General features: G+C 73.4%; 51 protein-coding genes, 3 tRNA genes and 1 pseudogene (2 of these 55 only partly in view). 23 read left to right on the top strand and 32 right to left on the bottom strand.

Going from position 1 to position 55,319, the window contains the following annotated elements:
• The 4 genes from ACFY7E_RS06345 to ACFY7E_RS06330 all read right to left on the bottom strand — a co-directional run.
• Nucleotides 1-15 carry the 5' portion of an ABC transporter ATP-binding protein gene (locus ACFY7E_RS06345; RefSeq protein ID WP_389481395.1) on the bottom strand. Its footprint begins 1,914 nt before the window's first position, so the window shows 15 of its 1,929 coding nt (coding positions 1-15); the start codon lies at nt 13-15; its stop codon lies off the left edge, out of view.
• Nucleotides 15-1,748, bottom strand: coding sequence for an ABC transporter ATP-binding protein (locus tag ACFY7E_RS06340; protein ID WP_389481392.1), 1,734 nt, complete (start codon nt 1,746-1,748; stop codon nt 15-17). Before ACFY7E_RS06340 ends, ACFY7E_RS06345 begins: the two co-directional genes overlap by 1 nt.
• 120 nt (nt 1,749-1,868) lie before the next feature.
• Complete coding sequence (locus tag ACFY7E_RS06335) at nt 1,869-3,308, bottom strand: FGGY family carbohydrate kinase (protein WP_383438614.1); 1,440 nt, start codon at nt 3,306-3,308, stop codon at nt 1,869-1,871.
• 26 nt (nt 3,309-3,334) lie between these two features.
• Nucleotides 3,335-3,646 (bottom strand): YtxH domain-containing protein, encoded by a 312-nt coding sequence (locus tag ACFY7E_RS06330; RefSeq protein WP_383438611.1) that lies wholly within the window; start codon nt 3,644-3,646, stop codon nt 3,335-3,337.
• Between the two features lie 169 nt (nt 3,647-3,815).
• Between ACFY7E_RS06330 and ACFY7E_RS06325 the strand changes: the two genes are divergently transcribed.
• The 3 genes from ACFY7E_RS06325 to ACFY7E_RS06315 all read left to right on the top strand — a co-directional run bounded on the left by ACFY7E_RS06325 (nt 3,816) and on the right by ACFY7E_RS06315 (nt 4,209).
• Nucleotides 3,816-3,888: transfer RNA gene (locus tag ACFY7E_RS06325), tRNA-Asn, on the top strand.
• 5 nt (nt 3,889-3,893) lie between these two features.
• Nucleotides 3,894-3,966: transfer RNA gene (locus ACFY7E_RS06320), tRNA-Asn, on the top strand.
• 166 nt (nt 3,967-4,132) lie between these two features.
• Nucleotides 4,133-4,209 (top strand) — tRNA-Ile (locus tag ACFY7E_RS06315).
• A 164-nt stretch (nt 4,210-4,373) separates the two neighbouring features.
• Here ACFY7E_RS06315 and ACFY7E_RS06310 read toward each other — a convergent pair.
• A complete protein-coding gene (locus ACFY7E_RS06310) occupies nt 4,374-5,351 on the bottom strand; it encodes an NAD-dependent epimerase/dehydratase family protein (RefSeq protein ID WP_389481389.1) in 978 nt (325 codons plus the stop codon).
• Nucleotides 5,348-5,962, bottom strand: a complete 615-nt coding sequence (locus ACFY7E_RS06305; RefSeq protein ID WP_389481385.1) for a ScbR family autoregulator-binding transcription factor — start codon at nt 5,960-5,962, stop codon at nt 5,348-5,350. The genes ACFY7E_RS06310 and ACFY7E_RS06305 overlap by 4 nt, the downstream gene beginning before the upstream one ends.
• Nucleotides 5,963-6,125: 163 nt before the next feature.
• On the opposite strand from ACFY7E_RS06305, the gene ACFY7E_RS06300 reads away from it, so the two are divergent.
• Complete coding sequence (locus ACFY7E_RS06300) at nt 6,126-7,019, top strand: ScbA/BarX family gamma-butyrolactone biosynthesis protein (protein WP_389481383.1); 894 nt, start codon at nt 6,126-6,128, stop codon at nt 7,017-7,019.
• Between the two features lie 12 nt (nt 7,020-7,031).
• A complete protein-coding gene (locus ACFY7E_RS06295; RefSeq protein ID WP_389481381.1) occupies nt 7,032-8,219 on the top strand; it encodes an FAD-dependent oxidoreductase in 1,188 nt (395 codons plus the stop codon).
• An 82-nt stretch (nt 8,220-8,301) separates the two neighbouring features.
• Here the strand turns inward: ACFY7E_RS06295 and ACFY7E_RS06290 are convergent, their stop codons facing one another.
• The 7 genes from ACFY7E_RS06290 to ACFY7E_RS06260 form a co-directional block, all read right to left on the bottom strand.
• Entirely contained in the window at nt 8,302-9,372 is a 1,071-nt protein-coding gene (locus ACFY7E_RS06290; RefSeq protein WP_389481379.1) for an alcohol dehydrogenase catalytic domain-containing protein, read from the bottom strand.
• Nucleotide 9,373: 1 nt separating this feature from the next.
• Complete coding sequence (locus ACFY7E_RS06285; protein WP_389481377.1) at nt 9,374-10,219, bottom strand: sugar phosphate isomerase/epimerase family protein; 846 nt, start codon at nt 10,217-10,219, stop codon at nt 9,374-9,376.
• The gene (locus ACFY7E_RS06280) at nt 10,216-11,007 is read right to left on the bottom strand and encodes an SDR family NAD(P)-dependent oxidoreductase (protein ID WP_389481374.1); all 792 of its coding nucleotides are present in this window, start codon (nt 11,005-11,007) and stop codon (nt 10,216-10,218) included. The genes ACFY7E_RS06285 and ACFY7E_RS06280 overlap by 4 nt, the downstream gene beginning before the upstream one ends.
• A complete protein-coding gene (locus ACFY7E_RS06275; protein ID WP_389481372.1) occupies nt 11,001-12,149 on the bottom strand; it encodes an alcohol dehydrogenase catalytic domain-containing protein in 1,149 nt (382 codons plus the stop codon). The genes ACFY7E_RS06280 and ACFY7E_RS06275 overlap by 7 nt, the downstream gene beginning before the upstream one ends.
• On the bottom strand, nt 12,146-13,300 hold the full coding sequence (locus ACFY7E_RS06270) for an ROK family protein (RefSeq protein WP_389481369.1): 1,155 nt from the start codon (nt 13,298-13,300) through the stop codon (nt 12,146-12,148). Before ACFY7E_RS06270 ends, ACFY7E_RS06275 begins: the two co-directional genes overlap by 4 nt.
• Complete coding sequence (locus ACFY7E_RS06265) at nt 13,297-14,520, bottom strand: sedoheptulose 7-phosphate cyclase (RefSeq protein WP_389481367.1); 1,224 nt, start codon at nt 14,518-14,520, stop codon at nt 13,297-13,299. Before ACFY7E_RS06265 ends, ACFY7E_RS06270 begins: the two co-directional genes overlap by 4 nt.
• Nucleotides 14,521-14,716: 196 nt before the next feature.
• A complete protein-coding gene (locus ACFY7E_RS06260) occupies nt 14,717-15,175 on the bottom strand; it encodes a MarR family winged helix-turn-helix transcriptional regulator (RefSeq protein ID WP_389481365.1) in 459 nt (152 codons plus the stop codon).
• Between the two features lie 160 nt (nt 15,176-15,335).
• Between ACFY7E_RS06260 and ACFY7E_RS06255 the strand changes: the two genes are divergently transcribed.
• Nucleotides 15,336-16,583, top strand: coding sequence for an MFS transporter (locus tag ACFY7E_RS06255; protein ID WP_389481363.1), 1,248 nt, complete (start codon nt 15,336-15,338; stop codon nt 16,581-16,583).
• 135 nt (nt 16,584-16,718) lie between these two features.
• Here ACFY7E_RS06255 and ACFY7E_RS06250 read toward each other — a convergent pair whose 3' ends face one another.
• Both ACFY7E_RS06250 and ACFY7E_RS06245 read right to left on the bottom strand, forming a co-directional pair.
• Entirely contained in the window at nt 16,719-18,773 is a 2,055-nt protein-coding gene (locus ACFY7E_RS06250) for a phosphocholine-specific phospholipase C (RefSeq protein ID WP_389481361.1), read from the bottom strand.
• A 250-nt stretch (nt 18,774-19,023) separates the two neighbouring features.
• The gene (locus ACFY7E_RS06245) at nt 19,024-19,440 is read right to left on the bottom strand and encodes an organic hydroperoxide resistance protein (RefSeq protein WP_125668527.1); all 417 of its coding nucleotides are present in this window, start codon (nt 19,438-19,440) and stop codon (nt 19,024-19,026) included.
• A 117-nt stretch (nt 19,441-19,557) separates the two neighbouring features.
• Here ACFY7E_RS06245 and ACFY7E_RS06240 point away from each other — a divergent pair, with 117 nt between their 5' ends.
• From ACFY7E_RS06240 to ACFY7E_RS06230, 3 genes are all read left to right on the top strand, one after another.
• Nucleotides 19,558-20,085 carry a MarR family winged helix-turn-helix transcriptional regulator gene (locus tag ACFY7E_RS06240; protein ID WP_389481358.1) on the top strand — a complete coding sequence of 176 codons (528 nt, stop codon included), beginning with the start codon at nt 19,558-19,560 and terminating at the stop codon, nt 20,083-20,085.
• 101 nt (nt 20,086-20,186) lie between these two features.
• Nucleotides 20,187-20,675, top strand: coding sequence for a GNAT family N-acetyltransferase (locus ACFY7E_RS06235; RefSeq protein WP_389481355.1), 489 nt, complete (start codon nt 20,187-20,189; stop codon nt 20,673-20,675).
• Nucleotides 20,672-21,946 carry an MFS transporter gene (locus tag ACFY7E_RS06230; protein WP_389481353.1) on the top strand — a complete coding sequence of 425 codons (1,275 nt, stop codon included), beginning with the start codon at nt 20,672-20,674 and terminating at the stop codon, nt 21,944-21,946. Before ACFY7E_RS06235 ends, ACFY7E_RS06230 begins: the two co-directional genes overlap by 4 nt.
• Nucleotides 21,947-22,047: 101 nt before the next feature.
• On the opposite strand, the gene ACFY7E_RS06225 is transcribed toward ACFY7E_RS06230, so the two are convergent.
• The 4 genes from ACFY7E_RS06225 to ACFY7E_RS06210 form a co-directional block, all read right to left on the bottom strand.
• Complete coding sequence (locus tag ACFY7E_RS06225; RefSeq protein ID WP_389481351.1) at nt 22,048-23,508, bottom strand: acyl-CoA synthetase; 1,461 nt, start codon at nt 23,506-23,508, stop codon at nt 22,048-22,050.
• 125 nt (nt 23,509-23,633) lie between these two features.
• Nucleotides 23,634-24,818, bottom strand: a complete 1,185-nt coding sequence (locus tag ACFY7E_RS06220) for an MFS transporter (RefSeq protein ID WP_389482196.1) — start codon at nt 24,816-24,818, stop codon at nt 23,634-23,636.
• Nucleotides 24,819-24,954: 136 nt separating this feature from the next.
• On the bottom strand, nt 24,955-26,589 hold the full coding sequence (locus ACFY7E_RS06215) for a GAF domain-containing protein (RefSeq protein ID WP_389481349.1): 1,635 nt from the start codon (nt 26,587-26,589) through the stop codon (nt 24,955-24,957).
• 54 nt (nt 26,590-26,643) lie between these two features.
• A complete protein-coding gene (locus ACFY7E_RS06210) occupies nt 26,644-27,720 on the bottom strand; it encodes a rod shape-determining protein (RefSeq protein ID WP_383442182.1) in 1,077 nt (358 codons plus the stop codon).
• A 389-nt stretch (nt 27,721-28,109) separates the two neighbouring features.
• Here ACFY7E_RS06210 and ACFY7E_RS06205 point away from each other — a divergent pair, with 389 nt between their 5' ends.
• Nucleotides 28,110-29,114, top strand: coding sequence for a hypothetical protein (locus ACFY7E_RS06205; protein ID WP_389481347.1), 1,005 nt, complete (start codon nt 28,110-28,112; stop codon nt 29,112-29,114).
• Between the two features lie 141 nt (nt 29,115-29,255).
• Here the strand turns inward: ACFY7E_RS06205 and ACFY7E_RS06200 are convergent, their stop codons facing one another.
• Complete coding sequence (locus tag ACFY7E_RS06200) at nt 29,256-29,690, bottom strand: MarR family winged helix-turn-helix transcriptional regulator (RefSeq protein ID WP_389481345.1); 435 nt, start codon at nt 29,688-29,690, stop codon at nt 29,256-29,258.
• A 105-nt stretch (nt 29,691-29,795) separates the two neighbouring features.
• On the opposite strand from ACFY7E_RS06200, the gene ACFY7E_RS06195 reads away from it, so the two are divergent.
• From ACFY7E_RS06195 to ACFY7E_RS06185, 3 genes are all read left to right on the top strand, one after another.
• Nucleotides 29,796-30,809 (top strand): NADP-dependent oxidoreductase, encoded by a 1,014-nt coding sequence (locus ACFY7E_RS06195; protein ID WP_389481342.1) that lies wholly within the window; start codon nt 29,796-29,798, stop codon nt 30,807-30,809.
• Between the two features lie 72 nt (nt 30,810-30,881).
• Nucleotides 30,882-31,304, top strand: a complete 423-nt coding sequence (locus ACFY7E_RS06190) for an organic hydroperoxide resistance protein (RefSeq protein WP_383442170.1) — start codon at nt 30,882-30,884, stop codon at nt 31,302-31,304.
• 137 nt (nt 31,305-31,441) lie between these two features.
• Nucleotides 31,442-32,308, top strand: a complete 867-nt coding sequence (locus ACFY7E_RS06185; RefSeq protein ID WP_389481339.1) for an EI24 domain-containing protein — start codon at nt 31,442-31,444, stop codon at nt 32,306-32,308.
• Nucleotides 32,309-32,407: 99 nt separating this feature from the next.
• Here the strand turns inward: ACFY7E_RS06185 and ACFY7E_RS06180 are convergent, their stop codons facing one another.
• Nucleotides 32,408-33,391: a LysR family transcriptional regulator gene (locus ACFY7E_RS06180; RefSeq protein WP_389481337.1), complete on the bottom strand. Its 984-nt coding sequence runs from the start codon at nt 33,389-33,391 to the stop codon at nt 32,408-32,410.
• Between the two features lie 214 nt (nt 33,392-33,605).
• Between ACFY7E_RS06180 and ACFY7E_RS06175 the strand changes: the two genes are divergently transcribed.
• A complete protein-coding gene (locus ACFY7E_RS06175; RefSeq protein ID WP_389481334.1) occupies nt 33,606-35,807 on the top strand; it encodes a M4 family metallopeptidase in 2,202 nt (733 codons plus the stop codon).
• An 82-nt stretch (nt 35,808-35,889) separates the two neighbouring features.
• On the opposite strand, the gene ACFY7E_RS06170 is transcribed toward ACFY7E_RS06175, so the two are convergent.
• Nucleotides 35,890-36,615 carry a carbon-nitrogen hydrolase family protein gene (locus tag ACFY7E_RS06170; protein WP_389481332.1) on the bottom strand — a complete coding sequence of 242 codons (726 nt, stop codon included), beginning with the start codon at nt 36,613-36,615 and terminating at the stop codon, nt 35,890-35,892.
• A 33-nt stretch (nt 36,616-36,648) separates the two neighbouring features.
• Nucleotides 36,649-37,221 (bottom strand): TetR/AcrR family transcriptional regulator, encoded by a 573-nt coding sequence (locus ACFY7E_RS06165; protein ID WP_389481329.1) that lies wholly within the window; start codon nt 37,219-37,221, stop codon nt 36,649-36,651.
• A 153-nt stretch (nt 37,222-37,374) separates the two neighbouring features.
• Here ACFY7E_RS06165 and ACFY7E_RS06160 point away from each other — a divergent pair, with 153 nt between their 5' ends.
• A complete protein-coding gene (locus ACFY7E_RS06160; RefSeq protein WP_389481327.1) occupies nt 37,375-39,906 on the top strand; it encodes a beta-glucosidase in 2,532 nt (843 codons plus the stop codon).
• Nucleotides 39,907-39,967: 61 nt separating this feature from the next.
• Here ACFY7E_RS06160 and ACFY7E_RS06155 read toward each other — a convergent pair whose 3' ends face one another.
• Nucleotides 39,968-40,846, bottom strand: coding sequence for an SGNH/GDSL hydrolase family protein (locus tag ACFY7E_RS06155; RefSeq protein WP_389482194.1), 879 nt, complete (start codon nt 40,844-40,846; stop codon nt 39,968-39,970).
• Nucleotides 40,847-41,104: 258 nt separating this feature from the next.
• Here ACFY7E_RS06155 and ACFY7E_RS06150 point away from each other — a divergent pair, with 258 nt between their 5' ends.
• On the top strand, nt 41,105-41,599 hold the full coding sequence (locus ACFY7E_RS06150; protein WP_389481324.1) for a DUF3145 domain-containing protein: 495 nt from the start codon (nt 41,105-41,107) through the stop codon (nt 41,597-41,599).
• A gap of 67 nt (nt 41,600-41,666) precedes the next feature.
• Here the strand turns inward: ACFY7E_RS06150 and fabF are convergent, their stop codons facing one another.
• The 5 genes from fabF to fasR form a co-directional block, all read right to left on the bottom strand.
• Nucleotides 41,667-42,929 (bottom strand): beta-ketoacyl-ACP synthase II, encoded by a 1,263-nt coding sequence (fabF, locus tag ACFY7E_RS06145; protein WP_389481322.1) that lies wholly within the window; start codon nt 42,927-42,929, stop codon nt 41,667-41,669.
• A gap of 79 nt (nt 42,930-43,008) precedes the next feature.
• Nucleotides 43,009-43,257: an acyl carrier protein gene (locus tag ACFY7E_RS06140; RefSeq protein WP_383437368.1), complete on the bottom strand. Its 249-nt coding sequence runs from the start codon at nt 43,255-43,257 to the stop codon at nt 43,009-43,011.
• A gap of 55 nt (nt 43,258-43,312) precedes the next feature.
• Complete coding sequence (locus ACFY7E_RS06135) at nt 43,313-44,344, bottom strand: ketoacyl-ACP synthase III (protein WP_383437366.1); 1,032 nt, start codon at nt 44,342-44,344, stop codon at nt 43,313-43,315.
• Between the two features lie 18 nt (nt 44,345-44,362).
• The gene (locus tag ACFY7E_RS06130; protein WP_389481319.1) at nt 44,363-45,283 is read right to left on the bottom strand and encodes an ACP S-malonyltransferase; all 921 of its coding nucleotides are present in this window, start codon (nt 45,281-45,283) and stop codon (nt 44,363-44,365) included.
• Nucleotides 45,284-45,372: 89 nt separating this feature from the next.
• Complete coding sequence (gene fasR, locus ACFY7E_RS06125; protein ID WP_383437361.1) at nt 45,373-46,554, bottom strand: fatty acid biosynthesis transcriptional regulator FasR; 1,182 nt, start codon at nt 46,552-46,554, stop codon at nt 45,373-45,375.
• A gap of 93 nt (nt 46,555-46,647) precedes the next feature.
• On the opposite strand from fasR, the gene ACFY7E_RS06120 reads away from it, so the two are divergent.
• Entirely contained in the window at nt 46,648-47,301 is a 654-nt protein-coding gene (locus ACFY7E_RS06120) for a pirin family protein (RefSeq protein ID WP_389481316.1), read from the top strand.
• A 14-nt stretch (nt 47,302-47,315) separates the two neighbouring features.
• The gene (locus ACFY7E_RS06115; protein WP_389481313.1) at nt 47,316-47,879 is read left to right on the top strand and encodes a 2'-5' RNA ligase family protein; all 564 of its coding nucleotides are present in this window, start codon (nt 47,316-47,318) and stop codon (nt 47,877-47,879) included.
• Here the strand turns inward: ACFY7E_RS06115 and ACFY7E_RS06110 are convergent.
• Nucleotides 47,879-48,089: pseudogene (locus ACFY7E_RS06110) on the bottom strand (DUF397 domain-containing protein); the annotation flags it as partial. The gene ACFY7E_RS06115 and the pseudogene ACFY7E_RS06110 overlap by 1 nt on opposite strands.
• On the bottom strand, nt 48,086-49,246 hold the full coding sequence (locus tag ACFY7E_RS06105) for an Ig-like domain-containing protein (protein ID WP_389481311.1): 1,161 nt from the start codon (nt 49,244-49,246) through the stop codon (nt 48,086-48,088). The pseudogene ACFY7E_RS06110 and the gene ACFY7E_RS06105, both read right to left, overlap by 4 nt.
• Before the next feature lie 204 nt (nt 49,247-49,450).
• Here ACFY7E_RS06105 and ACFY7E_RS06100 point away from each other — a divergent pair, with 204 nt between their 5' ends.
• The 5 genes from ACFY7E_RS06100 to ACFY7E_RS06080 are packed head-to-tail and all read left to right on the top strand — an operon-like array spanning nt 49,451 to nt 55,234.
• On the top strand, nt 49,451-50,629 hold the full coding sequence (locus ACFY7E_RS06100) for a lipid II:glycine glycyltransferase FemX (RefSeq protein ID WP_389482192.1): 1,179 nt from the start codon (nt 49,451-49,453) through the stop codon (nt 50,627-50,629).
• Complete coding sequence (gene murJ / locus ACFY7E_RS06095) at nt 50,626-52,284, top strand: murein biosynthesis integral membrane protein MurJ (RefSeq protein ID WP_389481309.1); 1,659 nt, start codon at nt 50,626-50,628, stop codon at nt 52,282-52,284. The genes ACFY7E_RS06100 and murJ overlap by 4 nt, the downstream gene beginning before the upstream one ends.
• Before the next feature lie 33 nt (nt 52,285-52,317).
• Nucleotides 52,318-53,001: a response regulator gene (locus ACFY7E_RS06090; protein ID WP_389481307.1), complete on the top strand. Its 684-nt coding sequence runs from the start codon at nt 52,318-52,320 to the stop codon at nt 52,999-53,001.
• The gene (locus ACFY7E_RS06085; protein WP_389481305.1) at nt 52,998-54,596 is read left to right on the top strand and encodes a sensor histidine kinase; all 1,599 of its coding nucleotides are present in this window, start codon (nt 52,998-53,000) and stop codon (nt 54,594-54,596) included. Before ACFY7E_RS06090 ends, ACFY7E_RS06085 begins: the two co-directional genes overlap by 4 nt.
• Nucleotides 54,593-55,234 carry a hypothetical protein gene (locus ACFY7E_RS06080; protein WP_389481303.1) on the top strand — a complete coding sequence of 214 codons (642 nt, stop codon included), beginning with the start codon at nt 54,593-54,595 and terminating at the stop codon, nt 55,232-55,234. The genes ACFY7E_RS06085 and ACFY7E_RS06080 overlap by 4 nt, the downstream gene beginning before the upstream one ends.
• Here the strand turns inward: ACFY7E_RS06080 and ACFY7E_RS06075 are convergent.
• A protein-coding gene (locus tag ACFY7E_RS06075) for a hypothetical protein (RefSeq protein ID WP_389481301.1) crosses the window boundary here: on the bottom strand, nt 55,203-55,319 show its final stretch. The gene runs 156 nt beyond the window's last position; only the last 117 of its 273 coding nucleotides appear in the window; its start codon lies beyond the right edge, outside the window; its stop codon occupies nt 55,203-55,205. The genes ACFY7E_RS06080 and ACFY7E_RS06075 overlap by 32 nt on opposite strands.

The following is a 55,319-nucleotide window of genomic DNA, read 5'->3' as shown; positions in this document are numbered from 1 at the left end:
GCCAGGACCGGCCATCAGGCTGCCTCCGCCTCGGTCAGCTGGGAGAGCACGATCTCCCGGTACGTCTCGTTGTCCGCCATCAGCTCGTGGTGCCGTCCGGTGCCCACGACCCGGCCCTTGTCGAGGACCACGATCCGGTCGGCGTCCCGGATGGTCGACACCCGCTGGGCGACGATCACCACGGTCGAGTCGGCCGTCTCCTCGGCGAGCGCGGCCCGCAGCAGGGCGTCCGTCTCGTAGTCGAGCGCGGAGAACGAGTCGTCGAACAGGTAGATCTCCGGCCGCTGCACGAGCGTCCGCGCGATGGCGAGCCGCTGCCGCTGCCCGCCGGAGACGTTGGTGCCGCCCTGCGCGACCGGCGCGTCCAGACCGTGCTCCAGCCTCCGTACGAAGTCGGCGGCCTGGGCGACCTCCAGGGCGTGCCACAGCTCCTCGTCGGTCGCGTCGGGCTTCCCGTACCGCAGGTTCGTCGCCACCGTCCCCGAGAAGAGGTACGGCTTCTGGGGCACGAGCCCGACGGTCCTGGCCATGAGGGCGGGGTCGAGAACGCGCACGTCCACGCCGTCCACGAGGACCTCGCCGCCGGTCGTGTCGAAGAGCCGGGGCACGAGCCCGAGCAGGGTCGACTTGCCGCTGCCCGTCGAACCGATGATCGCGGTGGTCTCGCCGGGCCGGGCGACGAGCCCGACGTCCTTGAGGACCGGCTCCTCCGCGCCCGGGTAGCGGAACTCGGCGCCCCTGACCTCCAGGTGCCCGCGCCGGTCGAGCGCCGTCACCGGCTCGGCCGGCGGCACCACGCTGGAGTCGGTCGCGAGGACCTCCTCGATGCGCTCGGCGCACACCTCGGCGCGCGGCACCATCATGAACATGAAGGTGGCCATCATGACGGCCATCACGATCTGCATCAGATAGGCGAGGAAGGCGGTCAGCGCGCCGATCTCCATCCCGCCGCTGTCGATGCGGTGCGCGCCGAACCAGACCACGGCCACGCTGGACACGTTCACGACCGTCATCACGGTCGGGAACATCAGCGCCATCAGCCGCCCGGTCGCCATCGACACGTCGGTCAGCTCGGCGTTGGCCCCCCGGAAGCGCTCCTCCTCGTACCCGTCCTTCACGAAGGCCCGGATGACCCGGTTGCCGGTGATCTGCTCGCGCAGCACCCGGTTCACCGTGTCGAGGCGCGTCTGCATGGTCCGGAAGAGCGGCCGCATCCGCCGCACGATCAGCGACACGGAGACGCCGAGCACCGGCACCACCGCGAGCAGCACGCCCGAGAGCGGCACGTCCTGGCCGAGCGCCATCACGATGCCGCCGACGCACATGATGGGCGCGGAGACCATCAGCGTGAACGCCATCAGGACCAGCATCTGGACCTGCTGCACGTCGTTGGTCGTACGGGTGATCAGCGAGGGCGCGCCGAAGTGCCCCAGCTCCCGCGCGGAGAAGGACTGCACCCGGTCGAAGACGGCGGCGCGCACGTCCCGGCCGAGGGCGGACGCGGTCCGCGCGCCGTAGTACACGGCCCCGACGTTGCAGACGACCTGCACGACGGAGACGCCGACCATCAGGGCGCCGAACCGGAGGATGTAGCCGGTGTCCCCGTGCACGACACCGTTGTCGATGATGTCGGCGTTCAGGGTCGGCAGGTAGAGGCTCGCGCAGGTCTGCAGGAACTGGAGCAGCACGAGCAGCGCGATGGGTTTTCGATGGGGCCGTAGATGGGTCCGGAGAAGTCTTATGAGCACGGGACTTACTATCGCCCGCACCCCCGGCCCGTTACGAACGGTTTCCGGGGCGGCGGAAACCCTGGGAAAGTCTTTACGAAGAGCCCCCCACGGCCCCGCCCCGCCTTGCCCCCGCTCCCACTACCCGCCGAACGCGCCCGGGTGGATCTGCTCCCGCGTCGCCCGGTACTGCTGCCGCACGGCCTGACCCGCCGCCAGGTCGTCCCCGGGCTCCAGGACCTGCGCGGCGGCGCCCTGCCAGGCCGGGGGAGCGGAGGGCGAAAGGGTGCCGCGCGCCACCCCGAGGGCCCAGGCGGCCTGCCGGGCCGCGCCGAGCGCCGCGTAGTCGGCCGGCTGGGGGACGACGACCTGCGCGCCGAAGAGGGCCGGCGAGAGCGCCTGTACCGCGTGCAGCGCGCCGGCGGCGCCGAGCAGGAAGACCCGCCTCACCTCCACGCCCCGTCCGCGCAGCACGTCCAGGGCGTCGGTGAGCGAGCAGAGCATCCCCTCGAACGCCGCCCGCGCCAGGTGCTCGGGCCTCATCGACTCGCGCCGGAGCCCGCTGAGCGTGCCCGCCGCGTGCGGCAGGCTCGGGGTCCGCTCGCCCTCCAGATAGGGCAGCAGGACGAGCCCGGAGGCGCCCGGCGTCGACTTCAGGGCGAGCGCGGAGAGTTCTTCCAGGGAGTCGAGTCCCAGCATCTCGGCGGTGCCGCGCAGCGCCCGCACCGCGTTGGAGGTGGAGACGACCGGCAGGTGCATGCCGGTGGCGTCGGCGAAGGAGGTGATCATGCCGCCGGGGTCGGCGAGGGCCTCGTGGTGCACGGCCATCACGGAGCCGGAGGCGCCGAGCGAGACCACCGCGTCACCGGGACCGAGCCCGAGGCCGAGGGCGGCGGCCATCGTCTCGCCGGTGCCGGCGGAGATCAGCAGGCCCTCGGGGGTGGTGCCGGCGGCGTCGGAGGGGCCGAGGACCTCGGGCAGCGCGACCCGGTGCCCGAGCGCGAGTTCGACCAGGTCGGGACGGTACGTGCCGGTGCGGGCCGACCAGTAGCCGGTGGCGGAGGCGGCGCCGCGGTCGGTGGTGCGGCGCGCGGGACGGCCGAGGAGCTGCCAGACCAGCCAGTCGTGCGGCTGGAGGACGAGGGCGGTGCGCCGGGCGTGCTCGGGCTCGGTGCGGGCCAGCCAGCGCAGCTTGGCCACCGGCTGCCCGGAGGCGGGCACGCTGCCGACGGCCTCGGCCCAGGCGTGCCGGCCGCCGAACGAGTCGACGAGGTCGGCGGCGGCGACCTGCGCCCGCTTGTCGTTGCGCACGAGCGCGGGCCGCACGAGGCCGCCCTGCGCGTCGATCGGCACGACCCCGTGCTGCTGTGCGGAGACGCCGATGGCCTCCACGCCCTCGAGGAGACCGCCGGTGGCGGCCTCCCCGAGCGAGAGCAGCCAGGTCTGCGGATCGACGTCCACGGCCTTCGGCTCACCGGGGTGCGGGGCGTACCCCTGGCGCAGTACGGCACCCGTGTCGGTGTCACAGACGACGATGCGTGTGAACTCAGCAGAGCTGTCCAGTCCGGCGACTATCCCCATGGGACGATTCTGCCGCACGCGGGGCCTCAGGTGTTGCTGGTGCCCCACTCGTCGTTCTCGACCTTTCCGTTGCCCTGGCTGCGCTCGCGCAGCGCGTGGACCTTGTCGGCCACGGCGGGCGGCAGGCGGTCGCCCACCTTGTCGCCCACGACGTGCGCGGCCTTGCCGGCGACCTGCCGCCCGGTCTGGGCGGCGGACTCGGCGGCGTTCCGCACGGCCGGGTTCTCGGTGAACTCCTTGGCGGACCTCTTCAACTTCTCGTACCGCTCGCGCCCGGCCCGCGTGCCGATGACGTAACCGAGGGCGAGTCCCGTGACGAACGTCAGCTTGTATCGCATGGCCACCACCTTCCCTGGAGAGCTTCCTTGATGCATCGCCGACGCCCCCGGCGGTGCCGCGCGATACCGATTGGCGGAGCACCCCCCTGCTTGCGCTAATGTATGTGTCGCAGCGAGCGCGCGCCGCCCGGGAAGGCCCGAGGTGGATCCGTTCGGTGCAACGCAGCAATCCCCTGTAGCTCAATTGGCAGAGCAGCCGGCTGTTAACCGGCAGGTTACTGGTTCGAGTCCAGTCGGGGGAGCGCGATCCCCTGTAGCTCAATTGGCAGAGCATTCGGCTGTTAACCGGAGGGTTGCTGGTTCGAGTCCAGCCGGGGGAGCGAAACGGAAGAGGACCCTTCGGGGTCCTTTTTCGCGTCCGGGGGAACCGCGCGGGGCGCGGCGGAGTCCTCATGGTCGAGCAGAGCCGATCATCCGGAGCAGGAGATCGTATGAGCGGCTATGCTGCGGCAGACGGCGCGCACACATGTACGCGCCTCACCGAACGGGGCGGTAGCTCAGCCGGTTAGAGCAGCGGACTCATAATCCGTCGGCCGTGGGTTCGAGTCCCACCCGCCCCACCACAGAAAAACGTTCCGACCGGTGACCTTTCCGGTCGGGCGCGCGCCGAAGGGCCCGGGGGGCCCGTCCGGATCAGGAGAGCACACCCGTGCTGGACCGGGAGGGGACGCGGGTCGTGCGACACGTACGATTCCCTCGTCCGGCTCAGCGGGGACGGTGACCCGCTTCACCCGACGGGCGCCGCGCGCCGTTCGGCCAGGTGCCGGCGGTACCAGGGAGCGGCCGCCGTCAGGCGGGCCAGGGGGCCGGGACCCGGGGGGCAGTCGGCCAGCATCCAGATCTCGTCGCTGCGGAACCAGTGCTCGCCCGCCAGCAGCTCGAACTGACGCTCGCTCACGCCCGACGGGGCCCGCCGCAAGAGCTCCAGGCACCTCTCCCAGGACAGGTCGGCCCCGGCCGGGGCGAGCACCCCGAGGTCGCCGAGGGCCGCCATCAGGTCGCCGTTGCGGACCGGACGGGGGTGGGCGGCGTGGAAGATCCCGGCGGGGGGCCGGTCCGGCAGGACGGCCAGGGCCGTGATCAGCCGGGCCAGGTCGTCGGCGTCCACCAGCGACAGCAGTCCCCGGCCGCCGTTCCAGCGGCCGGGAAGCCGCTCGAGGAGGGTGGCGAGGGCCGGCACGACCCACCGGTCGCCGGCGCCGGTGACGAATCCGGGCCGCAGGACGGTGGCCCCCGCGTCGAGCGCGGCGCGTTCCCCGAGCAGCCGGGTGCGGCTGGCCGGGGAGCCGGGGGCGGGGTCCTTCTCGTTCACGCGGATCCCGCGGTGCGGCCCCGGACCGTACACGGCGGCGGTGGACAGGTGGACGATCCGGCGCACTCCGCACCGCCGGGCCTCCTCCAGGAGCGCGGCGGCGCCGCGGACGTTCACCGCCGCGCACTCCTCCTCGGTCCCCGAGATCCGCGAGGCGAGGTGGAGCAGCACGTCCGCGCCCTCGCAGACCCCGCGCAACGACCGCGGCCGGGTCAGGTCCGCGCCCACCCACGACGGGCCGGGCGCTCCGGAGGGGCGGGACGGGCCGGGAGGCGCGGTGCGCGCGAGGGCCCGGACCTCGACCGGGCGGCCCGCCGCGGGATCCAGCACGGCGCGCAGGACCTTGGAGCCGATGAACCCGGTGGCCCCGGTGAGGACGACGCGCAGGGTCATGCGAGGTCCTTCGCGAGGACGGCGGGGAGGGTGATCCCCGAGATGACGTCGACGGGCGCCAGGGCGGGCAGGAAACATCGCCACATGTCGGATATCCGGCCCGGCAGATCGGCCCGGCCGGTGGAGAGCTGAGACATGATCTGGGTGCCGGTGTAGGCGGCCACCAGGAGGGAGGCGAAGGCGCTCTCGTCGACCTCGGGGAGGAGCTGTCCCTTGCGGCGCGCGGCGACCAGCTCCTCCCGGAACTGCCGCGCCCACCACTCGTAGATCGCGTACTCGTGGAGGTCGGCCTCGTTCTGCTCGACGGCGAGCCGGACGCCCGCGCGCAGCAGGGTGTTCTGCTGCATCTCCACGGCGAGGTAGGAGGTCATGTCGATCAGGTGCTGGAGACCGGGCTCCCCCGGGGGGAACTCCAGGTCCTTCGCCTGCTCGTGGATCACCGCGCGGGCCAGCCCCTCCTTGGACTTGAAGTGGAAGTAGACGGACCCGGTCGTCAGGCCGACCCGGTCGATGATCTTCAGGATGCTCGCCCGGGTGTAGCCGACCTCGTCGAACACCTCCGCGGCGGCCCGCAGGAGGACCTCCCGCGTGCGGACGGCGCGCTGCTGCATGGGGCGAGTGCCCTCTTCCACCTGCACCTTGAGCCTCTCGACAAAATAAAATAATGGGGTTTATCATTTCACGGCGCACGCTGGTGCGCCAGGGTGAGCGGGTTCATGAGTCGGTTGGGGGACTGCCTTGTCATCGCTTGACCTCGTCCATGGTGAGGCGGCCTTGCCCGCCGCGTGCGTGCCTCAGGTCCTCACCCACAAGACGAACCCGTCGGAGATCCTGCTCACCGGCTGGCGCCGGACGGGACCCGACTCCTTCACCGTCACGGCCCGGTGGCCGCGGTCCCACGGGTTCTACGTCCACCGGGACGGTCTGCTCGACCCCCTGCTGCTCAGCGAGTCGATACGCCAGGCCCTTCCCCTGCTCTCGCACGCCGCGTACGACGTGCCGCTCGACCACCACCTGCTCTGGCAGGACTTCCGCTGGGAGCTCGACCCCGCCGCGGCGCGCGACGAAGGGCACGGCGCCGACGTCGAGTTGCACGTCACGGCCACCGACGTGAAGTACCGCAGGGCGAGGGCCGCGGCCATGGTCCTCCACGTGCGGGCGTGGCGGGAGGGCGTCCCGCTGGCCGAGGCCCGGACGCACTTCACCGTCCAGGACCGCGCCGTCTACCGGCGATTACGCGGACCGTACGCCGACCTCGCGCACGTCGCGGCCCGTGCGCTCCCCGCCCCGCCGCCCGCTTCCGGGCCCATGGCGGGCGGACGGCGCGCCGAGGACGTCGTGCTCGCGCACACGGAGGGGGAGGACCGCTGGCAGTTGCGCGTGGACACCTCTCATCCGATCCTCTTCGACCACCCGGTCGACCACGTCCCGGGCATGCTGCTGCTCGAAGCCGCGCGCCAGGCCGCGCAGTCCGCCTCGTGGCTCCGGACGACCGCGGTCCTGGGCATGGAGGCCGTCTTCATCCGGTACGCCGAACTCGACGCGCCCTGCTGGATCGACGCCCGTCCGCTCCCCGGCGCCCCGGCCGGCCGGCAGCGGGTCCTGGTCACCGCCCGGCAGCACGACGAGGAGATCTTCACCGACGTCGTCGTGCTGGGCGAAGCCTGAGGGCGTGGACACGTGGACACCGCGCTGACCGGCCGGCCCCGCCCGGACCGCATCCCTTCCCCGCGTGCGGCCGGGGCGAGCGCCCCGCCGCGGTTGCGCGTCCTGGTCGTCGGGGGCGGCATCGGCGGTCTGGCCACCGCGCTCGCCCTGGGGAGACGGGGCCACGACGTGCTCGTCCTGGAGCAGCGGCCCGCCCTCACCGAGAGCGGTGCGGGCATCCGACTGGCCCCCCGGGACTTCCAGCTCCTGCACGGCCTCGGCGTCGGGGACGCCGTACGGAACCGGTCGCTGGCGCTCGACGCGTTCCAGGTCCGGGACGGTTCGACCGGGGACCTGATCGGCTCGGTGACGCTGCCCGCCTCCCCGGCGCACGCGGCGGCCCACCGCCTCGACGTGTACGAGCCCCTCCTCGAGGCGTGCTGGGAGCTGGGCTCCGTCGAACTGCGCACCCACAGCCGCGTCGTCGGTTGCGCCCAGGAGGGAGGGGCGGTGCGCGCGACCCTCTCCGACGGGAGCCACGTGACGGGCGACGCCCTGATACTCACGGACGGCACCTGCGCCGACGCCCGCCGCGACGCGGAAGGGAGCCGCGGCACTCCGGGGGAGCGGCTCGCCGTCTACCGCGCGACCGTCCCCATGGACGCCGTCGCCGACCGGTGGCAGGAGAGCACGGCCGTCTGCTGGGTGGGACGGGACTGGCACCTCTCGCACTATCCGCTGCCCGACCACCGGTACCTGAGCCTCACCGCGACCCTGCACCACCACACCGGTGCCGGCCTCCACGGCGCCCGGGTGGGCCTGGGGGAGGTGCTCGGCGCGTTCCCCGGCATCGGGTCCGCCGCCCGCGACGTCCTCACCACGGGCAGGCACTGGCGGGCGCTGACGCTCCCCGGCGGGCCGGCCGCCGCGGACCGGGTGTCCGGCCGGACCGCGAGGGTCGGCGACACCGGGCACGGGGCGCACCGGTCGGACGCCACCTGCCCGCACCAGGCGCTGGAGGACGCCGTCGCGCTCGGCGACTCCTGCGACGTCTCGGGGGCCGGCGTCCACGGATGGCTCGCCGACTACGACGTCCGGCGCGGCGAGCGGGTGCGGCAGAGCCGCGCGGAGCACGGGTTCCGGTACCGGGAGGACCGCTGGACGGACGACCTGGCCCTCGTCGGCCACGTCCTGTCGAAGGACTCCGCCGGCTCGTGCTGAGCGGTGCCGGACCCGGCCGGTGCGCGCGCCCGGCCGGGGCACCCGTTCCGCACGCACGCTCCGTGCGTCGGGCCGGTCGGGTTCAGGGCCGGGGAGCGACCTCGACCAAGACCTTCCCGGGCGGGTCCGTCCGGCCCGCGGCGATGTCCATGACGACGTCCGGGAACTCGTCGAGGGTGACGCGCCGCGAGGTCAGCCGGTTCAGGGGAAAGGACTCCGGATGCTCCGCGCGCAGCCTGAAGCCCTCCTCGTAGTCCTCCTTGAAGCACCCGTACGCGCCCGACACGCCGAGCCGCTTCCCGGCGTGGTCCACCCACGTCAGGAGTTCACCCCGGCGTACGGTGTCGACGTCCACCGGGGCGCCGGGGAAGCGGTCGCCCTTCCGGGTGCCGCCGTACACGAGCACGACCGCCCCGTCGCGGGCCAGGCGGGCCGCCGTCCCCAGGAGTTCCGCGGTGGCCACCGTCGGCGCGACGACGACCACGTCGAAAGCGTCGGGATGCGCCCCCGCCTCCGACAGCGGGCGGATCTCGTCCGCGGCGAGGATGCCCTGCTCGCGGGCGAAGGAGCGCCGCGCCTCGCCGCGGTTGAACACCGTGACCGAAGCGCCCAGATGACGGGCGTACATGGCGAACATCAACCCCGCGCAGCCGGCGCCGACGATCCCGACCCGCTTCCCGCCGAAAGAGTCGAGCCCCGTGAGTTCGAGCAGCTTCCGCAGGGCGTGCACGATGCAGGCGAACGGCTCCGGCATCCAGACGTCCTTGCCGTCCTCCGTCCCGGGCACCCGTACGACGGCCTGTTCCAACTGGTCCTTCGAGCCCCGCACGAAGACGTACTCGGCGAAGCCGGTGGTGCGGTGGGGAGTGATGTTCGGGTTGAAGGTGACGGCCTCGCCCGCCTCGAACCCGGTGCGGGCCCCCGCGAAGAAGACGGAGCCCACGAACTCGTGGCCGAACAGCGGCCCCCGGTCCTCGGGGACGTCGCGCGAGCCGAGGACCTCCTTGACGTCGGCACGGCAGATGCCCATGAGGTCGGGCCTGATGACGACGGTGTCGTCACCGAGCTCCCCGTGCGGGAAGGGGTGCGCGCCGAAGCTCACCACGCCGTCCCTCAGCCTGGTCGTCTCGTACGTCGACGGAACGGTGGACATGTCAGCTCCTTGGGTGGTCCGGGGCGGTGGCCGACCGGTCCGCCCCCGCGGCGCGGACACGGGCGCGCCCGATGTCGAGGACGAGGCGGCGGAGGTCGCCGTCGCGGTAGTCGTTCTCCAGGACCAGCGCGTCGGGGGGCGCGTCCGCGTGGGAGAGGAGGACGGTCAGGGCCTCCCACACCCCGCCGTCCCCGTCGCCGAGCAGCTCCCGTCCCACGACGCCGCCGGTGCCGTCCTTGAGGTGGACCTGTGGCGCGATCCACGGGTGCGTCGCCTCGATCAGCGCCAGGACGTCGACCCCGTACACCCGCGGGTTGTACGTGTCGAGCACCAGCCGGAAGGAGGGGACGGCCACCTGCTCCACGAGGGCGCGCGCGGCGGCGGGTTCCAGGGCGTTCTCGCTGGCCAGGACCAGTCCGCGCGCCTCGGCCTCCCGCGCCGCCCAGGCCAGGACGTCCGCGGTGCGCCGCAGGTCGTCCGGCCCGTCGATGGCGCTGCGGCGGAAACTCGGGACGAACGCCAGCGGCGCGTCCAGGGCCCGGGCCGCGTCCAGGACGCGGATCAGGACGTACCGGGCGCGCAGCGCGTCCCGGCTGCCGGCCGGCGCCGTGAGCCCGATGTCGTTGAGGGTGTTGCCCGCCACCCCGAGCAGTTCCACGCCGTGTGCGGCGCCGTCGTCGCGGAGCCGGGCCGCGGTGCCCGGCGCGTCGAGCCACGGCCCGCGGCCCGGGCCGCCGAGGTCGAGCTGGAGGCCGTCGGCGCCCACTTGCCGGGCCAGCGCGACCGCGTCGAAGTGGTCCCCCGGCAGCCGCCAGCCGGCGACTCCCACCCGGGAGGGCGGGGTCACGACGCCGTCCGCGTGGTGAGGGCGCGGCTCTGGGAGGCCGGCCTTCCGTCGCCGACCGGACGCCAGGCGCCGGAGCCGTCGACCACGAGGTGCGCGCCGTGCAGTCCGGCACCGGACGTCGCCGCCAGTTCGCGGGCCAGCGGCCCGAAGCCCGCCGGCGTCATGTAGGCGCTGTAGTCGAAGTCCTCGGGCCGGCGGCGCCGGATCCCGGGGGTGTCGACCATGCCGGCGGGGAGGGCCTGGACGATGCGCAGGGCCTCCCCGCCGGGCGCTTCGATGCTCTCCTCCTGGGCGACGGAGTCGAGCAGGGCCGAGGCCGCGGCCTTCGAGGCGGCGTAACCGGACCGGCCGGGACCGGCGTTGTAGACGACCTCGGAGGAGACCCCGAGGAACACGCCGGGGGAGTCGGGGCGGCGCAGCGCCGGGAGCGTCCGGTCGAGGGTCAGCCAGAGGCCGTGCAGGTTGACGTCGATCTGGCGGCGCCACTCGGCCACGTCGCAGTCCCGGAACAGGGCGCGCCCGGCGCCGTAGTGGACCGCCGAGTAGCAGACGGCGCGCAGGGGTTCCGCCGCCGCGGCGTCCAGGGCCTCGACGACCCGGTCGGGGTCCGTGAGGTCCGTGGCCCTCCAGCGGAGCCGGTCGGCTCCGGGGCCGGCCGGGGCGGACCTGCTGAGCACCGTCACGTCGAGGCCCGCGTCGGCCCAGGCGTCGGCGATACCGCGGCCGATGCCCGTCGAACCGCCGACCACCAGCGCGCGGCGGCCGTTCTGCCCTTGTGCTGTCACCATCTCTCCCTGGGTGAGGCCGGTGCCGGGGTGAAGCGCACGGCGAGTTTGAGGAGTCGGTTCCCGTCGACGTTCCGTCGGCGGCCGGCCGAGAGGCCGTTCATGATGCGGGCGGCCTCGGCGGGTTCCACGACGTGGGTCACCAGGTCGCGGTAGAGCGCCGGGTGGCGGCACAGTTCGGCGGCGGCCTTCAGGAGGTGGCCGTTGCCCACGCCGCGGTGGCCGGTCAGCCGGACGCGCCGGCCCTCTGCCGTGGTGGTCTCGGTGAACACGGCCGGCACCGGGTGTCCGGCGCAGTTGGCGGCCCGTACGGCGGCGAGGTCGATCCCGGGCAGGAGGTCGCAGGCGGCGCCCGGCGGGAGGCCGCCGAACAGGTCGACGGTCAGGTCGCCGCCGCCGAGCCGCAGGGCGGCGGCGAGGGCGTCCAGGGTCCCGTCGCGCGGGGTGGCGAGCAGGGCGGCCGTGGGCCCGTCGCCGAGCGGTGGCGGCCCGTCCTGGGCCGTGCCGCCCACCGGCTCCGTCCCGGGGACGGGGTGCCGGTCGCTCCACCGACGCCCTTCGGGCGTGTGGTGCACGAGCAGGACGCGGACGTCCGCCCCGAGCAGCCCGTGTGCGGCGCGCACGGCGAGCTGGCCGATGTTCCCGTCGCCGTAGACGACCAGGGTCCGCGGGCCGGCCGTCGCCAGGAGGCCGAGGGCGTACCGCACGGCCGCCAGCGGTTCGACGAGGGTGCCGAGTTCGGCGTCGGGCACCTGCTCCAGCGGGACGACGAGGCCGTCCCGCACCGCCGTGGCGGGGATGAGGGTGAACTCCTGGAGCAGGCCGTCGACGTTGTGCCCGAGGAGGAAGGACGGGTCGTCCCGGTGGGTCGGGTTGACGACGACGGGGGTGCCGGGTGCCAGGGACCCGGGGACGCCCGGACCGGTGGCGACCACCCGGGCGACGCCTTCGTGGCCGATGACGGGCGCCGGATCGTCGCGCAGCCCGCGCAGCATCTGGATGTCCGTTCCGCACAGCCCCGCCACCGGGGTGGTCACGAGGAGTTCGCCCGGGGAGGGGCGCGGGGTGGGACGCGGACGCAGCCGGACCTTTCCCGCCTCCCGGACGAGCGCCCGGTGCACGGGGACGTCCTCCGGCGCCGTCACGCCGCCGCTCCGGACGGGGTGGACGCGCCCGGGGGCACGGCGACGGTCGCCGGGCCGGACAAGGCCGTGGGCACGGCGACGGTCGTGGGTACGGTCGCCGGTACGGACGCGGACGCGGAACCGGCCGCCGCCGCGGCGCTGGCCGCGATCCCCGCGCCCACCAGGCCGTCGGCCTCCCCCGCAGCGGCGACGGTGATGCGCCGCTCCCACCAGTCGGGGGTGTGCTCGCTGGTCAGGTACAGCCCCTGCCGGGCGAGGGACTTCAGGAGGGCGCGCCGGTAGTGGTCGCCGAGTCCGTGCACGACGCCACCGGTCAGGACCGCCTCGTCGATCTCGGGGTCGAGGCACAGGGCGGTGCGCAGGACGTCCGCGACGGGAGCGGCGACCGCGTCGAGCAGTTCGCCCGCGAGGGCGTCCCCCTCGTCGAGGGCCCCGCGCAGCGCCTCCTCGAAGCCGAGGCCGCCGGCCGTCGCCGCACCGAGCCGGGACGCCGACCAGCGGCCGGGCTCCCGCTCCCTGAGGACATCCGCGGCCCGCGCGATGCCGGGGCCGGAGGAGTACGCCGCCAGGTGCCCCGGCTTCCCGCAGTCGCAGGTCGCTTCGAGCGGTCGTCCGGCCAGTTCGGCACGGGCCGGCAGATGGCCGATCTCGCCCTGCAGACCGCTGCTGTCCACCGGGATCAGGCCCCGCCGCCGGTCGATGACGCGGCAGGCGATGCCGGAGCTGACGGTGGCCAGCAGGATCTTGCGGTGTTCGGCGCGGCCGGGGTGCGCGGCGGCGTGCAGCAGCGCGGCCGTGACGTCGTTGACGATGTGCCAGTCGACGTCGCGGCGCCGGGCGGCGAGCGCCGCCCGCAGGTCGTACGGCTCGCTGTGCTCGCCCCACAGGGGCGCGGAGGCGTAGACGAGGCCGGAGCGGTGGTCGAGCGCGGCGCCGAAGGAGACGCCGGCCACGGCGCCCGGCGTCTCCGGCACCGTGTCGCAGAGGTCCTTGACCATCATGGCCCGGAGCTCGGCGGCGCCGGTGCCGGGGAAGCGCTTGAAACTGGGGGAGGGGCGCGAGGTGCGGACGCGCAGCTCGCCCCCGGGCAGCCACCACGCCTGGCGGATGTGGGTACCGCCGACGTCGAAGACGGTGACGGCGGCGCTCATATCGCGGCGCCGGCGAGCTCGCCGCTCCTGGTCGCCTTCCATCCGGTGACGAAGTCCAGGGCGCGGCCGAGCTCTTCCGGGGTGAGGTCGTTGGCGAAGACCACGGAGCCGATGCCCCGGGTGAGCGGCACGCGCTGGAGCCCGTCGCGGTGCTTGACCGCGTCCCCCAGGGCCTCTTCGAGGAGCTCCCGGGTGAAGGTCGGGTGGGCGACGGGCAGGCCGAGGTCCTGCAGCAGTCTCAGCGCCCGGTCGGTGTCCTCCTCCGACAGGTGCCCGCGCAGGTGGGCGAGGGCGAGGCAGATCGCCATGTCGACGGCCACGGCCTCGCCGTGCAGCAGCGGCGGATCGGCCCGGAGTTCCAGGGAGGGGCTGAAGGTGTGCCCGTAGTCGACCGACCTCTCCAGGACCTGTTCCCACAGGTTGGGCTCGAGCTCGTCGAGCATGCCGGAGATCGCCCTGGACAGGACCTCGCTCACCGCGGAGCCGCAGCCGGCCAGGGTGTCGGAGGTGAGGGTGCCGGCCGTGGCCTCCAGCAGGTCGAAGAGGGCGACGTCCTTGACCAGCGCCATCTTGACGATCTCGGCCATGCCGTTGGCCACGTGCCGCGGGTCGATGGTGCGGAGGAACTCGGGGTCGATCAGGGCGAGTTCCGGCGCGAAGTAGGAACCCAGGCGGTTCTTGTGGTGACCGTAGTTGATCCCGGTCTTGACCCCGATGCCCGCGTCGATCTGGCCGATCAGCGTGGTGGGGACGCGGACGTAGGGCACGCCGCGGCGGTACAGGCTCGCGGCGAAGCCGACGATGTCCAGGACGACGCCGCCGCCGACGGCGACGACCTTCTCGGCGCGGCGCAGGATCCCCATGCGCGACATGGCCTCGGTGACGAGGATGGCCTGCTCCAGGTACTTCGCCTCCTCGTCGCCCTGGACGACCTGCCAGGTCGCCTCGATCCGCCAGTGGGCGAAGTACGCCTCGAAGCGGTCCCGGTAGAGCGCGTCGACGGTCGCGTCGATCACCACGAGGGAGCGGAAGGGACGACCCCAGCCGCCGCCGCAGGCCTGGGCGAGGGTGGGGTTCTCGGGGTCGAGCAGTCCGCGCACCATGCTGACGCTGTAGTCGACGGGCTGCTTGGCCCGGACGTTCCAGTGCAGCCCGGGGGGCTTGGGAAGGTCGGCGGTCGAGTGCAGGGCGGTGGACCGGGGCGTTGCGGTACCAGGCATGGCAGGACCTCCATGGGATCGATGGGGACCAAAGGCGGCAAACCGGCCGAAGCGGGCCGACCGCCGAGTTCGAACGCTAGGTCGTCATGCGAATGCATTTCAACGTGACGGTGGTCACATTATATGCATTCAGATGCATGTAACGAGGCGTGACGGAAGGGAATGGGAGCGTTTCCGGGGTGCCGCGGGCGGGGACTCAGTCCACCGGCATGGCCGGCGCGTACCGGAGCCGGGCGATGAGCGAGGCCGTGGAGTCGCTGACCGCGGCCGCGTCGAAGGTCTCGGTCAGTGTTTTGCGCAGGGTCTGCTCCGCCGCCCCGGCGACCTGCCGGCCGGCCTCGGTGATCCGTACGTCCACCCCGCGCCTGTCGTCGACGGCGGAGTGGCGCACGACCCATTCGGCCTCTTCGAGGCGGGCCACCATCCGGCTGACGGAGGGCTGGTTGGTGCCCAGCGTCCTGACGAGCTCCGAGATCCGAAGGGTGCCGTCGCGCCGTTCCGACAGGGAGAGCAGGAGGAGGAGTTCGGCGGTGGAGACTCCGTGGCCGCGGGTCAGTCGTCTGCTCGCCGCCGTGTTGACCTGCTCCGTCAGGCGGGCCAGCTGCCGCCAGAGGGCGAGCTCGTCCAGCTCGCCGCGGGGTCCCCATGTCTCCATTGACGCGGCCCTTCGCTGAGTCTTTCGGACGTTCTGTTCACCCGCCTGTCACGTTGCCCAGCGTAACTCCTTGCGCCGGTTGACCACACCCTCGCGTTCCTCCATCATCTACATGTAATTGCATGCATCTGAAAGCGCTCCCCAGAAAGGCTCGGTCACCATGCCCCTGCCCCTCCTCGCCCTGATGCTCGGGGTCTTCTGCGTGGGCACCGCCGAGATCGCCATCGCGGGGATCCTGCCCGAGATGTCCGCCGATCTGGGCGTGTCCGTCCCGACGGTCGGGCTCCTGGTCACCGGCTACGCGCTGGGTGTGACCATCGGCGGCCCGATCATCACCCTGCTGACCGCCAAGTGGTCGCGGAAGGGGCTCCTGCTCGGGCTGATGGGCATCTTCATCGTGGGCAACATCGTCGCCGCGCTGGCGCCCAACTACGGGATGCTGATGGGGGCGCGCATCTTCACCTCGTTCAGCCACGGCACCTTCGCCGCCGTCGCCTGGCACGTCGCCGCCCTCATGTCGCCTCCGGACAAGCAGGCGACCGCCATGGCCAAGATCGCGCTGGGCTTCAACTTCGCCAACGTGCTCGGCTCCCCCATCGGCACCCTCATCGGCCAGCAGTTCGGATGGCGCTCCACCTTCGTCTTCATCACGCTCTTCGCCCTGGTGTGCGTCGCCCTCGTCTACGCGTTCGTGCCGAGCGGACTCAGCACCGGCGGCGAGGACGGTGCCGGCGAGGAGGTCTCGCTGCGCGACCAGCTCAAGGTGTTCCGCAGCGGAAGCCTCCAGCTCTCCATGCTGATCACCGTGCTCGCCCAGGGGGCGGTCTTCACCACGTCGACCTACCTGGCGCCCCTGCTCCGCGACGTCGGCCACTTCGCCCCCGCCATGGTCGGCGTCCTGCTGATCGTCTTCGGCATCGGTTCGGTACTGGGCAACATCCTCGGCGGCAGGGCCGCGGACGCCAACGTCATGCGCGGAGTGCTCACCGCCCAGGCGGCCCTGCTGGTCTCGCTCCTGCTCTTCTGGGTCGCCAGCCCGCACCAGATCCCCGCCGTCGCCGCGCTGTTCCTGTTCGGCGCCGCCGGCTTCTCCATCATCCCGGCCCTCCAGGCCCGGATCCTCTCGGTGGCCGCCGCCGCGCCGGCGCTCGCCCTCTCCGCCAACGTGTCCGCCTTCAACCTGGGCAACGGACTCGGCGCCTGGCTCGGCGGCACCACCATCGACCTGGGCTTCGGCGTCCGGGGCGTCACGCTGACGGCCGCCCTGGCCACGACGGCCGCCCTGCTCCTCTCGCTGGCGATGTGGGCTCGAAGCCGCCGGGCGGACGCGGGACTCCCCGTCCTCGACGCGACTGCGAGCAGCGACGACACCGGCGCCGGTGCCTCTCTGCGCCAGAAGACGCCTTAGTGCTCCGGAGCGCCCCGGTGGTGCTCCGGTCCGGCTTCGCGGCCGGGGGCCGCACCCGCTCGACGGCGGGTGCGGCCCCTGTGCGTACCCCGTGCGCCCCGGTGCCCCGGTACGCACCGGGGCCCGGCACGTGGGTCAGTACGTCAGGATCCCCGGGTCCGAGACGTCCGGGGTGCCCGTTTCCACGTGGCCCGCGAGGCGGCGGAGGTAGTCGGGGGACGTGGGCGAGGTGATCGTCACGTCGTACCAGCGGTGGCCGGTGGGTGGGGTGACGGTGTGGGTGGTCGTGGTGCCCTTGGTGACCGTCAGGGTCTTCGGGGTGCCTCCGTAGGTGTTGGTGACGGTCACCGTCGTGGTCGTGCCCGGGTTGGTGAAGGTCAGGTCCAGGCCGCCCGTGGTGGCGTTGTGGCGGGCGGTGACTTCCGGGGCGGCCGTCCTGCCGGGGGAGCGGAAGCGGCGCAGGAAGCCGTTGGGGCCGTGGACCGTGAGGTCGGTGACGCCGGCCGAGTACTTGGTGTTCCAGGTGTCCGAGATCGACTTGCCCGCCTCCGCCGTGTACGTCCAGGGCGCGTCCGTGCGGTTCGCCGAGGTGACGTAGAACTGCGCGCCCGCGCCGGGGCCCGCGCCGAAGGTCAGGCGGTAGGTGCCGGCCGTCGTGTCGGCGGCGCCGTCCACGTACGGCGCGTACTTCAGCGGGCGGGTCGGCTTCGCGCCCCGCTCCTGGCGGGGCATCGTGCCCGTCGCGGGCGCGGTGGCCGGGAAGTCGGGGTGGCGGTCCCGGTCCGGCGGGTAGTAGCCGGCGGTCGGCGGGAGGGAGGCCGGGCGGGCGTCCGTGCGCGTGAAGTCGAAGGCCGAGGTGAGGTCGCCGCAGACGGCCCGGCGCCAGGGGGAGATCTGCGGCTCCCGGACGCCGAAGCGCGCCTCCACGAAGCGGATGACCGAGGTGTGGTCGAAGGTCTCCGAGCAGGTGTAGCCGCCCTTCGACCAGGGCGAGACGACGATCATCGGGACGCGCGGCCCGAGGCCGTAGGGGCCGGCGACGTATCCCGTCTTCCCGGGGAAGTGGTCCAGGGCGGTCGCGACCGTGGAGAGGCCCTGCGCCGCCGAGGCCGGGACGTACGGCGGGACCACGTGGTCGAAGAAGCCGTCGTTCTCGTCGTACGTGACGAACAGGGCCGTACGCGCCCACACGTCCGGGTTCGAGGTCAGCGCGTCCAGGACCTGCGCGATGTACCAGGCGCCGTAGTTGGCGGGCCAGTTGGAGTGCTCCGAGAAGGCCTCCGGGGCCGCGATCCAGGAGACCTTCGGCAGCCGGCCGCCCTGGACGTCGGCGCGCAGCCGGTCGAAGAGGCCCTCGCCGTTCTTGGCGTTCGTGCCGGTGCGTGCCCTGTCGTACAGCGGGTTCCCCGGCTGGGCGTTGCGGTAGCTGTTGAAGTAGAGGAGGGAGTTGTCGCCGTAGTTCCCCCGGTACGCGTCGTTGATCCAGCCCCAGGAGCCCGCCGCGTCCAGGCCGTCGCCGACGTCCTGGTAGATCCGCCACGAGACCCCGGCCGCCTCCAGGCGCTCGGGGTACGTCTTCCAGCCGTACCCCGCCTCGGCGTTGTTGAGGACCGGGCCGCCGCCCGTGCCGTCGTTCCCGGTGTGGCCGCTCCACAGGTAGTAGCGGTTCGGGTCGGTGGAGCCGATGAACGAGCAGTGGTAGGCGTCGCAGACCGTGAACGCGTCGGCGAGCGCGTAGTGGAACGGGATGTCCTCGCGGGTGAGGTACGCCATCGTGGCCCTGGTCTTGGCCGGGACCCACTGGTCGTACCGGCCCTGCGCGAAGGCCTTCTGGCCGCCCGCCCAGTCGTGGTTGAGGCCCTGGAGGAACTCCATGCCCAGCTTCGCGCTCTGCGGACGGAACGGCAGGGTCACCTTGGAGCCGTCGGACTGGTTCCAGACGGACTTCCCGCTCGGCAGGGTCACCGGCCGGGGGTCGCCGAAGCCGCGCACCCCCTTCAGCGAGCCGAAGTAGTGGTCGAAGGAACGGTTCTCCTGCATCAGGACCACGATGTGCTCGACGTCCTGGAGGGTGCCGGTGGAGCCCTGTGCCGGTATCGCGGCGGCGCGGGCGATGCTCTCCGAGAGCAGGGTGAACGCGGCGGCGCCGCCGGTCAGCTGAAGGAACCGGCGGCGGTCGAGGTCGGCCATGGGGGAGTTCTCCTCCGGGTGGGGGCGGGCACGGGTGGGGCGCGCGTGCGGCGGCCGGGCTCCTGCCCGACGGGCGCCCCAAGGACAGCGCCCACGGGCCACCGTCCGGCGGCCGTCCCATGGCTGCCCGCCGTACGGTGGACGAACCCCCGGTGCCGGTCGTACGAAGGTCCCGGCGCGCGGGTGCGGCGCCGGGACCTTCGTACGGCTCCCGCGCGGAGGCGGGGCGGGAGCGTGGCCGGGGGCGTGGTTACTCCACGACCAGTTCGACCTCGATGTTGCCGCGGGTGGCCTTGGAGTACGGGCAGAAGGCGTGGGTCTTCTTCAGGAGGGCCAGGCCCGCCTCGCCCTGGAGGTGCTCCGGGAACTCGGCGCGCATGACGACCGCGAGGCCGAAGCCGCCGTCGGCGGGGTCCTTGCCGATGGAGACCTCGGCTGTGACGGAGGCGTCCGTGATGTCGATCTTCTCCTGGCGGGCGACCACGCCCATCGCGCTGGCGAAACAGGCCGCGTACCCGGCGGCGAAGAGCTGCTCGGGGTTGGTGCCCTGCCCGTTGCCGCCGAGCGCCTGCGGGTGGGCGAGGGGGAGGTCGATGTGGCCGTCGGAGCTGACGGCGCGGCCCTCGCGGCCGTTGGCGGTGGCGACGGCGGTGTAGATCGCGTCCATGGGTTCTCTTCCGTCCTGTCCTGCTGTCCTGGGTGCGGTGGCTCTTCATTTGTAGCGTGCCATTTAGTTGTGTGCATCTTAATCGGGTGTGATGCGTCCTCGCGTATCCTGAGGGGCATGGAGACGCCCGAGACCCTCCCCAGCGACCCTGCCGGTCTTCCCGTCGGTTTTCCCGATGCTCTTCCCGACGGGGACCTCCTCCGCCTCGACCGGCAGATCTGTTTCTCGCTGCACGCGGCGACCCGCGCCTTCAACGGCGTCTACCGCGAGGCGCTCAGGGAACTCGGGCTCACCTACCCCCAGTACCTCGTGATGCTCGTGCTCTGGGAGCACCGCGAGCTGTCCGTGAAGGGCATCGGGGAGCGGGTGCGTCTCGACTCCGGGACCCTGTCGCCGCTGCTCAAGCGGCTGGAGGCGGCCGGGTACGTCGAGCGGCGGCGCAGCCCCGAGGACGAGCGGTCCGTCACCGTGCGCCTCACGGAGGCCGGAGTCGCGCTGCGGGAGGAGGCCCTCGGCGTGCCGCGCCGGATCGCCGCCGCCACCGGCCTGGACCTCGCGGAACTCGGCGACCTGCGCGAGCGGCTCCACGCGCTGGCCGTCCGGCTCGACGCGGCCGACCCCGAGGACCTCTCCGGCTGCGCCTGACCCCGGTGTGGCCGGAGCGGCGGCCTGACCCTGTCGCTCCGGGAACCTCCGTTCATCAAACTGTAAGGAGCCAATTCCGCGCCCGCCCCTATACTCACTCCATGTCCGACATCACCATCCGGCGTGCCACCGCCGACGACTTCCGGCGGCTCACCCGGCTCGTGCGGGGCTCCCGGGCCTACCGCGGGGACTACGCCGCCATGGTCGAGGGGTACCAGGTGGGCGGTTCGTACATCGAGCACCATCCCGTCTTCGTCGCCGCCGACGGTGGCGGGGACGGCCGGGTGCTCGGGTTCTACGCGCTCCTCGTCGACGGAGCCGGGGCCGGAGTCGGGGACGGCGACGCGACCGGGGCCGAACTCGACCTCGCGTTCGTCGCCGACGAGGCCCAGGGGCTCGGCATCGGACGGATGCTCATGGAGCACATGACCGAGCAGGCCAGGGCCGCCGGGCTTCACTCCGTGAAGGTCGTCGCGCACCCGCCCGCCGAGGAGTTCTACCTGCGCACCGGCGCCGTACGCACCGGGACCGTCCCGCCCTCCGGCCACGTCCACTGGGAGCGCCCCGAGCTGCGGTACGACGTCGCGTGACCGCCACCGACGCGCGCGAGCAGGAGCACGAGCGGGAACGGGAGCGCCGGCGGGTCTTCGCCGACCTCACCCCGCTGCGCACCTCCGCCCACTACCGCCGCCTCTGGTTTGGGAACACCGTCTCCTGGGTCGGGCAGGGCATGACCGCCCTCGCCGTCTCCCTCCAGGTGTACGACATCACCGGCTCGCCCTTCTCCGTCGGGCTCGTCGGGCTCTTCTCCCTCGTCCCCCTCGTCGTCTTCGGCCTGTACGGCGGCGCGATCGCCGACACCGTCGACCGCCGCAAGCTCGGCCTGGCCAGCGCCGCCGGCTCCGCCGTGCTCTCCATAGCCCTGGCCGGCGCCGCGTTCGCCGGCTTCCACCGCGTCTGGTTCCTGTACGCGATCGTCGCCCTCCAGGCCGTGTGCGCCGCGCTCAACTCGCCCGCCCGCAGCTCGATGATCCCCCGGCTCCTGCCGCCCGAGCAGCTGCGCGCCGCCAACGCGCTCAACTCGATGGTCATGACCTTCGGCACCCTCGTCGGACCCAGCCTCGGCGGTCTGATCGTCGGGGCCGCCGGCTACCAGACCGCCTATCTCGTCGACGCCGTCGCCTTCACCGCGAGCCTGTACGCGATGTGGCGGCTGCCGTCGATGCTCCCCGACCGCAAGGGGAGCGAACGGGCCTCGGTCCTCGACGGACTGCGCTTCCTCGCCACCCGCCCCAACCTGCGCATGACGTTCTTCTCCGACTTCTGCGCGATGATCCTCGCCCACCCCCGCGCCCTCTTCCCGGCCGTCGCCGTGCTCTGGTACGGCGGGGACGCGAAGACCGCCGGACTCCTCGTCGCCGCGCCCGCGTTCGGAGCGCTCCTCGGTGGGATCCTGTCCGGCTGGCAGGGCCGGATCCGCCACCACGGGCAGGCGATCCTGATCGCCGTCGCCTGCTGGGGCACCGCCATCGCCGTCTTCGGGCTGACCCGGAACCTCTGGCTCGGGCTGCTGTTCCTCGCTCTCGCCGGCTACTCCGACACCGTCTCGATGATCTTCCGGAACACGATGATGCAGGTCGCCGCCCCCGACGAGATGCGCGGCCGGCTCCAGGGCGTCTTCATCGTGGTCGTCGCGGGCGGGCCCCGGCTGGGGGACTTCCTCGCGGGCTCCGCCGCGGACCTGACCTCCCCGGCCGTCGCGATCACCGGCGGCGGGATCGCCTGCGTCGTCGCCGTCGGACTGCTCGCCCTGTACGGGCGCGGGTTCCGCCGTTATGACGCCCTCGACCCGACTCCTTGAATCCCACGACTTCCACGACTTCCACGAGTTCCGTGGGCTTCTCAGGTCCCTCAGGTCCCTCAGGTCCCTCAGGTTCCGTGGGTTCCGGGAGGTCCGTCCCTTCATGTCCGCCCCGTCGTCGGCAGTGCCTTCTTCAGGATCTTTCCCATGTCGTTGCGGGGGAGCGCGTCCAGATAGCGCACCGCCCGGGGGCGCTTGTGCGGGGCGAGGAGCCCCGCCACGTGGTCCGCGAGCTCCGTCTCCGCCGGCGGCTCCCGCACGTCGGAGGGCACCACCCAGGCCACGATCCGCTCGCCCAGGTCCGGATCGGGCTCACCGGTGACGGCCGCCTCCCGCACCCCCGGATGGTCCAGGAGCGCGTTCTCGATCTCGCCCGCCCCGATCTTGTAGCCGCCGCACTTGATCAGGTCGGTCGCCCGGCGCCCCACCAGGCGCACCGCCCCGTCCGCCTCCCGCACCGCCACGTCACCGGTGCGGAACCAGTCCCCGTCGAAGGCGGCCGCCGTCGCCTCCGGACGGTTCAGATAGCCGGAGAACAGGTTCGGGCCGCGCACCTGCACCTCCCCGACCGCCTCCCCGTCGTACGCGTCGAGCACCGAGCCGTCCTCGTCCACGAGCCGCAGGTCCACGCCCGGCAGCGGAGTGCCGACCGTCCCCGGCCGGGGCTCCCCGCCCGGCCGCACACTGGTGTTCATCAGGGTCTCCGTCATCCCGTACCGCTCCACGACCGTCCGGCCCGTCGCCGCCGCGATCCGCTCGTGGTCGTGGACCGGCAGCGCCGCCGAGCCCGAGACGAGCAGCCGCGCCCCGGCCAGCGCCCGGACCAGCCCCTCGTCCTCGGAGAGCGCGTCCGCGAGCCGGTGGTACATGGTCGGCACGCCGAACAGCACCGTGCCGCCCCCGGCGCCCAGCTCCCGCGCCACGCCCTCCACCGAGAACGCGCCCAGGTGCCGGACCTCGCCGCCGCGCCGCAGCGGGCCCAGGATCCCGAGGACGAGCCCGTGCACGTGGAACAGCGGCAGCGCGTGCACGAGGACGTCGTCCGCCGTCCACGCCCAGGCCTCGGCGAGCGCGTCGAGGGACGCGGCGACCGCCCGGCGGGAGAGCAGGACGCCCTTCGGGGGGCCCGTGGTGCCGGAGGTGTAGACGATCAGGGCGGGGGACTCGGGGTCGATCTCCTTCTCCCCGGCCGGCGGGAGGGGACCGGTCGCGTCGAGCCCCACGTCGATCCGGGAGAGCTTCGCCAGTCCCGCCGGCAGTATGTCCTCCGGGCTCGCGAGCACCGCGCCGGGCGCGCTGTCCCCGAGGACGTGCGCCAGCTCCCGCTCGCCCGTGCGCGGATTGAGCGGCACGGCCGGGACACCCGCGAGCAGGGCGGCGACCACCGCGACCGCCGTGCGCGCGCTCGGAGTGGCCCAGACGGCGACCCGCTCCGCACCGTCGAGCCGGACGGCCAGGGCGCCTGCGGTCCGCGCCAGCTCCCCGTACGTCAGCGAGTCCGCGCCGCAGCGCAGCGCGGGCCGGTCGGAACGGGCAGCGACAGCGGGAAAGAACACACTCACCGGTCGTCCTCCTCGGGTCGGCGGCGAGGGGTCTCGCCAAGGTCACCGGGGAGATTCTGCCCGCACGGCGGAGGCATTCTCCGAACGCTTCCCCGAGCTTCCCCCGAGGTTGCCCGGAGGCCTCCTCAGGGACGGCCCGCCGTCGCCCTCGCCGGTTCCGGATCCGGTTCCTCGCCGCCCGGCCGCAGCCCGCGCATCCGCCCGTACGCGTACACACAGCCCGCGAGCGCCAGGTCGGAGAGGAGCATGAAGCCGATCGAGTACGAGCCCTTGGCGCTGTAGATCGCGCCCATCACCAGCGGCGGCAGGAAGCCGCCCAGGCCGCCCATCGCGCCGACGATGCCGGTCACGCTGCCGACCTTGGCCTGCGGGGTGACCTGGGAGACCAGGGCGAAGACCGATCCGCTCGACGTGCCGAGCCCGGCCGCCATCACCAGGAGGGCGATCGTGCCGCCCGGGTACAGCGGCGGGTCGAAGGCCTGGACGATCGCGAACAGGGCGGCCGTGCCCAGTGCGACGGCCGTCACGAGCGCCGGGTGGAACCGGTCCGAGAGCCAGCCGCCGATCGGCCGGAAGACGACGGTGACCAGCGCGAAGCCGGCGGCCTTGGTGCCCGCGTCCGTCGCGTCGAGCTCGTACCAGGTCTTCAGGTACGTCGGCAGGTAGACGCCGAACGCGACGATGCCGCCGAAGCCGATCGCGTACAGCGCCGACAGCTCCCACGTCACCCGCAGCCGCGCCGCCGAGCCCAGCCGCGTCGCGAGCGGCGCGGTGGGCACGGGCCGGTCGGGCCGGTCGGTGAGGAGGAGGAAGGCGAGCACCGCGTACGCGGCGAGCGCGACGGCCACCACGAGGAACGGCAGGTTCTCGCCGTGCTTCGCGATCCGGGGCGTGAAGTAGCCGGAGAGCGCCACGCCGCCCATGCCCATGCCGAACACCCCGAGCGCCAGACCGCGCTTGGCGGGCGGGAACCAGGAGTTGACCAGCGGGATGCCGATCGCGAACGTGGTGCCGCCCAGGCCCAGGAGGAACCCGACGACCAGCATCAGGCCGTAGCTGTCCCTGACCACGGTCAGGAGCAGCACGGGGACGATCGTCAGCGCCGAGACCAGCGGGAACATCAGCTTCGCCCCGTACCGGTCCGTCAGCGCGCCGGCCGGGACGCGGCCGACCGAGCCGACCAGGACGGGCACCGCGACGAGCAGCGACTGCTGGAAGGAGCTGAGGCCGAGCCGGTCGCCGTACCAGCTCGCGAGCGGTGCGATCAGGTTCCACGCCCAGAAGGTGAGCGTGAAGCCGATGGTGGCCATCACCAGATTGCGGTAGGCCGCCGCGGTCGGGGGCTTGGTGTCGGTGTCCACCCCTCCAGTCAAGATCCGGTCCGGGACCGGGGCGCGCCGGGCTGCTCCGTACGGGGTCGTGTCCGTGGATCCCGTGCACGGCCTCCTACGGGTCCCCGGGCCAGGTCACCACGGTCGGCGGGGTTCCGTCGTCCTCGATCCGCAGCCGGACGTCCCCGTCCCCGGCCGTCACCCCGACGGTGATCGCGCCGATCCCGGACCGCCGGTGCGCCGCCGCGAGCGCCCCGCGCAGGACGCCGAGGAGCCTCTCCCCGGTCTTCTCGTCCACGAGGGCGTCGACCGCGCCGGAGAAGTGCACGGACGGCTGGAAGCCGAGCAGGGCCGCCGCGCCGCCGGTCTCGCGCAGCACCCGTCCCCGGAAGGTCGTCGGGGCGTCCGCCGGTGGCTGCTGGAGCGCGAAGATGGTCGTGCGGACCTCCTGGATCGTGGAGTCCAGCTCGTCCACCGCCCGGCCGAGCAGGGTGCTCTCCTCGGAGGACTCCGCCGTCCGCCGCCGGGTCGACTCCAGCATCATCTCCGTGGCGAACAGGCGCTGGACGACCAGGTCGTGCAGGTCCCGGGCGATCCGGTCCCGGTCCTCGTACACCGCGAGCCGCTCCCGGTCGTGGCGCGCGTCCGCGAGGACGAGCGCGAGCGCCGCCTGCGAGGCGAACTGCGAGGCGAGCAGCCGGTCCACCGCCGAGTACGGCGGGTCGCCGCGCCGCCGGGGGAGGGCGAGGGTGCCGATGAGCCGCCCGCCGCTCCGCAGCGGCAGCATCATCGACGGGCCGAAACGGGACCGGACACGGGTCGTCATCCGCGGGTCGGTCGCCGAGTCCTCCACGAAGACCGGCTCCCCGCCGAGGAGCCGGCCGAGCACGGGGGAGCCGGGCGCGATCGTCGTGCCGATCAGGTCGTCCGGATCGTCCGGGGTCGAGGCGGCGACGATCTCCATCCCGCCCTCCGCGGTGGGCTGGAGGACCACCCCGGCCGAGGCGGCGGCGAGGACGCGGGCCCGTTCGGCGACGGTCGTCAGGGCGTTCTCGGCGGACGCGCCGGTGAGCAGGGCCGTGGTCACCGCGGCCGCGCCCTCGATCCAGCGCTCCCGCTGCCGGGCCGTCTCGTACAGGCGGGCGTTGCCGATGGCGATCCCGGCCTGCGAGGCGAGCACCCGGAGCAGGGCGAGGTCCTCCTCGGTGAAGCGGCCCGTCCGCTTCTCGGTGAGGTGGAGGTCGCCGAAGACCTCCGTGTGGACCCGGATCGGGACGCTCAGGGAGGTGTGCGTCTCCGGACGGCCCCCGGGCACGCCGGAGGAGCGCGGATCGGCCGTAGGATCGTCGCGCCGCGGCGGCCGGGGGGCCCGGACCGGGGCGCCGGCCGGTTCGGCGCCACCGTCGGGGAGGCGGCCGACGCGCCGCCGCTCCTCCTCCGTCATGCCCGCGGTGAAGAGTTCGGTGAGCCGCCGGCGCTCGGGGTCGAGGACCCCGAGCGCGCCGTGGCGGGCGCCGGTCAGTTCGGTGGCGGAGTCCACGATGTGCTGGAGCGTGGCGTGCAGTTCGAGGTCCGTGCCGACGCCGAGGACCGCTTCGAGCAGCAGGGGGAGACGGGGCGGGTCCTCGCCCCGTGCTCCGGAGACCCTTTCGCCCCGTGCCCCGGAGACGCTCTCGTCCCGTGCTTCGGAGACGCTCTCGTCCCGTGCTCCGGAGGTCCCCTCGTCCCTGTCCTCGTCCATGAGCGTCATGGTCTCATTGTCGTACGAAGGGGGATTTTCGGGCGCTTTGCGGGCGGCCGGGGGTCACACCTCTTCCTTCTCCTCCTCGTCGGCGAAGGGGTCCCGCACCGACAGCTGGTCCAAGGCCATCGGCTGGACCCTGCCCTCCAGCATCGCGCCGAGGCCCAGGACCGCGCACACGTCCGGCCGTTCGGCGATCTGCACCGGCATCCCGGTCGCCTCGCGCAGCATCTCGTCGAGGCCCGGCAGCAGGGCGGAGCCGCCGACCATCATGATCCCCCGGTCCGCGAGGTCGGCCACCAGGTCCGGCGGGCAGTCCCGCAGCACCTTCCCGATGCCGTCGAGGACCGCCGTCAGCGGGGTGTGGATGGCCTCCCGCACGGCGGCGGTGTCGACGGTCACCGAACGGGCCAGGCCCGTGGCGACGTCCCGGCCGTGGATCTCGGTCCAGGCCGGGCCCTCGGACGTCAGGCCGTTGCCCCTGAGGGCCAGTTGCAGCGGACGCACCGACTGGCTCGGCAGCATCAGCTCGTGGTGGTGGCGCAGGTGCTGGACGATCGCGTGGTCGATGGCGTCGCCGCCGACCGGCATCCGCTCCGCCGTGACGATCGCGCCCAGCGAGAGCACCGCGACCTGCGTGGTCGCCGCCCCGCAGACCATGATCATGGTCGCGGTCGGCTGCTCGACGGGCAGGTCGCACCCCACGGCCGCCGCGATCAGGGTGTCGACCAGCTCGACCCGGCGCGCCCCGAGACCGACCAGGGTCTCCACGGTGGCGCGCTGTGCCAGCGGGTCGCTGCCGTGCGGGGTGCACGCGGCCGCGCGCAGCCGGGGCTTGCGGCGCAGCTGCCGACGCAGCTTCTCGCCCAGGAGGTGACGGAGCATCCGCTGCGCCATCTCGATGTCGACGACCGTGCCGCCCGAGACCGGGCGCACGACCCGGATGTAGTCGGGGGTGCGGCCGGTCATCTTCTCGGCCAGCTCGCCCACGGCGATCAGCGCGCCGGTACGGATGTTGACGGCGGCGACGCTCGGCTCGTCGACGACGAGTCCGGCGCCCTTGACGAAGACCCGGGTGCGGGAGGCACCCAGGTCGACGGCGACATGGCAGCGGCGCAGCTGCTCAAGGCTGACGGTCATGGCGGATCCTCCGGAGTGCGGTGCCGGCACGTGCGAGGTGGTGCGCGGTCCTCCTCGCATCGTCCGGCCGTCCGGCCCCGGGCGCGCGCTGGGCTGCGCCGGCCGGGGGCGGGGGAGGGGCGCCGGGGTGATTCCGGGGCGGTTCCCTCTGTTCGGGGCGGCCCCTCTGTGGGGGTGAACCACCCGGCGCCGGCCGGGGCGAACCCTCCGGAGCCGGTCGGTTCCGGAGGGTCGGGAAAGAGGGCCGGAGGATGCGGGAAGGAACCGGAGGCGATCCTTCCCGAAGCGGGAGAATCGCGACGCACCGCCCTCGACCTGCGGTTTCCTCACAGGATCCTCACGTCCGCGCCTATCTGACGGTGTGCCGGGCCGCATAGCCTGCGGGCCCCATGGACTACTGCCACGCGTGCCGGCGGCACCTCAACGGGGCCCTCGCCTGCGCCGGGTGCGGGACCCCCGTGGAGGAACTGCGGTACGAGACCCCCCACATCACCGCCACCCGGCAGGCACCCGCCGCGACCCCGGCTTCGGTCTCCGACCCGGCCTCCGGCACGGCTTCGGCCTTCGTCCCGGCCCCGGCCTCCGCTCCGGCCGTGGCGCCCGAGCACGTCTACGAACTGGGCACCGTCGAGCCGCCGCGCCCGTCCGCCGGCGGCCGCCGGGCCGCCCGCACCGCCTCCCGCGGGGCGCAGGGCCGTTCCGCGCGTCGCGGGAGGCGGTCGCGGACGCGCCGGGGCCGCACGGTCCTGCTGGGAACGCTGGGCCTCGTCCTCGCGGCCGGCACGCTGAGTCTGGCGAAACTGGCCCTGGAGGAGCCGCCGCCGGGCGGTCCCGCCACGGCCGTCCAGGAGCTGGAGGTCACCGAGAGCCCGCTGCCGCCCGACCCCGTCGAGAGCACCGGAACGCCGGACGGCCCCGGACCGGCCCCGGTGACGGACGCCCCGGACTCCGCGTCCACCCGCCCCCGCCAAGTCAGCGCGGACTCCACCGCCGGAGTCGGCACGGGCGTCGGTACGGGCGTCGGTACGGGCATCGGTACGGGAACGGGGACCGGCAAGGGATCGGGCACCGGCACCGGTTCCGGCACCGGCACCGCGCCCGGTTACGGAACCGATGGCTCCGGCTCCGGCCCGGCCACCGGTCAGGGCGGGGGCGACGGCACCCCGGCGCAGTCGCCGGACGCGACGTCCCCGGCCTCGCCCTCCGGCTCGCCCGACGCGACCCCGTCCGCCGGCGACCCGACGCCCTCCGGCCCCGGCGGGAAGCCCGAGACTCCGGGGAATCCCGACAAGCCCGGAAAGACCACCTCTCCGGCCACCGGCCCCGCGCCGACCGCGACCCCGACGCCGGAACCGTCCCCCGCCTGCACCCGCTTCCTCTGGTGGTGCGTGTAGGGGAACGGGTGCGGGTGGGCGCCGCGCCCCACGCCGGCCCCTCGCCCTGTGCCGGCGGGGCCCCGGGCCCTACGCGGGCCCCGCGCCCTACGCGGGCTCCTCGCCCTACGCAGGCTCCACGCCCTACGCCGACCCCGCCCCCTACGCCGGCTCCTCGCCCAGCATCCGCTTCAGCAGGTCCCGCAGCAGGGTCCGCTCGACCTCGGTCAGCTCGCCGAGCGGCTCGCGCGCGAAGTCGAGCGACTCGCGCAGCCGGAGGGTGACGGCCCGGCCCTCGTCCGTGGGGACGGCCAGCTTGACCCGCCGGTCGTCCGGGGCGGGCCGGCGCTCCACGAGGCCGCGCGCCTCCAGACGGTCGACTATCCCGGTGATGTTGGACGGCTCGCACTTCAGCTTCAGGGCGATGCGTCGCATCGGCAGCGGTTCGAGCGAGAGCAGGCCGAGGACCCGGGCCTGGGCCCCGGTCAGCGCGTGCTGCGCGGCCGCCTGCTCGTACTCCTCGTAGTAGCGCGCCACGACCGTGCCGATCAGCTCGACGACTTCGAAGGTCAGGGGGTCCGTGCGTGAGGTGGCCATGGACTTCATCCTACCCGGATACTTGACAACGTGAAATATCAAGGCGCATGGTTGTTTCAGGCAGTGAACCTTTGTTGATCTGAAGCTTTCCTGGAGGCCGTGCCCATGTCCGCTCTTCCCGCGTCCAGCCGTGAGTGGCACCTCGTCGCCCGCCCGCACGGCTGGCCCGTCCCCGCGGACTTCGCCCTGCGCGAGACCCCGGTCGCCGAGCCCGCCGAGGGCCGGATCCTCGTGCGCAACCTGCACTTCTCCGTCGACCCGTACATGCGCGGCCGGATGAACGACGTGAAGTCGTACGTCCCGCCGTTCAAGCTCGACCACCCCATGGACGGCGGCGCGGTCGGCGAGGTCGTCGCCTCGAACGCCGAGGGCTTCGCCGTCGGCGACCACGTCCTGCACGGCCTCGGCTGGCGCGAGTACGCCGACGTGCCCGCCAAGCACGCGACCAGGGTCGACCCCGACCTCGCCCCCCTCTCCGCCTACCTCGGCGTGCTCGGCATGACCGGCCTCACCGCCTACGCCGGCCTCTTCGAGGTCGCCTCCTTCAAGGAGGGCGACGCCGTCTTCGTCTCCGGCGCGGCCGGGGCCGTCGGCAGCCAGGTCGGCCAGATGGCCCGCATCAAGGGCGCCTCCCGGGTCATCGGCTCGGCCGGCTCCGACGAGAAGGTCAAGTGGCTGGTCGAGGAGCTCGGCTTCGACGCCGCCTTCAACTACAAGAACGGCCCGGTCAAGGACCAGCTCCGCGAGGCCGCCCCGGACGGCATCGACGTCTACTTCGACAACGTCGGCGGGGACCACCTCGAAGCCGCGATCTCCTCGCTCAACGTGCACGGCCGCGCCACCATCTGCGGCATGATCGCCCAGTACAACGACACCGAGCCGGACCCCGGCCCGCGCAACATGGCGCAGATCATCGGCAAGCGGCTGCGCCTCCAGGGCGTCCTCGTCGGCGACCACTACGACCTCCAGGAGCAGTTCGTCCGGGAGGTCGGCGGCTGGCTCGCCGCCGGAGAGCTCAAGCACCGCGAGACCTTCGTCGAGGGCATCGAGAACGGCGTGGACGCCTTCCTCGGCCTGCTGCGCGGCGACAACACCGGGAAGATGATCGTCTCGGTGTGACCCGCTAGGCTTCCTTCAGCCGTCGCGATCGTGGGCGCGAGTCGCGGCGAACCGCAGAAGGAAGTACCCAGCATGTCCATCCAGCACTCCGACGTCCTCTACACCGCGGTCGCCACCGCCGAGAACGGGCGCGACGGGCGCGTCGCCACCGACGACGGCAAGCTCGACGTCGTCGTCAACCCGCCGAAGGCCATGGGCGGCTCCGGCGAGGGCACCAACCCCGAGCAGCTCTTCGCGGCCGGCTACAGCGCCTGCTTCCAGGGCGCCCTCGGGGTCGTCGCCCGCAACGAGAACGCCGACGTGTCCGGCTCGACGGTCACCGCCGAGGTCGGCATCGGCAAGAACGACGAGGGCTTCGGCATCATCGTCAAGATCTCGGCGTCCATCCCGAACGTGGACGCCGAGACCGCCAAGAGCCTCATCGAGAAGGCCCACCAGGTCTGCCCGTACTCCAAGGCGACCCGCGGCAACATCACGGTGGAGCTAGCGGTCTGAGCAGGGCCCCCGGGTCCGGACGCGCGACAGCGCACGAGGGCCGCACCCCGACCGACCGGGGTGCGGCCCTCGCCGTGTCCGGAAGCAGGTCCGTGGCCGGAAACAGGCCCCCGACCGGCCCCGATAGGGTGACCTCCATGCGTGATCTCGGGGCGGGTTTCGGATACCTGGTCAAGGGCCAGAAGTGGGTGGCCAAGCACGGGCGGTGGTTCGGATTCGGGTTGTTGCCCGGACTCGTGACCCTCGTCCTCTACGCGGGCGCCCTCGTCGGACTCGGCTACGGCGCCGACGACCTGACCGCCTGGGCGACCCCGTTCGCCGACGACTGGACCTCGCCCTGGCTCGACGTCCTGCGCGGCACCCTCACGGCCCTCGTCTTCGTCTTCGGCCTCTTCCTCGCCGTCATCACCTTCACCGCCGTCACCCTCCTCATCGGCCAGCCCTTCTACGAGTCGCTCTCCGAGGCGGTCGACCGCAGCGAGGGCGGCGAGGTGCCCGAATCCGGGCTCCCGCTCTGGCGTGAGCTGTGGATCTCGGCCCGGGACAGCCTGCGGATCCTGCTGCGGGTCGCGTTCTACGGCGTCCTGCTCTTCGCCTGCGGCTTCATCCCGGTGGTCGGTCAGACCGTCGTCCCCGTCATCGGCTTCTGCGTCTCCGGCTTCTTCCTCACCGAGGAGCTGACCTCCGTCGCGCTCCAGCGCCGGGGCGTCGAGTTCAAGGAGCGGCTGCGACTGCTGCGCGGACGCCGGTCCGCCGTCCTGGGCTTCGGAGTTCCGCTGACCCTCGCCTTCCTCGTGCCCTTCGTCGCCGTCTTCCTGATGCCGGGCGCGGTCGCCGGCGCCACCCTCATGGCCCGCGACCTGCGCGGCGAGACCCCCGACGACGACCGGAACGACGACGACCGGAACGACGCGGCTCGGAACAGGCCCTCCGGAGAGAACGCCCCGGAGCGCGGCGCCCTCCGCAAGTCCGACGGCACCCGAGGGGCGCACCACCTCTCCTGACCCCGAAGACCGCCACGGACGACCCCGAGGTCCCGCAGGTCCCGCAGGTCCCGCAGGGCCCGGAGGCCCCCGGGAACCCCTACAGCCCCCCGAGGCCCCCTACGGGCGGTCCTCCCCGGAAAGGTCCCCCAGGGCGGGATGCAGCTCCGGCCGGGCCTCCCACCACTCCCGGTGGAAGGCGTTGGTCCCCACGTTCGCCACATAGGCCCCGACCGCCGCCCGGTACAGCAGCTCCGCGTGCCGGGCGGGGACCGCCGCCCGGTTCCAGGCCAGTCTGATCCGCCCCGTCACCGGATCGCCCTCCAGCGGCCGCAGCACCGTCCCCGCGGCCGGCGGCGCCGTCGGCTGGCTCAGCGAGATCGCCCGGCCCGCCGCGATCAGGTCGTAGTGCATCTTGCGGTCGGCCACCCGGTGCCGGAGCAGCGGCGCGAAACCGGCCCGCGCACAGGCCGCGACCAGCGCCTCCGGGCCGCCGTCGTCGTCCTCGACCAGCGTCATCCAGGACTCGCCCGCCAGCTCGGCGAGCGCGATCCGCTCCTTCCCCGCCAGCGGATGGTCCGCCGAAAGGCGCACGCAGAACGGCTCCTTGGGGACCAGCGTCCGGGCCGTGGCGCCCTCCGGCAGCGGCACCTCGTGGTCGTTGACCTCGCCGTACAGCACGGCGTCGTACCGGCCCGCGCCCAGCTGTCGGGTCAGCGTGGTCACCGAGTGCTCCACGGTCACCGCGATCTCCCGCCCCGCCAGGACCTCTTCGAGCCGCTCCATCAGCCGGTCCACCAGGACGAGCAGGATGCAGCCGAGCCGCAACGGGGTGTCCGGCGCGGCCGCCCGCGCCCCGGCCGCCAGCGCGTCCATCTCGCCCAGGACCAGACGCGCCTTGGCGAGCACGAACTCACCGAGCGGCGTGGGCTCCACACCGCTGCGGCCGCGCAGGAACAGCTCCCCGCCCGCGACCCGCTCGATCCGCCGCAACTGCGCCGAAAGAGCCGGCTGCGAGACCCCGAGACGCACCGCCGCGCGCCCCAGACTGCCCGCTTCCGCTATCCGGCAGACGGCCTCCAGATGCCTCAACTCCAGTTGCATTTCAGCAGCGTACGCAGCACCGGGCGGCCGCACCATAACCCGCGTCTTATGCCGGATGGGATGTCCCGGACCGGCCATGTCCACGCCCATACTCGGCGCGACGATCCGACTTCCCCACTCCGGATCCCCACCCCGGTCCCACACCCCGGATCACCGGCCGGAATCCCCACACCGGAGTCCCCACCCCGGATCCCCCACCCCGAACGGAGCCCACGTGCACCCCTTCAGACTCACGGCGGCCGTGGCCGCCCTGGCGCTCTCGGCGAGCCTCGCGACCGCCCTCGCCGGGCCCGCCACCGCGGCCCCGCAAGGCCCGCAGGACCGACCCGTCCCGCCCGGCCACGGTCGGTCCCTCGCCCTGGCCGCCGCCGACACCGCCGCCGAGAGCGGCCTCGACGAACTGCGGCACGGCACCGACGAGGAACTCGTCCGGACCTCCGTCACCCCCTGGGCGAACGGCCTGTACTACGCCGCCTACGAGCGCAGCTACAAGGGCCTCCCGGTCGCCGGCGGCGGCGACGCGGTCGTCCTCACCGACTCCACGGGCGCGGTCCGCGAGGTCACCGGCGCCAAGGCCCCCGCGATCAGGCTCGCCACCACCACCGCCAAGGTCCCCGCCGGCACGGCGCTCGCCACCGCCCGCAAGCAGCTCGCCTCCGTCGAGTCCGCGAGCACCCCCGAACTGACCGTGCTCCTCAAGGCCGGCAAGCCCGTCCTGACCTGGCGCACCCTGGTCGTCGGCCGGACCGCGAAGGGCGCCCCCAGCTCCCTCGACACCCACGTCGACGCCCGCACCGGAGCCGTCGCGCAGTCGACCGAGAAGATCCTGCACGCCGACGGCCGCGGCTACCACAACGGCAACGTCACCATCGACACCGCCGCGAACTCCATGACCGACACCACCCGCGGCTCCTTCAAGTGCGGCGGCCAGAACGGCAGCGCCTACACCGGCACCCCGCCCTGGGGCAACAACGGCGCCAACGACCTGGTGACCGCCTGCGTCGACATCATGTACGCGGCGCAGAAGGAACATTCCATGCTCAAGGAGTGGTTCGGCTACAACGGCCAGAACGGACAGGGCGGCATGGTCCCGGCCCGCGCCGGACTGAGCGAGGTCAACGCGTACTACGACGGTACGAAGACCACCTACGGCCGCAACCAGAACGGCACCAACCAGCTCACCGGCATCGACGTCGTGGCCCACGAGTACGGCCACGAGATCTTCGACCGGACCCCGGGCAGCGCCGGCTCCTCCAACGAGAACGGCGGCCTCAACGAGTCCACCGGCGACATCTTCGGCGCGCTGACCGAGCACTACGCCAACAACCCCAACGACACCCCCGACTACACGGTCGGCGAGAAGCTGAACTTCACCGGCAACAACCAGCCGATCCGCAACATGTACAACCCGTCGCTCGTCGGCAACGACCCCAACTGCTACACCCAGCTCAGCTCGGGCACCGAGGTGCACGCGGCGGCCGGCCCGCAGAACCACTGGTTCTACCTGCTCGCCGAGGGCTCCAGCCCGGGCGGGGGCAAGCCCAACAGCCCCATATGTTCCGGCGGCCCCTCCTCGGTGACCGGCATCGGCATCCAGAAGGCCGGCAAGATCTTCATGGGCGCCCTGCTGATGAAGACCTCGTCCTGGAACCACCTGGCCGCCCGCAGGGCGACCCTGACCAGCGCCAAGAACACCTACGGCAGCGCCGAGTGCAACGCGGTGAAGGCCGCCTGGAACGCCATCGGCGTCCCCGCCCAGTCCGGTGAGACCGACTGCGGCGGCACCAGCACCCCGGACTTCTCGCTCGCCCTGAACCCGTCCTCGGGCTCGGTCCAGGCCGGCGCCTCCGTCACCTCCACGGTGAACACCACCACCGTCGGCGGCAGCGCGCAGACCGTCCAGCTCTCCGCGAGCGGCGCCCCGAGCGGCGTCACCGTCTCCTTCAGCCCCTCCTCGGTGACCTCCGGCAACTCCTCCACGATGACCGTCCAGGTCGCGGCGGGCACCGCCAACGGCACGTACCCGATCACCGTCACCGGTACGGGCTCCGCCACCCACACCGTCACCTACCAGCTGTCGGTCGGCTCGACGACCCCGCCCACCGGCTGCGCCAACGCCCAGCGCACCTACCAGGGCAGCCTGACGTCCGGCCAGACCGCCATCCAGCCCGACGGCTCGTACTACTACTCGGCGACGTCCGGCACCCACACGGGCTGCCTGCGCGGCCCGGCCGGCCAGGACTACGACCTGTACCTGCAGAAGTGGAACGGGTCCGGCTGGACCGACGTGGCCGTGGGCGGCACGGCGACCGCCGACGAGAACACCAGCTACAACGGCACCGCGGGCTACTACCGGTACGTGGTCCACGCGTACAGCGGCTCCGGCGCCTACACGCTGGGTCTGAGCGCCCCGTAGCGGGCCGGGGGTCCCGTCCACGGGGTCCCGCGCCGGGCGGCCGACCCGAACGGCCGCCCGGCGTCCGCGCGCCCGGAACCCCTCAGACCGGGGCGCCTCCGACCTCCGCGAGCACGAAGCCCGGCCGGTCGGGACCCGCGTCCGCGAGCCGCTCCCCGTCCGGTCCCCAGACGCCGGCGCGGCCCTGGCCCACCCCGTCCTCGTTGGCCCCGAGGACGTTGCCGAGCACCACGTACAGGCCGAAGTCCCGGGCCCGTACCGGATAGACCTCCGTGAACGAGTCGTTCCCCGCCGTCAGGACCGAACTCGCCAGGTAGACCGCGCAGCCGTCGGCCGCCGCCCGCCCGGCCAGCTCCGGGAAGCGGTTGTCGTAGCAGGTGGCCGTCGCGAACCGGACCCCGTCGAGCACGAACCGGCCGTCCTCCGCGCCCGGCGCGAAGACCTCCCGCTCGACGCCGTACAGGTGCCGCTTGTCGTAGCGGGCGAGGAGCCCGCCGTCCGGGCCGATCACCAGCGTGGTGATGCCGGGGCGCCCGTCCGCCGTCCGCACCGGCCCGTTGACCACGGCCGCCGCCGACACCGCGCGGCACGCCTCCCGCACGGGCGCGAGCCGGGGGTCGTCCTCGGCGAGGACCAGGCCGGGGGAGTCCCGTATCAGGGCGGGCTCGTACCCGCTGAGGCAGAGCTCGGCGAAGACGACCACGCGGGCCCCCGCCTCCCCGGCCTCCCGGACCAGGCCGGCGACGGTCCGCGCGTTGGCGTCGATGTCCCCGGCGACCGGGGCGAACTGGGTGGCTGCGACGATCATGCCCCCATCATCCCGCCCGTGGGGCGGCGCGGGTCAGGAAGCCCCGTCGCCGTGCAGCAGGCGTACGAAGTCCCGGAAGGCGCCCGGCATGTCGACCGCCGACGGGTCCAGGAGCCACTGGTACTGGAGGCCGTCCATCACCGCCGTGAGCAGCGGCGCCGCGCGCTCCGGGGTGAGGCCGCCGGGCAGCCGGTCGCCGAACTCCAGGCGCAGCACCTCCGCCATGTGCGCCCGGACCTGGGCGTACCGCTCGGTGAAGAACTCCCGCGCCGGATGTCCCTCCGTGACGCTCTCGCCGAGCAGCGCGGAGAAGGTCTGCACGATCCCGGGACGCATCGCGTTGTACTCCACGAGGGAGTCGACCAGGTCGAGGCGCCAGCCCTCGCGGCCCCCGCCGCCGCTCGTGTCCCAGCGGTCCCGCTCCTCCAGGATCGCGACGAGCAGGGCCTCCTTCGTCGGGAAGTGGTGCAGCAGCCCCTGCTGGGTCAGCCCGACGCGCTCGGCGACGGAGGCGAGCGTCGCGCCCCGGTAGCCGCGCTCGGCGATCACTTCGAGGGCGGCGCGCACGATGTCCGCGCGCCGCTCCTCGCTCCTGGCCCGCACCATCCCCGGGGCCCCCCTCCACAGGTCGTCGAACAGGACCGTCGGACAGGACCGTACCTCTTCATATAAGTAACAGAATCATCACATCACCTACCTCGCTACAGGGAAACGGGTGCACGATGGGCCCCATCGGTACGTCGACGAGGAGGTACGGCCATGGCGGAGACGGGCGCGAGCACGGGCACGGACGCGGGCACGGCGGGAGAGGCCGCCCGGGAAGCGGCCGTCGACGCGGCACTCGGCAAGCTCGACCTGGACGCCAAGGCCCGGCTGCTCGGCGGGCGGGACATGTGGAGCCTGCACCCCCTGCCCGAGATCGGGCTGGAGTCCCTGGTCATGTCCGACGGCCCCGTCGGCGTCCGGGGCGTCCGCTGGACCGTCGACGACCCCTCCGTCGCGCTGCCCTCCCCGACCGCGCTCGCCGCCGCCTGGGACCCCGCCCTCGCCCGCCGGGCCGGGCGGCTCCTCGCCCAGGAGGCCCGCCGCAAGGGCGTCCACGTCCTCCTCGCCCCCACCGTCAACCTCCACCGCAGCCCCCTCGGCGGCCGCCACTTCGAGGCCTACAGCGAGGACCCGCTCCTCACCGGCGCGATCGGCACCGGCTACGTCCTGGGCGTCCAGGACGGCGGGGTCGGCACCACCGTCAAGCACTTCGTCGCCAACGACGCCGAGACCGACCGCTTCACCGTCGACAACCGCGTCGCCCCCCGCCCGCTCCGCGAGCTCTACCTCGCCCCCTTCGAGGCCATCGTCAGGAACGCCCGCCCCTGGGGGATCATGACCGCGTACAACCAGGTCAACGGCGTGACCATGACCGAGCACCACGAGCTGGTGAACGGGGTCCTGCGCGGTGAGTGGGGCTTCGACGGCTTCAACGTCTCCGACTGGACGGCCGCCCGCTCCACCGCCGGAGCCCTCCGGGGCGGCCTCGACGTCGCCATGCCCGGACCGGCCACCGTCTACGGCGAGGCCCTCGCCGCCGCCGTCCGCGCCGGCGAGGTGGCGGAGTCCTCCGTCGACACCGCCGTACGCAACGTCCTGCGGCTCGCCGCCCGCGTCGGCGCCCTCGAAGGCGCCCCGCCGGCCGTCACGGAACCCCCCGCCCCGATCGACGGCGACGCCCTGGCACGCGAGATCGCCCACCGCGGCTTCGTCCTGGTGCGGAACCACACGCGGACCGGGGACCCCGTACGGAACCTCCCGGAGGATCCTGTACGCACCGGGGACCCCGTCCTCCCCCTCGCCCCCGGCACCACCCTCGCCCTCTCCGGCGCCGCCGCCCGCGACGCCCGCGTCCTCGGCGGCGGCTCCGCGCAGGTCTTCCCCGACCACGTCGTCTCCCCGCTCGACGGCCTCGCCGCCGTCCTGCCCGAAGGCACCCTGACGTACGCGGTCGGCGCCGACCCCGACGACGAACCCGCCCCCGCCGGACGGGGCTTCGCCCTCCGCGCCCGCTGCCGCGACGCCGCCGGGAACCTGCTCGGCGAGCGCTCCCTGCCCGGCGGCCAGGTCCAGTGGATCGGCGGCGACCTGCCCGACGGCGTCACCCACGAGGCCCTCGCCTCCGTCGAGGTCGTCGGCACCTTCACCCCGCACGAGACCGGCGCGCACTCCTTCGGCACCCGGGGCCTCGGCGCCTTCGTCCTCACCGTCGACGGCGAGACCGTCTTCGACGGCGTCCAGGCCATGGGCTCCGAGCCCGACCCCTTCGAGGCCCTCTTCGGCTCCCCGGTCGAGCGCGCCCAAGTCCCGCTCACCGCGGGCGAGACCGTGGAGGTCTCCCTGCTCCACACCCTCGACGAGCGGTTCGCGGCCCCGCTGCCGGCCGTCGTCTTCTCCCTCGTCCACCTCGGTCCGCGCCGTGACCCCGACGAACTGATCGCCGAAGCCGTCGAGGCCGCCCGCGCCGCCGACACCGCCGTCGTGGTCGTCGCCACCACCGAACGCGTCGAGTCCGAGGGCTTCGACCGCACGGACCTCGCGCTCCCCGGCCGCCAGGACGACCTCGTACGTGCCGTCGCCGCCGCCAACCCGAACACCGTGGTCGTGGTCAACGCCGGCTCCCCGGTGGAGATGCCCTGGCGCGAGGACGTGGCCGCGATCCTCCTCACCTGGTTCCCCGGCCAGGAGGGCGGCGCCGCCCTCGCCGACGTCCTCACCGGCGCCGAGGAGCCCGGCGGCCGCCTCCCCACCACCTGGCCCGCCGCCCTCGCCGACGCCCCCGTCACCGACGTCGTCCCCGTCGACGGGGAACTCGTCTACGCCGAGGGCCCCTTCATCGGCCACCGCGCCTGGGACCGGACCGGGCGGACCCCCGCGTACGCCTTCGGCCACGGCCTCGGCTACACCACCTGGTCGTACGACTCCCTGGTCGCGGGCCCCGACACGGCCACCGTCCGGATCACCAACACCGGCGACCGGCCGGGCCGCGAGACCGTCCAGGTCTACCTGGCGCCCGTACCCGGCCCGGGGGACCCCGACCGCCCCGGCCGCCTCCTCGCCGGTTTCGCGAGCGTCGAGGCGGGCCCCGGGGAGACCGTCGAGACCGCGATCGCGCTCTCCCGCCGGGCCTTCGAGGTCTGGGACGAGGAGAAGGGCGACTGGACCTTCGTACCCGGGGCATACGAGGTCAGGGCCGCGCACTCCCTCGACGACGTGCGCCTGACGGCCGCGCTGGAGATCGACTGACCCTCCGGCGCGGTGCCCCGGGACGGCTCCGGGGCGGGACCTGACACCCGCCCCGGGGCCCTCACCCCGCCGTGATCCGCCGGTACGCCAGCTCCGCCAGTCGCGCCTGGCCGTCCCGGCTCGGGTGGAACCAGTCCCAGGGGCTCAACTGCCCGCCGTCGAAGCGGAACGCGTGGACCGCCCCGCCGTCGTACCGGCAGCGCTCGTCCTTCGCGCAGACCTCCGCCAGGACCCCGTTGTACGCGTCCACCCGCTCCGACACCGTTGCGCGCCGCCGCTCGGCCTCGGGTCCCAGGTCCGTCGCGTCCGCCAGCATCGCGCCGCAGACGCCCAGGTCCCAGATCCCCGCCGCGCCGCCGATCCGGCCCGTCGACCACAGGTGCTTCAGGTCCGGCACGCTCGCCACGTACACCTGCGCCTCCGGCGCCGCCGCCCGCAGCCGGGCGAGCGCCGCCCCGAAGGAGGCGCGGAACTCCGCGACCGGGGTCATCAGGCCGGGGGTCGGCCGGCAGGCGTCGTTCGCGCCCATCATCACCGTCACCAACTCCGGCTTCCGGGCCGCCGCGGCGGTCATCTGCCCGGGGAGGTCCGCCATCCGCGCCCCCGTCCGCGCCAGGTTCCAGCTGCGGCCGGCCGCCTTCTCCGGGCCCAGGAGACGCAGTGCCAGGCTGTTGACCGCCGTGTCCGTCCCGGTCGCCCAGGACGCCTCGGGGCAGTCCGAGAGGAGCGAGCAGGCGTCGAAGGCACGGGTGATGGAGTCGCCCACGGCGGCGAGGGAGGAGGGGGAGGCGTCCCAGGCGGAGGTGGGCGCGGGTGTCGCCGTGCTCGTGGGCGCCGCCTTCTCCGGGGCCGCGGACGAACACCCGGCCAGCGCCCCCGCGCACAGCAGCGCCGCCGTCGCGGTGGCGACGGCGGTGTGGAAACGGCCCCGGCCGCGCATCCCCGGTTCCTCCTTCGGCGTCCTCGCGGGTGAAAGCTTCGTGTGCACCGTCATGGTCCGACCGTACGTCACCCCGATGACGGCGCGGCACGATAGCTTTTCCCCCGTCGAACCAGAGGCGCCCTCGCCGACCGGCTCCGGTAAATTACATCACGTCACAACCTGTCCCCTTTTTGACGGTTTGTGAAGATCCACTCCCGATGATGTTTACTGAGGCCGCCGGGAAGAGGCGAACCTCGTCCCACACTGGAGGTCCCGGTGACGACACGTGGAGTCCTGTACGTACACTCCGCACCGCGCGCGCTCTGCCCGCACGTCGAATGGGCGGTGGCGGGCGTCCTCGGTGCGAGGGTCCAGCTCGACTGGGTCCGCCAGCCGGCGTCCCCCGGCACCTGGAGAGCCGAACTCTCCTGGCGGGGCGAGACCGGCACCGCCTCCCGGCTCGCCTCCGCCCTGCGCGGCTGGCGGATGCTCCGCTTCGAGGTCACCGCGGAGCCCTGCCCCACCGCCGAGGGCGAGCGCTACAGCGCCACCCCCGACCTGGGCATCTTCCACGCCGTCACCGGCATGCACGGCGACATCCTGGTCCCCGAGGACCGGCTCCGGGCCGCCCTGGCGCGCTCCGCGCAGGGCGAGACCCGGCTGGAGGCCGAGATCGCCAAGCTCCTCGGCAAGCCCTGGGACGACGAACTGGAACCCTTCCGCTACGCGGGCGAGGGCGCCCCGGTCCGCTGGCTCCACCAGGTCGTCTGACGGCCCCCGGAACACGACGGAGGCCCGCCCCCGGCCAGGGGGCGGGCCTCCGGTGCGTTCGTACCGATCAGACCGTGCGGAACGCCAGGACCACGTTGTGGCCGCCGAAGCCGAACGAGTTGTTGATCGCGGCGATCGTGCCCTCCGGGAGCGCGCGGGGCTCGCCGCGGACGACGTCCGCCTCGATCTCCGGGTCCAGCTCGTCGACGTTGATCGTCGGCGGGGCCAGGCGGTGGTACAGCGCCAGGACCGTCGCGACGGTCTCGATGCCGCCCGCGCCGCCCAGGAGGTGACCCGTCATCGACTTCGTCGCGGAGATCGCGACGTGGTCCAGGTCGTCGCCCAGGATCTTCCGCAGCGCCTTGATCTCGGCGACGTCGCCCTGCGGCGTCGACGTGGCGTGCGCGTTCAGGTGCACGACCTCGGACGGCTTCAGGTCCGTCGAGTCCAGCAGGTTCTGCATCGCGGCCGCGATGCCCCGGCCGGTCGGCTCGGGCTGCGCGATGTGGTGGCTGTCGGCCGACAGGCCCTGGCCCAGGACCTCGCAGTAGACGCGCGCGCCGCGCGCCTTCGCGTGCTCCTCGGACTCCAGGACCACGACGCCCGCGCCCTCGCCGAGCACGAAGCCGTCACGGCCGGTGTCGTACGGGCGCGAGGCCTTCTCCGGCTCGTCGTTGCTCTTGGACATCGCCATCATGTTGGCGAAGGCGACGATCGGCAGCGGGTGGATCGCGGCCTCGGTGCCACCGGCGACGACCACGTCGGCACGGCCGGTACGGATCATCTCGACGGCGTAGCCGATCGCCTCGGCGCCCGACGCACACGCGGAGACCGGGGTGTGGACGCCCGCCCGGGCGTTCACCTCCAGACCCACGTTCGCCGAGGGGCCGTTGGGCATGAGCATGGGGACGGTGTGCGGGGAGACGCGGCGGACGCCCTTCTCCTTCAGCACGTCGTACTGGTCGAGCAGCGTGGTGACACCGCCGATGCCGGAGGCGATGACGGCACCGAGCCGCTCGGGCGCGACCTCGTCGTCCTCGCCGGCCGGAGCGGTGTAGCCCGCGTCGGCCCACGCCTCGCGGGCCGCGATCACGGCGAACTGCGCCGAGCGGTCCAGCTTGCGGGCGAGCGGACGGGGCAGGACGTCGCCGGGGTCGACGGCGGCCGTCGCGGCGATCTTGACGGGCAGCTCGGCGAAACGTTCGCCCTCGAGCGGACGGACGCCGGAGCGCCCCGCGATCAGACCTTCCCAGGTCGATGCGGAGTCGCCACCCAGCGGTGTGGTTGCGCCGATACCGGTGACGACCACGGTGCGATTGGTCTGGCTCACAGGAATTCTTTCTCCATGTGTGTGATGGTCGAAATGCGGCGCCACCGCCGGGTGGCTGACCGGAACAGCAGGGGCCGGATCAGCCCTGGTGCTTCAGGATGTAGTCGACGGCGTCGCCCACGGTCTTGAGGTTCTTGACGTCCTCGTCGGGGATCTTGACGTCGAAACGCTCTTCGGCGGCGACGACGACCTCGACCATGGACAGCGAGTCGACGTCCAGGTCGTCGGTGAACGACTTGTCCAGCTCGACGTCCTCGGTCGGGATGCCGGCGATCTCGTTGACGATCTCGGCGAGACCTTCGACGATCTGCTCCTGGGTGAAGGCCATGGTGGCGCTCCTTCTGTGATTGCTTCGGTAAGGGGCTTCCGGGAGATCCGGGTGCCTAGGGGAGGGTAACGACCGTCGCGGCGTAGACGAGACCCGCCCCGAAGCCGATGACGAGCGCGGTGTCGCCGCTCTTCGCCTTCCCGGTCGCCAGGAGCCGCTCCATCGCGAGCGGGATCGAGGCGGCCGAGGTGTTGCCGGTGGTCTCCACGTCACGGGCGACCGTGACGTGCTCCGGCAGCTTCAGGGTCTTCACCATCGAGTCGATGATCCGCATGTTGGCCTGGTGCGGGATGAAGACGTCCAGGTCGTCCGCCGAGATGCCGGCGGCGTCCAGGGCCTGCTGGGCGACCTTCGCCATCTCGAAGACGGCCCAGCGGAAGACCGCCTGACCCTCCTGCGTGATGGCCGGGAACTTGATGGCGCCCTGCGAGTCGAGCGGGAGCGTCGAGACGTCGCCGCCGTGGAACGCGTCCCACGGGACGGTCTGCTTGATCGTCGCCGACTTGTCGCCCTCGGAACCCCAGACCGTGGGGCCGATGTGCGGCTCGTCCGACGGACCGACGACCACGGCGCCGGCGCCGTCGCCGAACAGGAAGGCCGTCGCGCGGTCCTCCAGATCCGTCAGGTCGCTGAGCCGCTCGACGCCGATGACGAGCACGTACTCCGCGGAACCCTCGACGATCATGCCCTTGGCGAGCGTCAGGCCGTAGCCGAAGCCCGCGCAGCCGGCCGAGATGTCGAACGCGGCGGGCTTGCCCGCGCCGATGCGGTCCGCGATCTCCGTGGCGATCGCCGGGGTCTGGTGGAAGTGCGACACCGTGGAGACGACCACGGCGCCGATCTGCTCCGGGCGGATCCCGGCGTCCGCGATGGCCTTCCCGGACGCCTCCACCGACATCGCGGCGACGGTCTCCTCCGGGGAGGCCCAGTGCCGGGTGGCGATGCCGGAGCGCGAGCGGATCCACTCGTCGGACGAGTCGATCTTCTCGAGGATCACCTCGTTCGGCACGACCCGGGTGGGGCGGTAGCCGCCCACGCCGAGGATCCGCGCGTACGGGGCGCCCTTGCTGGGCTTGATCTTCGACATGCTTCTCGACACTCCTAGTCAGACGGCCGCGTGCTCGGCGACGAGCGTACGGGCCGCGTCGAGGTCGTCGGGAGTCTTCAGGGCGACCGTGGCCACGCCCGGCAGGGCCCGCTTGGCGATGCCGGTCAGGGTGCCGCCGGGGCACACCTCGATCAGCGCCGTCGCGCCCAGGTCGTGGAAGGTCTCCATGCACAGGTCCCAGCGGACCGGGTTCGCGACCTGGCCGACCAGACGGGACACGACCTCGGCGCCGTCCATGACGACCTGGCCGTCCTTGTTGGAGACGTAGCGGGTGGTCGGGACGGCCGGAGACAGCAGCGCCGCCGCCTCCTCCAGCTTCGCCACCGCCGGGGCCATGTGGTGCGTGTGGAAGGCACCGGCCACCTTGAGCGCCACGACCCGGCGGACGCCCTCGGGCTTGTCCGCCTCCAGGGCGGCCAGCTGCTCCAGGGTGCCGGCGGCCACGATCTGGCCCGCGCCGTTCACGTTCGCGGCCGTCAGGCCGAGCTTCTCCAGGTGCGGGACGGTCACCTCGGGGTCACCGCCGAGCAGCGCCGACATGCCGGTCGGGGCGATCGCGGCGGCCTCCGCCATCGCGAGCCCGCGGGTCCGCACGAGACGCAGCGCCGCCGTGTCGTCGAGGACGCCCGCGAACGCCGCCGCGGTGAACTCGCCGACGCTGTGACCGGCGACGACGCCGGGCGCGAGGTCGTCGCCGAGCGCGGCGGCGGAGAGCAGGCCGGCGGCGACGAGGAGGGGCTGTGCCACGGCGGTGTCACGGATCTCGTCCGCGTCCGCCTTCGTGCCGTAGTGGGCGAGGTCGAGCCCGATGGCGTCGGACCAGGCCGCCACGCGGTCGGCGGCGCCGGGGAGTTCGAGCCAGGGGGTCAGGAAGCCGGGCGTCTGGGCGCCTTGGCCGGGAGCGACGAGTACGAGCACCCTCACACTCTCTCTTGGGGACGGCTCCGAGCGCCCGTGGGGACAAGGACGAAGAACCGTCGGGGGAATTGTTGGTGTTCGACAAAAGTCTAGGACTGCGTGTCGCCGTCGGCCAAGCGTCCCAGGATGAGCGCGATCCGCAGGGTGAAGGCGGAGCGGACGTCGGAGGGTGACCAGCCGGTGACGTCGGTCACACGTCGAAGCCGGTAGCGCACGGTGTTCGGGTGGACGAAGAGCATCCGCGCCGCGCCTTCCAGACTGCTCGCCTGCTCCAGGTAGACACTGAGAGTTTCCAGCAGCGCCGACCCCGCTTCCTCCAGCGGTCTGTAGATCTCCTCCACCAACTGCTCGCGCGCCGACGGATCCGAGGCGATGGCGCGCTCCGGAAGGAGATCGTCCGCGAGGACCGGGCGCGGGGCGTCCTGCCAGGCCGTGCACGCCTTGAGCCCGGCCGCGGCGGCCTGCGCGGAACGCGTCGCCGCCAGCAGGTCGGGCACCACCGGACCGGCCACCACGGGCCCCTGGGCATACGGCCCGATCAGGGCCTTCGCCACCGCGAGGGGGTTGTCGCTGCCGCCCGCGATCACGACGAGACGGTTGCCGAGGACTCCGGTGAGCACCTGGAGCTTGGCGTGCCGGGCGGCCCGGCGGATCGCCTCCACCGTCAGCTCGCTGTCCCCGTCCGGGGCCGTGCCGAGCAGCACGCACACGTGCTCCGGGGAGTTCCAGCCGAGCGCGGCGGCCCGCGACACCGCCCCCTCGTCCGCCTCGCCGGACAGCACGGCGTTCACCACGAGCGACTCCAGGCGCGCGTCCCACGCGCCCCGGGCCTCGGCCGCCTGCGCGTACACCTGGGCGGTCGCGAAGGCGATCTCCCGGGCGTAGACGAGGAGCGCCTCGCGGAGCACCGACTCGTCGCCCGGGGCGGCGACCTCCTCGATCGCCGACTCCATGACCTCGATGGTCGTCCGGACCATCTCCACGGTCTGGCGCAGGGTGATGGCCCGGGTCAGCTCGCGGGGCGCGGTGCCGAAGACGTCCGTCGAGATCGCCTGCGGGGTCTCCGGGTGCCGGAACCACTCCGTGAACGCGGCGATGCCGGCCTGGGCGACGAGCCCGATCCACGACCGGTTCTCGGGCGGCATCGCGCGGTACCACGGCAGCGTCTCGTCCATGCGGGCGATGGCGCCGGCGGCCAGCCGCCCCGAGGACTGTTCGAGGCGCTTGAGGGTCGCGGCGTGCGGATGGGAGGCGTTCACGGGTTCAGGCACGGGGACAAGACTGCCTCATCCGGACGCCGAGGTGCGGGGTCGGGGCGGGTTCCCCTCCGGCGGGGGGGCGGCCGGGTGGCTACGGTGGGGCCCGTGATACGCATCCAGCGCGCGGACGAGCGCCACCCCGGCGGCGACCCGGCGGCGGGCATCGTCACCCGGCACGCCTTCTCCTTCGGCCCGCACTACGACCCGGACAACCTCCGCTTCGGCTCCCTGATCGCCTGCAACGAGGAGCGGCTCGCCCCGGGGGCCGGCTTCGACGAGCACCCGCACCGTCACACCGAGATCGTCACCTGGGTCGTGGCGGGCGAACTCACCCACCGCGACTCGACGGGCCGCGCGACGACCGTCCGCGCGGGCGACCTCCAGCACCTGAGCGCGGCGGCCGGCGTCCGCCACGTCGAACGCAACGACGGCGACGCCCCGCTGACCTTCGTACAGATGTGGCTCGCCCCGCCGTCGTTCGGCGGGGAACCGGCGTACGAGGTGGTACGGGGGCACGGCGGAGACCTGGCACACGAGGTCCCGGGCGCGACCCTGCGCGTCCACCGCCTGAAGAAGGACGACCGAGCACCGCTTCCGGACGGCGACTTCGTGTACGTCCACGTGACACGCGGCACGGTCCGCGTCGGCGACGAGGACCTCGCCCCCGGCGACGCGGCCCGCGCCACCGACGAGAAGGGCCTCACCCTGCGCGCGACCGGCGACGCGGAAGTACTGGTGTGGGAGATGCGGCGGAGCTGACACCATGCGGTGTCATGGCGGACGACGACACCAGTGGGTTCCGGGCGGGGCGGACGGCGCTCGTCGTCCGGGTCCCGGAGGCGGAGCCTGTGGTCCGCGGGTGGCGCGAGCGGTTCGACCCCTCGGCCCGGGCCGGGGTCCCGGCCCACGTCACCGTGCTCTACCCGTTCCTCGACGAGAGCCGGGTGGACGCGTCCGTCCACTCCGCGCTCACGGACGTGCTGGCCGGCCACCCGTGCTTCGACCTGCGGTTCGAGAAGTGCGGACGGCTTCCGGACGTGCTGTACCTCGTCCCCGAACCCGACACGCCACTGAAGCGGCTCACGGAGGCGGTCGCCGCCCGCTGGCCCGAGGCCCCGCCGTACGGCGGCCGGTTCACCGAGATCGTCCCGCACCTGACCGTCGCGCAGGGCCGGGAGGACGCCGTCCTGGAGGAGATCGAGACCGACCTCGCGGACGGACTCCCGTTCACCTCCCGCGTCTCGTCGGTCGAACTCCTCGTCCACGACGGCACGCGATGGCGGGAACGGGCGTCCTTCGCGCTCGGGACGGCTCGCCCGTCGGGCGAAGTCTCCTGACGGAGCCCGTCCACGAACGCCCGCCACGCCCCGGGGCCCACGACCAGGACCGGAAGGGTCCTTGCTGTCGCGGACCGGGACGGTGCCGGGGAAGCCGTCCGCGACCCCGACGCACTCGCCTCCGTCGGTGTCGCTGTACGAGGACGCGGGCCGGAGGCGTGCATCGCGTAAACCACCCCTGGGGGCAGGCCCGTTGGCGCCCCGGCTCAGTTCAGGGCGCTCTTCGCCTTCCAGTCCGCCCAGCTCACGTTCCACGCGCCGTAGCCGTTGCCCTCGGCGACCGTGCCCTTCGTCTCGGTGCCCTTGATCTCGAAGGGGTCGCCCGGCTTCACCAGGGAGTAGAGGGCGGCGGCGTTCTCGTCGCTCATGCCGATGCAACCCGAGCTGTGGTTGGCGTTGCCGAAGTAGCGCGCGTTCCACGGGGCCGCGTGGGCGTACATGCCCGACCAGGTCAGGCGCATCGAGTAGTCGACCATCTTGTCGTAGGCGTCGCCGAGGCCGACCGTCTCCGAGTTCATGTTGATGGTGCCCTCCTTCGCCATCAGGACGGCCGTGCCCCGCCAGGAGCGCTTGTCGCCGCCGGGGGTGCCGCCGGAGACCGGGATCGTGCGGATCGTGCCGCCGTTCCGCCGGACGGTGAGTTCGTGGCTGTCCAGGTCCACCTCCACCACCCGCGCGTCACCGACCGTGAAGCCCGTCGCGTAGTCCCGTACGAACCAGCCGCCGCCCGAGTCCGTGCCGTCGAGGTCCGCCTTGAGGCCGACCTTCGTGCCGGGCTTCCAGTACTCCTTCGGCCGCCAGTCCGCCCGGTCCCGGCCCGACCAGTCCTTGACCCAGCCCCAGGAGCCCTCGGTGCCGTTCGAGGTCGTCACCTCGAGCTGCCTCTCGACGTCCGCCTTCTTCGTCACCGGGAGGTCGAAGACGATCGAGAGGGGGTGGGCGATGCCGACGGTGGTGTTCTTGCCCGGGGCCAGGGTCAGCTTGTTGACCTTCCCGGGGGCCGGCGTGGAGAAGGGCGAACGGGTCGTCGTCTCCCTGCCGTCCGTGCCGCGGGAGGTGATCTCCACCGTGTACGCGGCGCCCGGGGCCGCCTTGCGGTCCGACGTCCAGCGCGTGCCGTTCGCGTCCGTACGGCCGGTGAGGGGCTCGCCCTTCGCGTCCGTGACCCTGACCGTGGTCAGCTTGCCGCCCGTGGCCGTCACCGTCACCGGCTTGCCCGCCGTCCTGTCCACGACCGTCACCTTCGCCGGTGGCGCCGGGGACTGCGCCGCCGGGTCCTTGTCCGCCGCCCCGGCCGAGCAGGCCGTGAGCGAGACCGCCAGGGCGACGGCCGCGAGGGTGGGACGGGATGTGCGTATCGGCAGCACGGCAGGCCTCCGCGGAGTGGGAAGAGTGGGATGTTCCGGACCCTAGGACGGGCGGAACCGCTCCTGGGTTGCCGCGGGTACGTGTGACGTGAGCTGCGACGGAACGGTCATCGTCCGGTCACACCCGCCGCGCGGCTCCGTCGCATTCCGCTGTGAGCCTGCTGTGCGCCCCACCACCGAGGGGCGGAACCAGGAGGCCCCGTGGTGTCAGCGCTGCTCGTGACGGCCGCGTCCGTCGAACGACCCGTTCCCCTCCGGCTCGGGCCCGTGACCCCCGAGGCGTACCGGGCGTTCCTCGCGACCCGCGGCGGAGCGGACGGACCCAGCTTCCTCCAGGTGCCCGCCTGGGCCCGGGTGAAGGAGGGCTGGTGCCACCAGCTGGTGGGATGGGGGCCCGGGGGCGGCGGGTTGACCGGCGTCGCGCTGGTGCTCCTGCGGCCCTTTCCCGGGACCCGGAAGTACTTCGCCTACCTTCCCGAAGGGCCCGTCGCCGACTGGACCGATCCCGACCTGGACGGCTGGCTCGGGCCGCTCCTGCGGCACTTGAGGGACTCCGGGGCCTTCGCCGTCCGCATCGGACCCGGGCCCGCCCACCGCCGGTGGCACGCCCCCACCGTCAAGGCCGCCACCGGCACCGGACGGCGGCTCTCCGACGTCCTCGCCGACGAGGTCGACCCGCTCGGGACCGCCGTCGCCGAACGCCTCCGGGCCCGGGGCTGGCGGCGCTGCGGCGGCGACTCCGAGGACGGCGCCGACGCCCAGCCCCGGCACGTCTTCCAGGTCCCGCTGACCGGCCGCAGCGCCGACGACCTGTGGTCCGGGCTCAACCAGGAGTGGCGCAGGAACGTGCGGAAGGCCCGCAGGGCCGGTGTCGAGATCACGGTCGGGTCCGCCGCCGACCTGCCCGAGTTCCACCGGCTGCTGCGGATCACCGAGGAGCGGGACGGGTTCCGGCTCGGGCGGTCGCTCGCGTACTACGAGCGCCAGTACGCCGTACTCAACGCCGAGGAGCCGGGGCGGATGAAGCTCTACCTGGCCCGTCACGAGGGCGAGGTCCTCGCCGCGCACACCATGGTCACCGTGGGCGGGCGCGTCTGGTACCAGACCGGCGCCTCCGCCGACCACCGGCGCGAGGTCCGCCCCTCCAACGCCCTCCAGTGGCGCATGCTGCTCGACGCCCACGCCCTCGGCGCCGCCGTCTACGACCTGCGCGGGGTACCCTCCACCCTTGATCCGGACGACCGCGCCCACGGCCTCCTCCGCTGGAAGCTGGGCACGGGCGGCCGGGTCGTCGAGACGCTGGGGGAGTGGGAGACACCGATGCGGGGCACGACCAACCAGGCGCTGTACCGCGCCTTCCGGGCCTACCTGGCGCGTCGATGAGCGCCGGTGCGCTGACCGCCGCTCCGGCATCGGAGAAGACGAAGACCGCCTCCGTCCTGCGCGGCGGGGCGGTCCTGGCGGCCGGGTCGCTCGTCTCCCGCGCCACCGGCTTCGTCCGCGCCTCCGTCGTCGCCGCCGCGCTCGGCGCGGCCACCGTCGCCGACGGCTACGCGGTCGGGAACTCCGTCCCCACGATCGTCTACACGCTCCTCCTGGGCGGCGCCCTCAACGCCGTCTTCGTCCCCGAGCTGGTCAAGGCCGCCAAGGAGCACGAGGACGGCGGCGTCGCCTACACCGACCGGCTGCTCACCCTGTGCGCGCTCGCCCTCGTCGCGCTCACCGCCGTCGCCGTGCTCGCCGCGCCGCTCATCGTCGACACGTACACCGACTACACGGGCGCGCAGCGGGAGACGACCGTCGCCTTCGCCCGCACCTGCCTCCCGCAGATCTTCTTCCTCGGCCTCTTCACGCTCCTCGGGCAGGTCCTCAACGCCCGGGGACGGTTCGGCGCCATGATGTGGACGCCCGTCCTCAACAACGTGGTCGTGGTGGCGGTCTTCGGCCTCTTCCTGGTGGTGAGCGACGGGGGCGCGCTCGGCGCGGGGGAGACCGCGCTCCTCGGATGGGGCACCACCGCCGGGATCGCGCTCCAGGCCCTCGCCCTCGTCCCCCCGCTGCGCGCCGCCGGGTTCCGCTGGCGGCCCCGCTTCGACTGGCGCGGCAGCGGCCTCACGGGCCCGCTGCGGTCGGCCGGCTGGCTGGTGCTGCTCGTCCTCACCAACCAGGGCGCGTACTGGGTGACCACCTGGATCGCCACCTCGGCGGGCGGCTCGGCGGCCGACGGCGGCGCGGGCCTCGCCGGGTACAACAACGCCTATCTGCTGTGGGCCGTCCCGCACGGGATCGTCACCGTCTCCCTGCTGACCGCCCTGCTGCCCCGGATGAGCGGGGCGGCGGCCGACGGCGACCTCGCCGGGGTCCGGCGGGACGTCTCGTACGCGCTGCGGACCAGCTCCGCCGCCGTCGTCCCCGCCGCCTGCGCGCTCCTCGCGCTCGCCGTGCCCCTGATGACGGTGGTCTTCCGCCACGGGGCGACGGACGACGGCGACATCCGCGCGATGTCCTGGATCCTGACGGCCCTCGCGCCCGGCCTGATCGCCCTCTCCGGCCAGTACGTGTGCACCCGCGCCTTCTACGCCCTGCGCGACACCCGCACCCCCTTCCTGCTCAACCTGGTGATCGCCGGCCTCAACGCGGGCCTCTCGTTCACCGCGTACCTCCTGCTGCCCGCGCGCTGGACCGTCGCCGGCATGGCGGGGGCGTACTCGCTGGCGCTGTGGGTCGGCTGGGGCGTGACGGCGTACGTGCTGCGGCGAAGGCTCGGGGCTTCCCGGAAGGCCGGGAGTGCGGACGGCTCCGGGGGCTCCGCCGCCGGGCTCGCGCGGCTGCTCGTCGCCGCCGTGCCCGCCGCCGGGTACGGGCTTCTCGCCGCCGACCTCGTCGGCCCGGCCGGGGCCGTGCCCGCCGGGCTCGCCGGGACCCTCACGATCCTCGCCGTCTTCGCCGTCCTGGCCCGGCCCCTGCGCCTCACCGAGGTGCGCGACCTCCTGGACAAGCTCCCGGGACGGCTCCGGCCCGCCGCCCGCCGTGCGTGAAACCCGCCCCCACGACCTCGGGATACCCCACACATGCCCCGCGTGCTCCTGATAGAAGACGACCCCTCCGTCCGCGAGGGCGTCGAACTCGGGCTGCGACGGCGCGGGCACGAGGTGCGGACCGCCCCCACCGGGGAGGCGGGGCTCGCCGCGCTCGGTCAGTTCCGGCCGGACCTGCTCCTGCTCGACCTGATGCTGCCCGGCATGAACGGCGTCCAGGTCTGCCGCCGGGTCCGGGAGGGCAGCCAGCTGCCGATCATCATGCTGACCGCCCGGGGTGACGACTTCGACGTCGTCGTCGGCCTGGAGGCCGGAGCCGACGACTACATCGTCAAGCCCGCCCGTACCGAGGTCATCGAGGCGCGGATACGGGCCGTGCTCCGCCGCATCGAGGAGCCTGCCTCCGGGCGGTCCGCCGTCGAGTTCCACGGGGAACTCGCCGTCGACCGGGCCGGGCTCACCGTCGCCAAGGCGGGTGAGCGGATCGCCCTCGCCCCCTCCGAGATGAAGCTGCTGCTCCACCTCTCCGCCGCTCCCGAGCAGGTCTTCAGCCGGCAGCAGCTCCTCGAACACGTCTGGGAGCACAGTTACCACGGGGACGCCCGGCTGGTCGACGCCTGTGTCCGCCGGCTCCGGAACAAGATCGAGGACGTCCCCGGCGAACCCCGCTACATCCAGACCCTGCGGGGCTTCGGCTACCGCTTCGGACCGCTGTGAAGACCTGTGCGGCGAAGGCGGGTGCCGGGGCGTCCGGTTCCGGAGCTTCCGGCTCCGAGACGTCCGGTTCCGGGGCGCCCGGTTCTAAGGCATCCGGTTTCGAGGCCCCCGGCTCCGGGGCCTCCGGTTCCGGGCGCCGGCGCCGGGGACGCGCCCCGCGCCTGCGGCCGCACCCCTTCGGGCTGCGGACCCGCCTCGTCCTCGCCTTCCTGCTCGTCGCCGCCGTCGGCTGCGGCACCACCGCCGCCCTCACCTACCGGGCCGCCCGCAACGCCATCCTGGAACAGACCCAGAACACCGCCGTCTCCGCCTTCCGCGAGCAGGTCGCCGCGCTCCACGTCACCCTGCCCGCCGACGCCGACAGCCTGCGGACCGACGTCCTGCGGATCGCCCGCCAGGGCAAACCCCGCCCCTGGCGCGTCTACGCCGAGTACGGTACCGTCCGCGTCTCCTCCACCGACCGGCCCACCTCCTCCGTCGTCACCCCCGAACTGCGGGCCCGCGCCCGGGCCCGGGACGCCTCCCCGCACGCCGGCTTCCAGCGGGTCGTGAAGAACGGCACCCCCTATCTGACCATCGCCGTCCCCGCCGTCTTCCGGACCCACGCCACCGAGGGAACCGCCCAGCCCACCGGCCTCGTCCTCTACGCCGTCATGGAGCTGAACGAGGAGGAGGCCAACGTCGAGGCCATGGTCACCGCCGCCCGCGACGGCGCCCTGCCCGCCCTGGCCGTCGCCCTGATCCCCGCGCTCCTCGCCGCCCGGGGCGTCCTGCGGCCCGTGCGGGAGCTGCGGCACGCCGCCCACCACATGGGGCAGGGCCGCCTCGACACCCGCATCCACGCCAAGGGCCGCGACGAACTCTCCGACCTCGCCCGCACGTTCAACGAGTCCGCCGCCCTGCTGGAACGTTCCGTCGCCGAACTCCGCGACGCCGAGGCCCGCGCCCGCCGCTTCGCCTCCGACGTCTCGCACGAGCTGCGCACCCCGCTCGCCGGAATGCTCGCCGTCACCGAGGTCCTCGACGAGGACGCCGGGAGCCTCGACAGCGACACCGCCCGCGCGGTCCGCCTGATCAGCGCCGAGACCGGGAAGCTCGCCGTGCTCGTCGAGGACCTGATGGAGATCTCCCGCTTCGACGCGCGCGCCGCCGAGCTGCACACCGACGAGGTCGACGCCGCCGACTGCGTCCGCAAGACCCTCCAGCACCGCCGCTGGGACGACCCGGACCGGGTCGTCCCGCACCTCGCGGAGGGGATCAGGGCCCGGCTCGACCCGCGCCGCTTCGACGTCGTCGTCGCCAACCTCGTCGGCAACGCGCTGCGGCACGGCGGGGCGCCGGTCACGGTCCGGCTGTACGCGGAGGGGGACGTGCTGGTGACGGAGGTCGCCGACCGGGGGCCGGGCATCGACCCGGAGGTCCTGCCGCACGTCTTCGACCGCTTCTACAAGGCGGACCGGGCCAGGACCCGCTCGGAGGGCAGCGGCCTCGGCCTCGCGATCACCCTGGAGAACGTACGGCTCCACGGCGGCACCGTCACGGCCGCCAACCACCCGGAGGGCGGGGCCGTGTTCACCGTGCGGACGCCGCTGTGAGGCGCCGGGCCACGACGGCCGCGGCCGTCCTGCTCGCCCTGAGCGGCTGCGGCATACAGGAGACCGACGTCGTCGAGGCGGGCGGGGCCGCGACCGTCATCGTCCAGCCGGTCCCCGAGGAGCGGATGACGCTCTACTTCGTGGGCCCCGAGGGCCGGATGATGCCGATGGTCCGCGACCTCGGACACCCCGAACCGGCCACCACCCACTCGGCCACCGCCCACCCGGCCGACGACCCGGTCCCGTACGACGAGTTCGGTCCGGAGTACGAGATCTCCGCCGAGGCCCTGCGGCGCGAACGGCTCACCGTCGACAAGGCGCTCGCCGCGCTCCTCGCCGGCCCGAGGACCGAGGAGGTGGCGGTGGGCGCCACCACCGCCCTGCCCGGGGGAGAAACCCGGGCCCCGCGCGTCGAGGCGGACCCGGGCGGACCGCCCGACCCCGCGCTCCGGCTCAGGGCCCCCTTCCCGGTGAAGGGACTGCCCGAGACGGCCGTGCGCCAACTGGTGTGCACGGCCGCCTACGCGGAACACCCGGCGGGCCGGGCCGAGGTGACCGTCCTCGGCCCCGACGGGACGCTGCCCGCCACCCGCTGCGAGGGGGGCGTCAGTGCCGGCCGAACGCCCGGCTGGCGATGACGTTCGCGATCACCACGTAGACGACCGCGGGGATGCCGTAGTCGAGCAGCACCTGAAGGGTGTGCCCGGCGACGTCGAAGAGCCC

Origin of the sequence: Streptomyces sp. NPDC012825 (assembly GCF_042900925.1) — a bacterium.
Classification (GTDB): Bacteria; Actinomycetota; Actinomycetes; order Streptomycetales; family Streptomycetaceae; genus Streptomyces.
The sequence above is the reverse complement of the archived record's forward strand: the minus strand, read 5'-3'. Positions and strand labels throughout refer to the sequence as shown.

Bases quoted from the DNA above. Each gene is read 5' to 3' on its own strand.
- ACFY7E_RS06190 (WP_383442170.1), top strand. From the start codon at position 30,882: ATGTCCATCCAGCACTCCGACGTCCTCTACACCGCGGTCGCCACCGCC.
- ACFY7E_RS06290 (WP_389481379.1), bottom strand. From the start codon at position 9,372: ATGTCCACCGTTCCGTCGACGTACGAGACGACCAGGCTGAGGGACGGC.
- ACFY7E_RS06240 (WP_389481358.1), top strand. From the start codon at position 19,558: ATGGAGACGCCCGAGACCCTCCCCAGCGACCCTGCCGGTCTTCCCGTC.
- ACFY7E_RS06265 (WP_389481367.1), bottom strand. From the start codon at position 14,520: ATGCCTGGTACCGCAACGCCCCGGTCCACCGCCCTGCACTCGACCGCC.
- ACFY7E_RS06135 (WP_383437366.1), bottom strand. From the start codon at position 44,344: ATGTCGAAGATCAAGCCCAGCAAGGGCGCCCCGTACGCGCGGATCCTC.
- ACFY7E_RS06215 (WP_389481349.1), bottom strand. From the start codon at position 26,589: ATGACGCTCATGGACGAGGACAGGGACGAGGGGACCTCCGGAGCACGG.
- ACFY7E_RS06260 (WP_389481365.1), bottom strand. From the start codon at position 15,175: ATGGAGACATGGGGACCCCGCGGCGAGCTGGACGAGCTCGCCCTCTGG.
- ACFY7E_RS06180 (WP_389481337.1), bottom strand. From the start codon at position 33,391: ATGCAACTGGAGTTGAGGCATCTGGAGGCCGTCTGCCGGATAGCGGAA.
- ACFY7E_RS06310 (WP_389481389.1), bottom strand. From the start codon at position 5,351: ATGACCCTGCGCGTCGTCCTCACCGGGGCCACCGGGTTCATCGGCTCC.
- ACFY7E_RS06200 (WP_389481345.1), bottom strand. From the start codon at position 29,690: ATGGCCACCTCACGCACGGACCCCCTGACCTTCGAAGTCGTCGAGCTG.
- ACFY7E_RS06330 (WP_383438611.1), bottom strand. From the start codon at position 3,646: ATGCGATACAAGCTGACGTTCGTCACGGGACTCGCCCTCGGTTACGTC.
- ACFY7E_RS06115 (WP_389481313.1), top strand. From the start codon at position 47,316: ATGGCGGACGACGACACCAGTGGGTTCCGGGCGGGGCGGACGGCGCTC.
- ACFY7E_RS06255 (WP_389481363.1), top strand. From the start codon at position 15,336: ATGCCCCTGCCCCTCCTCGCCCTGATGCTCGGGGTCTTCTGCGTGGGC.
- murJ (WP_389481309.1), top strand. From the start codon at position 50,626: ATGAGCGCCGGTGCGCTGACCGCCGCTCCGGCATCGGAGAAGACGAAG.
- ACFY7E_RS06205 (WP_389481347.1), top strand. From the start codon at position 28,110: ATGGACTACTGCCACGCGTGCCGGCGGCACCTCAACGGGGCCCTCGCC.
- ACFY7E_RS06270 (WP_389481369.1), bottom strand. From the start codon at position 13,300: ATGAGCGCCGCCGTCACCGTCTTCGACGTCGGCGGTACCCACATCCGC.
- ACFY7E_RS06305 (WP_389481385.1), bottom strand. From the start codon at position 5,962: ATGCAGCAGCGCGCCGTCCGCACGCGGGAGGTCCTCCTGCGGGCCGCC.
- ACFY7E_RS06090 (WP_389481307.1), top strand. From the start codon at position 52,318: ATGCCCCGCGTGCTCCTGATAGAAGACGACCCCTCCGTCCGCGAGGGC.
- ACFY7E_RS06195 (WP_389481342.1), top strand. From the start codon at position 29,796: ATGTCCGCTCTTCCCGCGTCCAGCCGTGAGTGGCACCTCGTCGCCCGC.
- ACFY7E_RS06210 (WP_383442182.1), bottom strand. From the start codon at position 27,720: ATGACCGTCAGCCTTGAGCAGCTGCGCCGCTGCCATGTCGCCGTCGAC.
- ACFY7E_RS06220 (WP_389482196.1), bottom strand. From the start codon at position 24,818: ATGGCCACCATCGGCTTCACGCTCACCTTCTGGGCGTGGAACCTGATC.
- ACFY7E_RS06170 (WP_389481332.1), bottom strand. From the start codon at position 36,615: ATGATCGTCGCAGCCACCCAGTTCGCCCCGGTCGCCGGGGACATCGAC.
- ACFY7E_RS06335 (WP_383438614.1), bottom strand. From the start codon at position 3,308: ATGGGGATAGTCGCCGGACTGGACAGCTCTGCTGAGTTCACACGCATC.
- ACFY7E_RS06250 (WP_389481361.1), bottom strand. From the start codon at position 18,773: ATGGCCGACCTCGACCGCCGCCGGTTCCTTCAGCTGACCGGCGGCGCC.
- ACFY7E_RS06160 (WP_389481327.1), top strand. From the start codon at position 37,375: ATGGCGGAGACGGGCGCGAGCACGGGCACGGACGCGGGCACGGCGGGA.
- ACFY7E_RS06140 (WP_383437368.1), bottom strand. From the start codon at position 43,257: ATGGCCTTCACCCAGGAGCAGATCGTCGAAGGTCTCGCCGAGATCGTC.
- ACFY7E_RS06165 (WP_389481329.1), bottom strand. From the start codon at position 37,221: ATGGTGCGGGCCAGGAGCGAGGAGCGGCGCGCGGACATCGTGCGCGCC.
- ACFY7E_RS06155 (WP_389482194.1), bottom strand. From the start codon at position 40,846: ATGCGCGGCCGGGGCCGTTTCCACACCGCCGTCGCCACCGCGACGGCG.
- ACFY7E_RS06280 (WP_389481374.1), bottom strand. From the start codon at position 11,007: ATGGTGACAGCACAAGGGCAGAACGGCCGCCGCGCGCTGGTGGTCGGC.
- ACFY7E_RS06235 (WP_389481355.1), top strand. From the start codon at position 20,187: ATGTCCGACATCACCATCCGGCGTGCCACCGCCGACGACTTCCGGCGG.
- ACFY7E_RS06185 (WP_389481339.1), top strand. From the start codon at position 31,442: ATGCGTGATCTCGGGGCGGGTTTCGGATACCTGGTCAAGGGCCAGAAG.
- ACFY7E_RS06245 (WP_125668527.1), bottom strand. From the start codon at position 19,440: ATGGACGCGATCTACACCGCCGTCGCCACCGCCAACGGCCGCGAGGGC.